The organism is Hymenobacter artigasi (assembly GCF_012275535.1).
Classification (GTDB): domain Bacteria; phylum Bacteroidota; class Bacteroidia; order Cytophagales; family Hymenobacteraceae; genus Hymenobacter; species Hymenobacter artigasi.
In genome coordinates this window covers 115343-170821 of sequence record NZ_JAAVTK010000002.1, presented here as the reverse complement: position 1 = coordinate 170821, position 55479 = coordinate 115343, and the positions used below count along the sequence as shown (strand labels likewise).

Annotated in this window: 59 protein-coding genes (2 of these 59 only partly in view); 37 read left to right on the top strand and 22 right to left on the bottom strand. The window is 61.2% G+C overall.

The annotated features are described in order from the left end of the window. Window positions 1-32, top strand: the end of a protein-coding gene (locus HBN54_RS04240; protein WP_168671918.1) for a sensor histidine kinase. 1354 nt of this gene lie to the left of the window's left edge; the window shows 32 of its 1386 coding nt (coding positions 1355-1386); its start codon lies off the left edge, out of view; its stop codon occupies window positions 30-32. 29 nt (window positions 33-61) lie between these two features. Here the strand turns inward: HBN54_RS04240 and HBN54_RS04235 are convergent, their stop codons facing one another. From HBN54_RS04235 to HBN54_RS04225, 3 genes are all read right to left on the bottom strand, one after another. Then, window positions 62-574, bottom strand: a complete 513-nt coding sequence (locus HBN54_RS04235) for a hypothetical protein (protein ID WP_168671917.1) — start codon at window positions 572-574, stop codon at window positions 62-64. Window positions 575-945: 371 nt separating this feature from the next. Continuing rightward, the gene (locus tag HBN54_RS04230; protein WP_168671783.1) at window positions 946-1149 is read right to left on the bottom strand and encodes a hypothetical protein; all 204 of its coding nucleotides are present in this window, start codon (window positions 1147-1149) and stop codon (window positions 946-948) included. A 115-nt stretch (window positions 1150-1264) separates the two neighbouring features. Then, window positions 1265-1744, bottom strand: a complete 480-nt coding sequence (locus tag HBN54_RS04225; protein WP_168671916.1) for a hypothetical protein — start codon at window positions 1742-1744, stop codon at window positions 1265-1267. A gap of 81 nt (window positions 1745-1825) precedes the next feature. Between HBN54_RS04225 and HBN54_RS04220 the strand changes: the two genes are divergently transcribed. The 8 genes from HBN54_RS04220 to HBN54_RS04185 all read left to right on the top strand — a co-directional run bounded on the left by HBN54_RS04220 (window position 1826) and on the right by HBN54_RS04185 (window position 8903). Then, window positions 1826-2491 carry a hypothetical protein gene (locus tag HBN54_RS04220; RefSeq protein ID WP_168671915.1) on the top strand — a complete coding sequence of 222 codons (666 nt, stop codon included), beginning with the start codon at window positions 1826-1828 and terminating at the stop codon, window positions 2489-2491. 15 nt (window positions 2492-2506) lie between these two features. After that, complete coding sequence (locus HBN54_RS04215) at window positions 2507-2800, top strand: winged helix-turn-helix domain-containing protein (RefSeq protein WP_168671914.1); 294 nt, start codon at window positions 2507-2509, stop codon at window positions 2798-2800. Window positions 2801-2936: 136 nt separating this feature from the next. Further along, window positions 2937-4562, top strand: a complete 1626-nt coding sequence (locus tag HBN54_RS04210) for a DUF4153 domain-containing protein (RefSeq protein WP_168671913.1) — start codon at window positions 2937-2939, stop codon at window positions 4560-4562. Between the two features lie 24 nt (window positions 4563-4586). Then, window positions 4587-4808 carry a hypothetical protein gene (locus tag HBN54_RS04205; RefSeq protein WP_168671912.1) on the top strand — a complete coding sequence of 74 codons (222 nt, stop codon included), beginning with the start codon at window positions 4587-4589 and terminating at the stop codon, window positions 4806-4808. 23 nt (window positions 4809-4831) lie between these two features. Further along, window positions 4832-5188 carry a hypothetical protein gene (locus HBN54_RS04200; RefSeq protein WP_168671911.1) on the top strand — a complete coding sequence of 119 codons (357 nt, stop codon included), beginning with the start codon at window positions 4832-4834 and terminating at the stop codon, window positions 5186-5188. A 278-nt stretch (window positions 5189-5466) separates the two neighbouring features. Continuing rightward, on the top strand, window positions 5467-5859 hold the full coding sequence (locus HBN54_RS04195) for a hypothetical protein (RefSeq protein ID WP_168671910.1): 393 nt from the start codon (window positions 5467-5469) through the stop codon (window positions 5857-5859). Between the two features lie 52 nt (window positions 5860-5911). Next, window positions 5912-6370 carry a hypothetical protein gene (locus HBN54_RS04190; protein ID WP_168671909.1) on the top strand — a complete coding sequence of 153 codons (459 nt, stop codon included), beginning with the start codon at window positions 5912-5914 and terminating at the stop codon, window positions 6368-6370. A gap of 130 nt (window positions 6371-6500) precedes the next feature. Next, on the top strand, window positions 6501-8903 hold the full coding sequence (locus HBN54_RS04185) for a transglycosylase domain-containing protein (RefSeq protein WP_210427943.1): 2403 nt from the start codon (window positions 6501-6503) through the stop codon (window positions 8901-8903). Between the two features lie 11 nt (window positions 8904-8914). Here the strand turns inward: HBN54_RS04185 and HBN54_RS04180 are convergent, their stop codons facing one another. The 6 genes from HBN54_RS04180 to HBN54_RS04155 form a co-directional block, all read right to left on the bottom strand. Further along, on the bottom strand, window positions 8915-9367 hold the full coding sequence (locus tag HBN54_RS04180) for a hypothetical protein (RefSeq protein ID WP_168671908.1): 453 nt from the start codon (window positions 9365-9367) through the stop codon (window positions 8915-8917). A gap of 241 nt (window positions 9368-9608) precedes the next feature. Next, window positions 9609-9821, bottom strand: coding sequence for a type II toxin-antitoxin system RelE/ParE family toxin (locus HBN54_RS04175; RefSeq protein ID WP_168671907.1), 213 nt, complete (start codon window positions 9819-9821; stop codon window positions 9609-9611). Next, window positions 9809-9991: a hypothetical protein gene (locus HBN54_RS04170; protein WP_168671906.1), complete on the bottom strand. Its 183-nt coding sequence runs from the start codon at window positions 9989-9991 to the stop codon at window positions 9809-9811. The genes HBN54_RS04175 and HBN54_RS04170 overlap by 13 nt, the downstream gene beginning before the upstream one ends. 77 nt (window positions 9992-10068) lie before the next feature. Next, on the bottom strand, window positions 10069-11001 hold the full coding sequence (locus tag HBN54_RS04165) for a TIGR01777 family oxidoreductase (protein WP_168671905.1): 933 nt from the start codon (window positions 10999-11001) through the stop codon (window positions 10069-10071). 94 nt (window positions 11002-11095) lie between these two features. Continuing rightward, window positions 11096-11755: a GTP cyclohydrolase I FolE gene (gene folE, locus HBN54_RS04160; RefSeq protein ID WP_168671904.1), complete on the bottom strand. Its 660-nt coding sequence runs from the start codon at window positions 11753-11755 to the stop codon at window positions 11096-11098. Then, window positions 11748-12155, bottom strand: a complete 408-nt coding sequence (locus HBN54_RS04155; protein WP_168671903.1) for a 6-pyruvoyl trahydropterin synthase family protein — start codon at window positions 12153-12155, stop codon at window positions 11748-11750. Before HBN54_RS04155 ends, folE begins: the two co-directional genes overlap by 8 nt. A 276-nt stretch (window positions 12156-12431) precedes the next feature. On the opposite strand from HBN54_RS04155, the gene HBN54_RS04150 reads away from it, so the two are divergent. Together HBN54_RS04150 and HBN54_RS04145 are read left to right on the top strand one after the other, a co-directional pair. After that, complete coding sequence (locus HBN54_RS04150; protein ID WP_168671902.1) at window positions 12432-13139, top strand: hypothetical protein; 708 nt, start codon at window positions 12432-12434, stop codon at window positions 13137-13139. A 161-nt stretch (window positions 13140-13300) separates the two neighbouring features. Next, window positions 13301-13711: a hypothetical protein gene (locus tag HBN54_RS04145; RefSeq protein WP_168671901.1), complete on the top strand. Its 411-nt coding sequence runs from the start codon at window positions 13301-13303 to the stop codon at window positions 13709-13711. A gap of 108 nt (window positions 13712-13819) precedes the next feature. Here the strand turns inward: HBN54_RS04145 and rplS are convergent, their stop codons facing one another. From rplS to HBN54_RS04105, 8 genes are all read right to left on the bottom strand, one after another. Then, window positions 13820-14203 carry a 50S ribosomal protein L19 gene (gene rplS, locus HBN54_RS04140; protein WP_168671900.1) on the bottom strand — a complete coding sequence of 128 codons (384 nt, stop codon included), beginning with the start codon at window positions 14201-14203 and terminating at the stop codon, window positions 13820-13822. 169 nt (window positions 14204-14372) lie between these two features. Next, window positions 14373-15047: a tRNA (guanosine(37)-N1)-methyltransferase TrmD gene (trmD, locus tag HBN54_RS04135; protein WP_168671899.1), complete on the bottom strand. Its 675-nt coding sequence runs from the start codon at window positions 15045-15047 to the stop codon at window positions 14373-14375. Window positions 15048-15144: 97 nt separating this feature from the next. Next, window positions 15145-15711 (bottom strand): ribosome maturation factor RimM, encoded by a 567-nt coding sequence (rimM, locus tag HBN54_RS04130; RefSeq protein WP_168671898.1) that lies wholly within the window; start codon window positions 15709-15711, stop codon window positions 15145-15147. Between the two features lie 94 nt (window positions 15712-15805). After that, window positions 15806-16351, bottom strand: coding sequence for a 30S ribosomal protein S16 (locus tag HBN54_RS04125; protein WP_168671897.1), 546 nt, complete (start codon window positions 16349-16351; stop codon window positions 15806-15808). Window positions 16352-16599: 248 nt separating this feature from the next. Continuing rightward, window positions 16600-17388 (bottom strand): acyl-CoA desaturase, encoded by a 789-nt coding sequence (locus HBN54_RS04120; RefSeq protein WP_168671896.1) that lies wholly within the window; start codon window positions 17386-17388, stop codon window positions 16600-16602. A 142-nt stretch (window positions 17389-17530) separates the two neighbouring features. Then, on the bottom strand, window positions 17531-18241 hold the full coding sequence (locus HBN54_RS04115) for an RluA family pseudouridine synthase (RefSeq protein WP_168671895.1): 711 nt from the start codon (window positions 18239-18241) through the stop codon (window positions 17531-17533). 269 nt (window positions 18242-18510) lie between these two features. Continuing rightward, a complete protein-coding gene (gene panB, locus HBN54_RS04110) occupies window positions 18511-19326 on the bottom strand; it encodes a 3-methyl-2-oxobutanoate hydroxymethyltransferase (RefSeq protein WP_168671894.1) in 816 nt (271 codons plus the stop codon). A 140-nt stretch (window positions 19327-19466) separates the two neighbouring features. Beyond that, entirely contained in the window at window positions 19467-22655 is a 3189-nt protein-coding gene (locus tag HBN54_RS04105) for a putative LPS assembly protein LptD (RefSeq protein WP_168671893.1), read from the bottom strand. A 181-nt stretch (window positions 22656-22836) separates the two neighbouring features. Between HBN54_RS04105 and HBN54_RS04100 the strand changes: the two genes are divergently transcribed. From HBN54_RS04100 to HBN54_RS04075, 6 genes are all read left to right on the top strand, one after another. Beyond that, window positions 22837-23586, top strand: coding sequence for an N-acetylmuramoyl-L-alanine amidase family protein (locus HBN54_RS04100; RefSeq protein WP_168672286.1), 750 nt, complete (start codon window positions 22837-22839; stop codon window positions 23584-23586). Window positions 23587-23699: 113 nt separating this feature from the next. Further along, complete coding sequence (locus HBN54_RS04095; protein WP_168671892.1) at window positions 23700-24707, top strand: MlaD family protein; 1008 nt, start codon at window positions 23700-23702, stop codon at window positions 24705-24707. Between the two features lie 151 nt (window positions 24708-24858). Further along, window positions 24859-26487, top strand: coding sequence for an acyl-CoA carboxylase subunit beta (locus HBN54_RS04090; RefSeq protein ID WP_168671891.1), 1629 nt, complete (start codon window positions 24859-24861; stop codon window positions 26485-26487). Between the two features lie 257 nt (window positions 26488-26744). Next, window positions 26745-27290, top strand: coding sequence for an REP-associated tyrosine transposase (locus HBN54_RS04085; RefSeq protein ID WP_168671890.1), 546 nt, complete (start codon window positions 26745-26747; stop codon window positions 27288-27290). A 113-nt stretch (window positions 27291-27403) separates the two neighbouring features. Then, window positions 27404-27844: an FEKKY domain-containing protein gene (locus tag HBN54_RS04080; protein ID WP_168671889.1), complete on the top strand. Its 441-nt coding sequence runs from the start codon at window positions 27404-27406 to the stop codon at window positions 27842-27844. Between the two features lie 207 nt (window positions 27845-28051). Then, complete coding sequence (locus HBN54_RS04075) at window positions 28052-29203, top strand: hypothetical protein (RefSeq protein WP_168671888.1); 1152 nt, start codon at window positions 28052-28054, stop codon at window positions 29201-29203. A 49-nt stretch (window positions 29204-29252) separates the two neighbouring features. Here HBN54_RS04075 and HBN54_RS04070 read toward each other — a convergent pair whose 3' ends face one another. After that, window positions 29253-30503, bottom strand: coding sequence for a hypothetical protein (locus HBN54_RS04070; protein WP_168671887.1), 1251 nt, complete (start codon window positions 30501-30503; stop codon window positions 29253-29255). Between the two features lie 106 nt (window positions 30504-30609). Here HBN54_RS04070 and HBN54_RS04065 point away from each other — a divergent pair, with 106 nt between their 5' ends. From HBN54_RS04065 to HBN54_RS04010, 12 genes are all read left to right on the top strand, one after another. After that, window positions 30610-30837, top strand: coding sequence for a hypothetical protein (locus HBN54_RS04065; RefSeq protein WP_168671886.1), 228 nt, complete (start codon window positions 30610-30612; stop codon window positions 30835-30837). A 216-nt stretch (window positions 30838-31053) separates the two neighbouring features. After that, window positions 31054-31911 carry an ABC transporter ATP-binding protein gene (locus HBN54_RS04060; RefSeq protein ID WP_168671885.1) on the top strand — a complete coding sequence of 286 codons (858 nt, stop codon included), beginning with the start codon at window positions 31054-31056 and terminating at the stop codon, window positions 31909-31911. Further along, entirely contained in the window at window positions 31895-32671 is a 777-nt protein-coding gene (locus tag HBN54_RS04055) for a hypothetical protein (RefSeq protein ID WP_168671884.1), read from the top strand. The genes HBN54_RS04060 and HBN54_RS04055 overlap by 17 nt, the downstream gene beginning before the upstream one ends. 12 nt (window positions 32672-32683) lie before the next feature. Further along, window positions 32684-33079 carry a GntR family transcriptional regulator gene (locus tag HBN54_RS04050; RefSeq protein WP_168671883.1) on the top strand — a complete coding sequence of 132 codons (396 nt, stop codon included), beginning with the start codon at window positions 32684-32686 and terminating at the stop codon, window positions 33077-33079. Further along, window positions 33076-33801: a hypothetical protein gene (locus HBN54_RS04045; protein ID WP_168671882.1), complete on the top strand. Its 726-nt coding sequence runs from the start codon at window positions 33076-33078 to the stop codon at window positions 33799-33801. The genes HBN54_RS04050 and HBN54_RS04045 overlap by 4 nt, the downstream gene beginning before the upstream one ends. Before the next feature lie 10 nt (window positions 33802-33811). Then, window positions 33812-34432: a hypothetical protein gene (locus tag HBN54_RS04040; protein WP_168671881.1), complete on the top strand. Its 621-nt coding sequence runs from the start codon at window positions 33812-33814 to the stop codon at window positions 34430-34432. 103 nt (window positions 34433-34535) lie between these two features. Further along, window positions 34536-35327 carry a DUF2490 domain-containing protein gene (locus tag HBN54_RS04035; protein WP_168671880.1) on the top strand — a complete coding sequence of 264 codons (792 nt, stop codon included), beginning with the start codon at window positions 34536-34538 and terminating at the stop codon, window positions 35325-35327. 122 nt (window positions 35328-35449) lie between these two features. Next, window positions 35450-36283, top strand: coding sequence for a transglutaminase-like domain-containing protein (locus HBN54_RS04030; protein WP_168671879.1), 834 nt, complete (start codon window positions 35450-35452; stop codon window positions 36281-36283). Window positions 36284-36507: 224 nt separating this feature from the next. Next, the gene (locus HBN54_RS04025; protein ID WP_168671878.1) at window positions 36508-37551 is read left to right on the top strand and encodes an aldo/keto reductase; all 1044 of its coding nucleotides are present in this window, start codon (window positions 36508-36510) and stop codon (window positions 37549-37551) included. A 99-nt stretch (window positions 37552-37650) separates the two neighbouring features. Beyond that, a complete protein-coding gene (locus HBN54_RS04020; protein WP_168671877.1) occupies window positions 37651-38649 on the top strand; it encodes an aldo/keto reductase in 999 nt (332 codons plus the stop codon). Window positions 38650-38736: 87 nt separating this feature from the next. Next, window positions 38737-39624, top strand: a complete 888-nt coding sequence (locus HBN54_RS04015) for an alpha/beta hydrolase family protein (RefSeq protein ID WP_168671876.1) — start codon at window positions 38737-38739, stop codon at window positions 39622-39624. A 296-nt stretch (window positions 39625-39920) separates the two neighbouring features. Further along, window positions 39921-40841: a helix-turn-helix domain-containing protein gene (locus tag HBN54_RS04010; protein WP_168671875.1), complete on the top strand. Its 921-nt coding sequence runs from the start codon at window positions 39921-39923 to the stop codon at window positions 40839-40841. A gap of 74 nt (window positions 40842-40915) precedes the next feature. On the opposite strand, the gene HBN54_RS04005 is transcribed toward HBN54_RS04010, so the two are convergent. Continuing rightward, window positions 40916-41497 carry a redoxin domain-containing protein gene (locus tag HBN54_RS04005; protein WP_168671874.1) on the bottom strand — a complete coding sequence of 194 codons (582 nt, stop codon included), beginning with the start codon at window positions 41495-41497 and terminating at the stop codon, window positions 40916-40918. A gap of 43 nt (window positions 41498-41540) precedes the next feature. Beyond that, the gene (locus HBN54_RS04000) at window positions 41541-42224 is read right to left on the bottom strand and encodes a 4'-phosphopantetheinyl transferase superfamily protein (RefSeq protein ID WP_168671873.1); all 684 of its coding nucleotides are present in this window, start codon (window positions 42222-42224) and stop codon (window positions 41541-41543) included. Between the two features lie 198 nt (window positions 42225-42422). Between HBN54_RS04000 and HBN54_RS03995 the strand changes: the two genes are divergently transcribed. The 7 genes from HBN54_RS03995 (at window position 42423) to HBN54_RS03965 (ending at window position 51986) form a co-directional block, all read left to right on the top strand. Beyond that, entirely contained in the window at window positions 42423-43358 is a 936-nt protein-coding gene (locus HBN54_RS03995) for a WD40 repeat domain-containing protein (RefSeq protein ID WP_168671872.1), read from the top strand. A 103-nt stretch (window positions 43359-43461) separates the two neighbouring features. After that, on the top strand, window positions 43462-44547 hold the full coding sequence (locus HBN54_RS03990; protein ID WP_168671871.1) for a DivIVA domain-containing protein: 1086 nt from the start codon (window positions 43462-43464) through the stop codon (window positions 44545-44547). A gap of 215 nt (window positions 44548-44762) precedes the next feature. Beyond that, window positions 44763-45128 (top strand): dihydroneopterin aldolase, encoded by a 366-nt coding sequence (gene folB, locus HBN54_RS03985; protein WP_168671870.1) that lies wholly within the window; start codon window positions 44763-44765, stop codon window positions 45126-45128. 239 nt (window positions 45129-45367) lie between these two features. Next, a complete protein-coding gene (locus tag HBN54_RS03980; protein ID WP_168671869.1) occupies window positions 45368-45793 on the top strand; it encodes a BlaI/MecI/CopY family transcriptional regulator in 426 nt (141 codons plus the stop codon). Then, the gene (locus HBN54_RS03975) at window positions 45780-48419 is read left to right on the top strand and encodes a M56 family metallopeptidase (protein ID WP_168671868.1); all 2640 of its coding nucleotides are present in this window, start codon (window positions 45780-45782) and stop codon (window positions 48417-48419) included. The genes HBN54_RS03980 and HBN54_RS03975 overlap by 14 nt, the downstream gene beginning before the upstream one ends. Window positions 48420-48584: 165 nt before the next feature. Then, on the top strand, window positions 48585-51185 hold the full coding sequence (locus HBN54_RS03970) for a DUF5916 domain-containing protein (RefSeq protein WP_168671867.1): 2601 nt from the start codon (window positions 48585-48587) through the stop codon (window positions 51183-51185). 321 nt (window positions 51186-51506) lie between these two features. Next, complete coding sequence (locus HBN54_RS03965) at window positions 51507-51986, top strand: hypothetical protein (RefSeq protein WP_168671866.1); 480 nt, start codon at window positions 51507-51509, stop codon at window positions 51984-51986. Between the two features lie 320 nt (window positions 51987-52306). On the opposite strand, the gene meaB is transcribed toward HBN54_RS03965, so the two are convergent. Further along, the gene (gene meaB, locus HBN54_RS03960) at window positions 52307-53287 is read right to left on the bottom strand and encodes a methylmalonyl Co-A mutase-associated GTPase MeaB (RefSeq protein WP_168671865.1); all 981 of its coding nucleotides are present in this window, start codon (window positions 53285-53287) and stop codon (window positions 52307-52309) included. A 103-nt stretch (window positions 53288-53390) separates the two neighbouring features. Between meaB and HBN54_RS03955 the strand changes: the two genes are divergently transcribed. After that, window positions 53391-54824 (top strand): DUF5723 family protein, encoded by a 1434-nt coding sequence (locus tag HBN54_RS03955; RefSeq protein ID WP_168671864.1) that lies wholly within the window; start codon window positions 53391-53393, stop codon window positions 54822-54824. A 72-nt stretch (window positions 54825-54896) separates the two neighbouring features. On the opposite strand, the gene HBN54_RS03950 is transcribed toward HBN54_RS03955, so the two are convergent. Then, window positions 54897-55479, bottom strand: the 3' portion of a protein-coding gene (locus tag HBN54_RS03950; RefSeq protein WP_168671863.1) for a WD40 repeat domain-containing protein. The gene runs 515 nt beyond the window's last position; only the last 583 of its 1098 coding nucleotides appear in the window; the start codon falls outside the window, past its right edge; its stop codon occupies window positions 54897-54899.

Sequence of the window (55479 nt, the reverse complement as noted above, 5' to 3'; positions counted from 1 at the left end):
TCACGCTGCTGTTTCCGGCCCAACCGGCGTAGGCTGGCAGTGAAGGGCTTGGCCAGCGCCGCTATTTGGCCAGCAAGGGGCGACGGCGCGGCGTGCGAATGCACCACGAATTCAGCAGCGGGGCCGGGCGGGATAGTTTAGCGGTGGCCGGCTGCCCGGCGCTTTGTGGCCGGTAGAGCCACGCCACCGCCAGTAGCGCCGCGCCCAGGTACGGCCGGGAAAAGGTGAGCAGGGTGCCGAAGGAGCCAATGGGCAACCATTGGAGCAACAGGTAGTTGGCCACTCCGAAAACGGTCACGACGCCCGCCACGGCCAGCAGCTGGCACCGCCAGCCAGTACAGATGCGTTGGGCCAGGGCGAAAAACGGCCAGGCCAGCGGGACATAGGCCAGCGAAATAAGCGCCGCCATGAAGCCCACCAGCAAAGGAATAGTGAGGTCGGCCGGGCTTTCGATGCTGAAATCGAGGGCCAAGACACTGGTGCCGCCCAAATTACTCAGCAGCCACACCATCAAGGTGCGTACCAGAGCCGAGGAGGAAGAAGACGAGGTAGGAGAGGGGAAGAAAGTTGTCATAGTACAGAAAAAAGCAGCAATAAGTAAATAAGGGCAATTCTGATGATTAACCTCGATAAACAGATGTTACAGCATGCTGAATGTCCGTTTTCGCAGGATGAACGAATTACGATTCATTGCGAACAAACGGTTTTCAGCTACGATAAATTATATTTTCGGGAATTATTTTTCCCGAATTTGTAAAATATGTAGCATCTATGCAAAGCGGAATCGGTGTGTTGTGAATCAACAGATTACCTAAATCATCTGCAATCTGCTGTTTGCACTTCTGCCGGCCGATTCTCATTATGAGACGGAACTTTTTTTGCGCCTCGCAGAAAAACCTGGCGTTGGCTCGCCGCCAGGCATGATGCTGCCACCGCTGCCACTCCCTACGGCCACGCGCCGCCCGGTCCTGGCCACGTCCGGAGCGGCCACACCAGCAGGTTGGCCAGCCCGAAAAGCGCCAGCGTGCCGCCCACCAGCCACGCCCAGCGCCCCAGCGCCGGCCAGTGCTGCCCGTGCCGCATGAGGTGGCCCAGCAGCCACCCATACAGCGGCAGTACCGCCGCCGAAGCCACTGCCGCTACTGCCATAGAAGCTGCCAGGTAGCACCAGTCGCTGAAGTGCACGAGGCCATTGAACCCGGCATAGATGGCACTGCCGAGCAGGAGGGACAGCAGCCAGTACCTGACAGGGCGGGAAGACGCGTTAGGTATTTGCCGCATTGCTGACAAGCGAATCTGGCCGGAACAACAGCGTGCGGCAGGTATGGCCTGCTGCAATTAATGTCCCTGCCAAACAAGGTGAAGTAAAGGCCAGCACGAAAGCCGTGGCAGACCACGTGAGCTGAACTGGATTTGCATCATCAGACCCAACCGATAGTGCCATGCTAACGGGGATGGCCAGTACTAGATAGAGAAGCGTTACAAAGCCCAAAACACCGGTAATGCGCCATTGCCGTGATTTTATGGCCAATACGATTGGCAGCAGCCAGCGCAACACAACGATGGCAGGCAGCGAGATTATTGCGCTTATCAGGCCGGTAAGAAGGGCGAGTCCAACTCCGCCCCCGCCTCCAGCGAAGACGCATACTGCCCCGTAGATGCCGGTATTGAGCAAAGCGCTACGGCCCCATATGGTATAGGTAATGTCCCAGGGCGGGGCAATAGCTGCGGGGGCGGTGGGCATTGAGCAATAAAATTTGGTGGAAGTATGGCAAATGTATCAATTCTTTTCATCAACTTTGCATCACAAAGCACTTCGAAAATTATGAAGCCCGCCGCCGCTCCCGACCCCCTTGCCCAACTCACCGAAATCCGCGCCATCATGGAGCGCAGCTCGCGCTTTTTGTCGCTCTCGGGCCTGAGTGGGGTAGGGGCGGGCGTGGTGGCGCTGCTGGGGTCGGCGGTGAGCCACTTCTACCTGCAAAGCGAATTTCCCGACGGCTACCTGCGCCTGATGCAGGCCTCGGAGCCGGAGCGGCGGGCGGCCCTGCCGTTTCTGCTGCTGCTGGCGGGCGGCATGATTGCGGCGGCGCTGCTGGTGGCCGTGTTCTTCACCCGTCGCCGTACCCACAGCAGCGGGCAAACCCTGTGGAGCAGCCCGGCCCGCCGGCTGGCCGTGGCCCTGGCCGTGCCGCTGGTGGCGGGCGGGCTCTTTTGCCTGCGCCTGTATCTGGGCGGCGATGCGGGCATGGTAGTGCCAGGGCTGCTGCTGTTCTACGGCCTCGCGCTGCTCAACGCCAGCAAGTACACCCTCGACGAAATTCGGTTGCTGGGCCTCACCCAAATCGGACTGGGGCTGCTGGCCATGCTGCAACCCGGCTGGGGCTTGGCTTACTTTGCACTCGGCTTTGGCCTGGGCCACATCGGCTACGGCCTGTTGATGTATAACCGCTATGAGCGGCCGGGCGCGGCCGGCACCTCGGCCCAATAACCCCACAGCAACCCGGTGAAGCACCTCATCCACACCCTCAACAAGGCCTTTGACCACCGCGTGCGGCTGGGCGTAATGGCCGTGCTGCTGGCCAACGACTCGGTAAGCTTTAACGACTTAAAAGAAGTGCTCGACCTAACCGATGGCAACCTCGCCAGCCACGTAGCTGCCCTCGAAAAGGCCGAATACGTGCTCGTCAGCAAGCAGTTTGTCGGCAAGAAGCCCAACACGACTTACACCGCCACCGCCGCCGGCAAGGCCGCGTTTCAGCAGCACCTAGCTACACTGGAGAAGCTGTTGCGGCCCTGATTTTTTGAGCAAGAAGCAAGTCGGACTCTTTTTTTTGCTCATTCACTTTGAATATCAAAGTTCTTTAAGATTAATTCTAGCCGCTGGCCCGGCTCATTAGCGGCCTCAAATCTGTCTTTCATCTAACTCATTGTCCATGAACCCGGTCATCCCTGTTTCCGCCCATTCGGATGCGGCCCCGCTGCAAACCACGGCTGCAGCGTCACTTTCTACCATCCACAAGGCATTGCTGCCACTGGGCGTGGTGCTATTCGACTGGCTTTTCTGGCGTGAAGGCGGCGGGGTAAATATGTTGGTATTCACGCTGTTTGTACTGGTGGTGCAGTTTGTGCTGCTGCCGCGCCACGCGGCGGTGCGCCGCGCCGGCTCCTTCTGGCTGATGGTGGGCGGTAGCCTGTTTGGAGCCGCCATGATGGCGGTATATGGTTCGGCGGTGGCGGCGCTGGCCTGCATGGCCTCGTTGCTGATGCTGCTGGGCTACGTGAACCAGCCGCACCTGAAACTGGTGCTCTACGCCCTGCTCACGGCGGCTTATAGCGTGGCACAGGCCTGGTTACGCGCATTGGCGGGGGTGCGGGCGCCGCGCAATACCGGGGCAGGCATGCGTCGCAGCTGGTTCTATGGCCGTCTGTTTCTGGTGCCGCTAGGCATTTTAGGGGCTTTCCACCTGCTCTTCGCGGTGGCCAACCCGCGCTACGAGGCCCTGAGCAGCCAGGCGCTGGCGCGGCTGGGCGAGTGGCTGGCGCGCCTGCTGCCCGATATTTCCTTTGGCCACCTGCTGTTTATCGCGCTGGGCTTTCTGGTCACGGCCGGGGTAGTGGTGGTGGTGCCGGTGTACTACTTCGCCGACCACGAGTCACGCTTCGGAGAGTTTGTGCGGCGGCAGCGCGACCGGGTGGCCTCCTTCGGCGTGCGCCGGCCCGATTTCGGCTTCCGCACCACCCGGATGCTCGATTTGCGCAAAGAGTTTCTGGCCGCCGCCGCCGTCTTCGGGCTGGTGAATGTGCTGCTGCTGGCGGTGAATGCCATCGACATCAACTGGCTGTGGTTTGGGTTTGAGCCCGCGCCGGGGTTCGACCTGGCCCAGTTCGTGCACGAAGGCACGTATGTGCTCATCTTCAGCATTCTGCTGGCCATGGGCATTGTGTTGTGGTTCTTCCGCCGCAACCTGAATTTCTATGCGCCCGGCCTGCCGTGGCTGCGCTGGGGCGCCACGGTTTGGGTGGTGCAAAATGCCGTGCTGGCCGCCTCGGTGGGCCTGCGCAACTACTACTACATTCTGAACAGCGGCATTGCCTACAAGCGCATCGGGGTGTGTTTCTTCCTGCTGCTGGTGTTTTTTGGGCTGGCCACGGTACTCCTTAAAATCTGGCAGCGCCGCTCGGCCTACAGCCTCGTACGCCTCAATTCGCTGGCCGCTTATGCAGTGCTGCTGCTGCTGGCCGCCGGCAACTGGGAGGTCTGGATTGCGGAATACAACCTCCAGGCCCGTTTCCGCAGCGTCGATATCGGCTTTCTGCTGGCCATGCCCGGCCGCACGCTGCCCACGCTGGTGGCCCACCGCAGCGCGCTCGATGCCGCCGCCCACCTCACTACCGCCGATGAATACGGCAACGCCACCACCATCACGGCGGCCGTCGCGCAGCAGCAGCTCAATAAGGTCGTGGTTGAATGGCAGGCGCATCACCGGGCCCAAACCGGCTGGCAGGGCTTCACCTACGCCGACTGGCAGGCTTATGAGCAATTGAAAAATCAGCAATAGTCCCTTATTAAACAAAGACTCCGGATGACCTCCATTTCCCAATTCGCCCTCACGTTTTTCGGCGTCCTGTTCTGCATCGGCGATGTGGCCGCGTTGGGCCTGCTGCTGGCCTGGCAGGAACGCGCCGCCTCGCCCGATGCCCGCTGGCGCCGGCTGATACGCGGCGTGCTGCCGGCTACCATTGTATTGCTGAGTCTGCTGCTCCTGGCCTTCACCCAACTCATGCTGCTATGGTCGCGGCAGTAGGGGCGGCCATTTCGCGCACAGCCATGGTGGCTAACAAACGCAACTGGCTGCCGCCGTGGCCCGTGGTGCCGCCCCGCCTGTGGCTCACGGCGGCCGCTACCATGGTAGTGGGCCTGAGCATCATTTTTGAGAATGAGATAATGCCAAATCACCCCAAAGCTCAGCTCTGGAGCTGGGTTGTGCTGGGAGTATTGGTGCAGGTTGGGGGTGTGCAGGTACTGAGCATGTTGCGCGCCTGGCTGCGCGCCTACCATGGCCCGGGCGTGGTGCGCCTGCTGATGTGGGGCATCGTGTTGCCGGCTTACGTGGTTTTGTCACCGCTACTGCTTTTTACCTGCGTATTCACCTGTTATGGCCTTGTAAGTGCCCTGGCCGGGTAGCCAGAACAAAGAGTGAAAAACAGCCTTTGGGAACGACCCGGGAGCGGTATTCAATCAGGGGATTATGTAAACCGGCATCAGCCTCACTCTCGTGGGTTAGTGACAAAAAATGCCTATCCCTGAATCAATTCAGGCTTTATGCTAGCCGTGATATTCAGTTGCAAGGTTCCGTGAAACTTGAAATAATGATTTATTAAAGATTATTGTTTAGCTTGGCGGCCCGTTAGGCTTTTCATACTGAGAACAGCCCACTACGGTATCACCATCGCCTACCCTACATGGCGCGTAAGCTGCTTCTGACTGTGCTCATCATCGCCCTGCTCATTGAGCTGGCGCTGACCGGAGGCGCGTTTTTCGCCCCGGTGTTCACCCTCACGCAATTTGGGGTGAAGTACGGTCCCGAAACCAAGTTTCTGGCCTACATCGTGGCGTGGCTGCTGCTGTTTGTGTCGTTGGTGGCGGCGGTGGCCGTGGTGCAGGTGGCGCGGCGGCGGCCCGGGTTTGCTACCTGGTGCTACCTGCTGGGCGTGTGGTGGATAGGCATTGGCGCGGGCATTTTCTTCGCCTTCGGCAAGCCCGACAACCTCCTGCTCGATTCCGTAAAAGGCCTGCTGATTGTGGTGCTGACGTGGCGCTGCCAGGCTTCGCGCACCATGGCGCGGCGTTACTAGCCGAAGCTCAGTATCTTGGGGGCCACTTAGCTGCTTCGCATTGTCCCGCCCTATGCCTACTTCTCACTTGCACCCGTCGGCCGTCGTTCCCAAAATCTCGCGCTTGGGCCGGACCTTGGCCGGCGCGCAGGTACTAAAGGAAACGCTGAGCATCATCTTCCTGGGCCTGCCGCTGGTGAAGGCCGCGCCGCTGGTGCTGCTGTCGGCGCTGCCGGGCGTGGTGCTGTACCTGCTGCACTGGCATCTGGCGCTGGGCAGGGCCGGGCGGGTGCTGGCGGCCGCCGTGTGGGCTTTCACGCTGCTCGATGAGCTTTGGGGCCTGCTGCTGTTTCAGGAGCTGGACTCGCCCACGCGGGGGCAAATCCGCCTGCTGCACTGGAGCTATTTCCTGGGCCTGGGCATTATCCTGCTGGCCCTGGGCGAGTTGGGCTGGCGCTGGCAGCGCCGCCGCGCCAAGGCCCTGCGCAACGTGCACCACAAAGCCGTGCTGGCGGCCCGGCAGCGCGACTAGCCTACTGGCCGGGGTACGCCTCCCGATTTGCCCACCGGGCGTTTATTCCTGACTATTGGGGCGGGGGTCTGGTATATTTGCCGTTCTTCGTGGCGGAGCCAAGGCTCCGTTTTTCTACTTGCCGCCTCTTATGGCCGACCTAAAAACGTCTCCTTCCGCTTCTTCTTCCGGTGCTAAGCCCAAGCCGCCGCGCCGCCGCTGGCCGCTGCGGGTAGCCAGCTGGGCCTGGGTAGTGTTCGGCTTAGTTATTATCCTGTTTTTGGTGTACCCGTTTCTGGTAAGCACCAATTTCATGTTCCTGTTTGGTAAGTCGCCCAGCCTGGCCGATTTGGAGAATCCCAAAGTGGAGCGGGCGTCGGAAATCTATACGTCGGATGGAGTGCTGATTGGTAAGTACTTCCGCGAAAACCGTTCGCCGGTGCGCCTCAGTCAGATGTCGCCCCTACTCATCAAAGCCTTGGTCGCTACCGAGGACGTGCGCTACTACGAGCACTCGGGCATCGACCTCACGGCGGTGCTCGGGGGCTTCTGGGCCTCGTTGCACGGCGAGAAGCGCGGGGGGTCCACCATCACCCAGCAGCTGGCCAAAAACCTCTACAAAATCCGCCGCCAGCAGAGCCGGGGCGCTTTGGGCTACATTCCGGTGGTGAGCACCATTGTGGCCAAAACCAAGGAATGGCTTACCGCCGTCGAGCTGGAGCGGCACTACACCAAGCGCGAAATCCTGCGCATGTACCTCAACACGGTGGAGTACGGCTCCAGTGCTTTCGGCATTAAAGTAGCGGCCAAAACCTTCTTCAACACCTCGCCCGACAGCCTGAAGCCCGAGCAGGCCGCCATGCTGGTGGGCGTGCTCAACAACCCCACGGCCTACAATCCCAAGTTCCACCCGGCCGCCGCCCTGCGCCGCCGTAATGTGGTGCTCGACCGCATGGCCCAGGCCGGGGTGCTGCCCAAAGCCGAAATCGCGGCCCTCAAAGCCACGCCCATCGTGCTCGATTACCACGTTGAAAAGCACATCGACGGGCCCGATACCTACTTCCGCAGCGCCATCAGCCAGTTTGTGGATGCGTGGTGCGACAGCACGGGCCACGACATGTACCGCGACGGCCTCAAAATCTACCTGTCCATTGATTCGCGCATACAGGCCCACGCCGAAGAGGCCCTGCACGAGCGTATGAAAGCCCTGCAGAACCAGTTTGACAATTTCTGGAGAAATAAGGGCAAGGACCCGTGGGTAGACGACGAAGGCAACGTAATTCCCGACTTCATTGCAACTCAAATGAAGCGCACCGAGAGCTACAAAACCCTCGCCAACCACTACCGCAACCAGCCCCAGCGCCTCGATTCGGCCCTGAATGCCAAGCGGCCGATGAAGGTATTCACCTGGAAGCACGACGACAACGACACCACACTGGTCATGTCGCCGCTCGATTCGCTGGCCTACTACAAGCATTTCCTGCAATCGGGCATGATGTGCATGGACCCTTTCACCGGCCACATCAAGGCCTGGGTGGGCGGGCTCGACTACCGTTTTTTCAAGTACGACCATGTGAAGCAGGGCAAGCGCCAGGCCGGCTCCACGTTCAAGCCCTTCGTGTACCTCACGGCCCTCGACAACGGCTACACGCCCTGCGACCGCATCCGCGACCAGCGCGTGACCATCAACTACGTCGAAAACGGCAAGCCCATGGAGTGGAAACCCGACAACGTGACCCGCGAATACACCGGCATCAACATGACCCTGCGCCACGCCATGGCCCGCTCCGTGAACTCCGTGACGGCCCAATTGACTGAGAAAGTGGGCTGGGACAACGTGGCCAAATACGCCCACAAAGTCGGCATCACCTCACCCCTGTTATCAGTGCCCAGCATCGGCCTCGGCTCGGCCGGCGACGTGAGCGTGTACGAAATGGTGGACGCCTACAGCACGTTCATGAACTCCGGCTTCCGCTCCGACCCGCGCCTCGTGACGCGCATCGAAGACCGCAACGGCAACGTCATCAAGCAGTTTGACCCCGTGCAGCACCGCGCTATCCCGGCCGAAACCGCCTGGCTGATGACCTACATGCTGCGCGGCGGCATGGAAGAGCCCGGCGGCACCTCGCAGGCTCTGTGGGACTACGACCTCTGGCACAACGACAACCAGATTGGCGGCAAAACCGGCACCACCTCCAATTACTCCGACGGCTGGTACATGGGAATGACCAAGGACCTGATGACCGGCGTGTGGGTGGGCGGCGAAGACCGCAGCATCCACTTCACCGGCTCGCAGCAGGGCGAAGGCGGCCGCACGGCCCTACCCATCTTCGGCAAGTTCATGGAGAAAGTGTACAAAGACAAGGAGTTGGACTATACCCCTGGCCACTTCCCGGCTGCTTCGGTCAAAATCGTGAAGAAGTATAACTGCGTGTCGGAGTCGGAACCTATCCGCCGCCGCGCCGAGGCCGTGGACACCATCGCTGCTGATAACCTGCTGGAGCAGATGAACAGCGGGAGCGGAATACCAGATAGTGTAAAGGGCCGGCGCTAGTTAGCGCTATTTTAGAAAACGGAAGCCGAAGCCGTTGTTAACACTAAGTGCTGATTTCCCAGCCCCAAAGCTTTTTTGAACCGGTCAATTAGCGTTGTCGGAACCTGGCTGATTGCGTCCCACATTTCTTGCCCTGCCACCTGTTGGGGCCAGATGATGTTGGTTTTCCAGCTAGTCGAATAGGCCAGCCACCCTATTATCTCAGCTTCCAGATGAGCGCCTAATTCCTGTAGCATCTCCAACATTCCGGGAGTGTATTGAGAAATCTGCGTCCAGTCCTTCTCCGAAGTCATGAAGACGATAAACCAATCGTCAACCACTTGGCCGTTTGCCGTTGTGTATTCGCCAATCAGCTTTATATTATCAATAGGAATTCGGACTACTTCCTTGCTTCCTTGGGTTAAAACAACGCACTTGTCTGCTAGAAAAACTTTCGTTGCTGCCTGTTCCTGTAGTGTAGCCATTAGTGAGAGGGTATGTGCAGGCACAACAATTTCCTTTCCGGTATCATCGGACGCATTACTGGAGCCCTCAGCTGGCTTGCGGGGTCATTAAAGAACTTTTCGGAGCCATCAGAACGGTTTTCGGAAACGTTGGATACATCACCGGCAACATACTATTCCAGCAGTGAGCCCGCTGTCAACGGCCGTAACGAAGGGTGCAGCGTGAGCATCAAAATATCAGTCTGGCTCACGACCCGGTAAATCAAGCGGTATTTCTGATAGAATAGCTCACGCACTCCGGTCGTTCGGCTTCTGGCACCACGCGGCCCAGCAAGGGCTGGCTTTCCAGTAAGGCCGCTTTGCTAAAAACGGCATCCGTCAGCCGCTCTGCCGAGCGGGGCGAAAAGGCGTGCAGGTACTCGCGGGCTTCGTGAATCTCCGCAATAATGCGCCGCGACCATCTTATTTGGACCATTGGCGCAACAGCTCGCGCGCTTCCTGGGTCGAGTATGTTTCGCCTCGTTCACCTTGCTTGATTGCCTCCTCGATTTTCTCTACCAGAATAAGCTTATCAACCAGCTCATCGATGGAAAACTCTCGCGGCAAGTCCTTGAGGATAACAGAAATCTGTTCTTGGCTAATCATGACAAAAGAAGTAATGGCAGTAGCCTAAGATACAGAAAAAACGCTGGCGGCGGTTCAATCCCAAGCTCGCCAGTGTGTTACTCCGCCCCGTACAATGCCCCCAGTGCCCCGCGCAGCTCCGGATACTCAAACGTGAAGCCCTGCGCCAGTACCTTTTTGGCGCTCACGTTCTGCGAGGCCAGCACGATTTCGCTCATCTCGCCCATGGCCAGCTTCAGCCCGAAGGCCGGCACCTTAGGCAATATCAGCGGGCGGTGCAACACCTCGGCCAGCACTTCGGTGAAGGCCTGGTTGGTGGCGGGGTAAGGGGCCACCGCGTTGTAGGTGCCGTGCCAGGCCGGGTCTTCCAACATGGCAATGAACAGGCGGCACAGGTCATCGAGGTGAATCCAGGACATGTACTGCCGGCCGCTGCCCAGCGCCGCGCCCGCGCCCAGCTTCACGGGCCGGGCAATTTGGGGCAACGCGCCGCCGTCCGTGCTCAGCACCACGCCAATGCGCGGAATCACCGTGCGGATGCCCAGCGCCGCGATGGGCGCGGCCGCCAGCTCCCATTGGTGCGATACATCGGCCAGAAAGTCTTGGGTGGGCAGGGCCGGGGGCGTTTCCTCGGTCACGAGCTTATCGCCGGCATCGCCATAAATCCCCACCGCCGACGCTGAAATAACGGCCTGTACGTGGTGGCCGGGCTTGGCCAGCTCGCGGGCCAGCAGGGCCAGGCCGCCCAGCCGGCTGGTCATAATCTCGCGCTTGCGCTCATCAGTCCACTTGCCGTCGGCCACGCTGGCTCCGGCCAGGCTCACGATGTAGTCGGCATACGGGATGGCCGCCTCGTCAATCGTGCCAGCATCCACGTCCCACCGGAAACTATGGTAGTGGTTGCTTCTGGCAGGCTCGCGGCTCAGTAGGGCCACCTCAAAGCCGCTGTCAATCAGCATTTCGGCCAGGCGGGTACCAATCATGCCGGTGCCGCCGGTAATGAGAACTTTACGAGGAGAAGTATCGGTCATGGTGGCGTTATCGGTTATGGAATATCAATTGCCCGCTTACTGGAGTGCCCTTGCCGGCCGACAACAGACACCGAATTAACTGCTAATTCCGGTACTATTTCCCAATCTGCCGCAGAAACTCCCGCCGCAGCGCCTCATCCTCCGCAAAACGGCCGCCGTACTCGCTGGTCAGCGTCGAGCTGCTGGTGTCGTTCACGCCCCGGCTCATCACGCAGAGGTGGTCGGCTTCGATGAGCACGGCCACATCGTCGGTGCCCAGGCTCTGCTTCAGCTCCTCAGCAATCTGGCGCGTCAGGCGCTCCTGCACCTGCGGGCGGCGGGCATAGTACTGCACCACCCGGTTCAGCTTGCTCAGGCCCACCACGTTGGCCCCCGGCAGATACGCCACGTGCGCCTTGCCAATAATGGGCACAAAATGGTGTTCACAGCACGAAAACAGCGTGATGTCGCGCTCCACCAGCAGCTGGTGGTACTCGTAGCGGTTGTCGAACATGCGCACATCGGGCCGGTTCTTGGGGTCGAGGCCCTTGAACCATTCCTGCACGTACATCTTCGCCACGCGGCGCGGCGTGCCGGCCAGGCTGTCGTCGGTCAGGTCGAGGCCCAGCTCGCGCATGATGGCCTCAAAATGGCCGCTGATGGCCGTAATCTTGTCCTCGTCAGAGCGCACGAAGGCATCATCGCGCAGCGGCGTACGCAAGCCTATGGGCAAGTGCGCGTCGGAGGCCGGAAGTGGGCCGGAAGGGTTATCCATGATATTCTACAAAGTTACGGTCTGTCTCGTAGAGCGTGACCGAAAGGGCCAGCGCCGCGTCCAGATGCGGGCGCAGACGCTGCCAAATAACCACGACAATGTTCTCGGCCGTGGGGTTTAGATGCCGGAACTCTTCCGTATCCAGGTTGAGGTTGCGGTGGTCGTAGCGGTCGAGGACTTCGTGCTTGATAAGGTCGCTCAGCCGTTTCAGGTCGTAAACGTAACCGGTTTCCGGGTCTATTTCGCCGGTCAGGCGCACGGTCAGGTTGTAATTGTGGCCATGAAAATTCGGGTTATTGCACTTGCCAAATACCCGCTGGTTGCGGGCGTCGTCCCAGGCAGGATTGTGCAGGCGGTGGGCAGCATTGAAATGCTCGGTGCGGCAAACAGTTATTAGCATAGGCGGCTACAACCTCCGATTCCTATACTTTGTTGCGTCAGGCTGCCCCTTACTAGTAGTATTCTGAGGTCGTGGGGAAGCAATAATAAACTTTTGTAGAATTTAATATGGCCCTGATATGAATAAATCAACAAAAACGGCATAATTCTGAAAAAAGTAAGGTCTATCAGAAGTTGCATAGAATAAAGGTCCTAAATTTGAAAAGCCGGACAACGGTACCGCTAGCAACGGCTTTCTGACCGACCATCTTTAATGCTTTCATAAGTTTTTATTCCCATGAAACGAAGCGTACTCATTCTAATCCTTATATGCCTGGCTACACTGGGCAGCTATGCCCAGAAATCCCCTGTGGATGAAGCAGATAAATCGATTAACAGCATTCCGCGCAAAGGTCAGCAGGTGAGCATGCAGCTCGATAACCGCCGCGTTGAAACCGCCTGGCTCAAGCAGTTAGGTGATAAATTCGGTAGCAAGCTGAAGAATAACAAAGGCGTGCTCACGATGGACGGCGTAGTTATCGAAGAAATTGCACCCAACCCGATTCGCGTTATCAGCAAGGTCGACGCTACCCCCACCGGTACCACTGTATGGTGGAGCATCGACCTGGGCAATGCTTACCTCGGCAAGGAGTCGACGCCCGTGCAGTGGAAGTCGGCCGAGAAATACCTGAAAGATTTCGCCCGCATGATGTACCGCGAAGACCTGGTTTCGCAGATTTCGGAAGCTGAGCGTGCACTCGTGGCCTCGCAGAACAACCACATGGCTGTCATCGAGAAGGCGAACACCATCAAGAAGGACATCGAGAAGAACAAGGTGCGCAAAGTTGAAATCCAGCAGATGCTGGCTTCTAACGCCGCTGAGCTCCAGCAGTTCAATAACCTTATCGACACCAACCTGAAAGAGCAGGAAGCTGCCCGGGGCGACATTGTGAACATGCGTGTGGCTCTGGAAGCCGTGAAAGACCGCCTGAACAAAATCGAGTAGTGCCTGCCGGCTCCGGCCGACAAATACCTGCCAGAACAAAAAGCTCCACCCGCACCGGTGGAGCTTTTTGTTTGCCCATTGGCCAACCCTGCCGGCTCAACTACGTTGGCAATAAAGGCAGTATTTACTGCCTTATTAATCCAACCCAAGACACCCCACCCATGGAAAAGACCGAAGTTCAACACCAGGTTCATCTCGATAGCACCACCGAACTGCTCGGCGGCAGCCTTACCGAAGCACTGGCCCGCGCCGGCCTCGACAATACCCTGCAGCAATGGATTGCCGACGTGAAGGCCCTCGACAACCCCGAGCTACACCAGGTAGTGGTTGATTTGCAGGACCTGAAAGCCCATTTTGGCGGCACCAGCAACCCCGACATGCAGCTCGTGCGTAAGCTCCTGCATCGGATGGGTACCAACACCGACCGCGCTGCCGTTTTTGCCGATGGCAACACGCAGCCCCGCGTAAAAGCGCTGAGCGAGGCCTTGCTGGCCGCCGCCAAGCAGCTGGGTCACGATGAGGAGAATACGCCTGCTGAGGATTTGAAGGCCGACTCGGCATCGAATAGCTAGGGCTGCAATACTACCGGTGACATAGCCGGCCTTATTACACGCAAAAAAACCGACTCTCTTTTGGGGAGTCGGTTTTTTTGTGGAACAGCCTTGCGGCTGCGGCAATACTTAAGCTACGGCTGCCTTGGCTACCGGGTTCAAGCGACGCTCTTTGATACGAGCCTGCTTGCCCGAGAGGCCACGCAGGTAGAACAGACGGGCGCGACGTACTTTACCGCGACGGATAACCTCGATTTTCTCGATGTTAGGCGACAGCAGGGGGAAGATACGCTCGGTACCGATTTGGTTCGAAATCTTACGAACGGTGAAGGTTTCACCGTTGGAGCTGGGGTTACGACGCTGAAGAACAACGCCCTGGAACTGCTGAATGCGTTCCTTAGCACCTTCGCGGATTTTTACGTGCACGTTCACGGTGTCGCCGGCGGCGAACAGAGGGAAGCTGGCGCGGCGCTCCTGCGATTCGGCCTGGATAAAGTCAAGTAGTACGCTCATGGCTGAGAAAATTGCGAAAGACGGCGCCGCCGTCGGGAATTAGTATTTTATCGAAACGGAGCGCAAAGATAGCGCTTTCCCGTGGGTTTAGCAAGTGATTTGTCGAACATGCGTTAGCTTGTTCCCTGATTTGCTGTCAATTCAACGACTGCGCAGGCTAAAGCATGCGCTACGAGAGCAAATCGGGGCGGCGGGCCTGCGTGCGGGCCAGGGCCTGGTCGTGCCGCCACTCTTCAATTTTGGGGGTGTTGCCCGAAAGCAGGATTTCCGGCACGGCCTGCCCGCGCCACTCGGCGGGCCGGGTGTAGATGGGCGGAGCCAGCAAATCGTCCTGAAAAGAATCAGACAAAGCCGATTCTTCGTTGCCCAGCACGCCCGGCAGCAGCCGCACCACGGCATCGACCAGAATGGCCGCGCCGAGCTCACCGCCGCTCAGCACGTAGTCGCCCACGCTGATTTCGTGGGTGATGTAGGTTTGGCGGATGCGCTCATCAATGCCCTTGTAGTGGCCGCAGAGCATGATGATGTTCTGCATCAGCGAGAGGCGGTTGGCCAGCGGCTGGCGCAGGGTTTCGCCATCGGGCGTGAGGTAGATGATGGCGTCGTAGGTACGCTCGGCCATCAGCTCGTCCATCCACGCCGCAATGGGCTCCACGCGCAGCACCATACCCGCGCCGCCCCCAAACACGAAGTCATCAATCTGACCGTGCTTGTTGATGGCTTTTTCGCGCAGCTGGTGCACATTGATTTCGGCCAGGCCCTTGTCCTGCGCCCGCTTCACGATGGAATGGGCGAAGGGGCTGACCAGCAGCTCCGGCAGACAGGTGAGGATGTCGATTCTCATTCTTTTAGCGGTTAGCCAATAGCTTTTAGCTGTTAGCTTATCTCCTGTTTTCAAAGAACGGAAGCTAAAAGCTAGTAGCTGACGGCTAAAAGCTATTTTACTCGGCTTCGTCCTGCTGGCGGGTGCTGGGCTTGAGGTACACGTCGAGCAGGCCATCGGGCAGGTTCACGTAAATCTCTTTTTTGGCGTGGTCGGCGTGGCTGATTAGCTCATCCACTACCGGAATCAGCACTTCCTGGCCCTGGTAGCTCATGGCCAGCATGTCCTGCTGGGGCAGCTCGTAGAAGTTCTCCACGGTGCCGAGCGGGCCCATAGTTGAATCCACCACGGTGAAGCCGATGACGTCGTGGAAGTAGAACTGGTCTTCTTCGAGCTCCGGCAGGGCGGCTAGGGGCAGGTGGAGCTGCGAGCCGCGCAGGGGCTCGGCCTCCTCAATGCGGTCGATGCCGCGCAGCTTCAGCAGCACTTTATTGCCGGACTGGGGCTGCACTTTTTCGATGTGGTGCTCCACCAGCTTGGTGGGAGCACCGGCCAGGGTGAGGTACACCGTTTTGAGCTTGGTGTAGGCCGCTACATCATCCACGTCGAAGTGGGCCACTATCTGGCCGCGCAGGCCGTGGGTTTTGATGAGGTAGCCGAGCTGATAGGTTTCGTCGAGCGTCATAATAGGGGAGGGGATAACGAAAAAGCGTTTGGGGGTTGCCAGCCGGTCCGGCTCACAACTCCCAAACGCTTTCGGTTTTCAGAAACCTTACAACCTACTCGGCAGCAGCTTCGGTAGCCTCTTCGGCCGGAGCCTCGGTAGCTTCTTCGGCAGCAGGAGCGGGTGCGTTGGCGGCCAGCAGGGCAGCAGCCTTCTGGCGCTGCGCCTCGGCGCGGTTGTCCTTCACCTTGGTTTCGGCGTCGAAAGCAGCTTTCTTGGCGGTTGCCTTGGCATCATCGAGGCCAGTGCGCTTGCCTTCGATTTTAGCATCCTTCTCGTCTTTCCAGGCGCTGAAGCGCTGGTCAGCAACTTCCTGGGTGATGGCACCCTTGTCGACACCCAGTTGCAGGTGACGACGGTAGAGCACGCCGCGGTAGCTGAGCATGGCCCGAACGGTGTCGGTCGGCTGAGCACCGGTCATCATCCAGTAGAACGCACGGTCGGCGTCGTAGTTGATGGTGGCGGGGTTAGTTTGGGGGTTGTAGGTACCGATTTTCTCGATGAAACGGCCATCGCGGGGAGCGCGGGCGTCAGCTACTACGATGTCGTAAGTCGCGGCCTTTTTGCGGCCACGGCGGGCGAGGCGGATTTTAACTGCCATAAACCGGTGGGGTTGTGTGACGGAACTCGTCCGTCGGGTTAGGGTTTCCCGAAATTGGGAGTGCAAAGGTAGCGTTTGTTCAGGGTATTAGCTACGATTGGGCATAAAAAAAGCCCTGGCGCGGGGCCAGGGCTTTATAACGTCATTCCGAGCGCAGCCGAGGAATCTTGCGTGTGGCAGTAATCCTTTTTTGTGATTGAATCAATTGCACGCGAGATTCCTCGGCTACGCTCGGAATGACGTTATAGCTACGCCGCCATGGCTTCGCGCTTGGGCTTGGCCAGTTTCGACATCGTGTTCAGGTTCATGTTTTTGCGCTTAATCTTAATCACGCCAACCTTATCCAAGCCCCAGATAGCCACATAAGTAGGGTCGAATTCCCACCACTTCACGCCGAAGTTAACGCGCATGGGCAACTTGTGGTGGTTGTTCTGGAAGAGCTCGCCGAAGGCCAGGAAATCCAGGGCCAGGGTGTTGCGCGATTTGTCGCGGTTGTCGAAGTTCTGGTAGCCGTATTTGTGGCCGCCCCAGTTCACGATAGCCCCGTGGATAGGACCCATCAGGAAGTGGATGGGGAGCAGCAGATACTGCCACCAGGCCGTGGCGAAGTTGATGTAGAACAGCACGTAGGCCGTGCCCCAGCCGAGGCGCGAGTACACGGTGCCGCCGAACTTGTCGAGCCACTTCCACTCCGGAATGTCGCCTTCGAAGCGCTTGGCACCTTCGTGCTCGTTGTTCACCACATCGTTGTAAATCACCTTGGTCTTCCACATCATATCGAACGCGTTATTCGAGAAGTGGGGCGAGTGCGGGTCCAGGGCGGTGTCGGAGTAGGCGTGGTGCATGCGGTGCAGCAGCGCGTAGGCCCGGGGCGAGAGGAAGCTGCTGCCCTGGCACATGTAGGTGAACAGGAAGAAGAACTTCTCCCAGAACTTGTTCATCGTGAACATTTTATGCGCCGCGTAGCGGTGCAGGTAAAACGTCTGCGTGAACAGGGATAAGTAATAGTGGGCAACGAAGAAAATGAGGATAGCCATACAAGCTGGAATAGAGAAGCTGACTGCACAAGTAAAAGGCCTGGGCTTAGGTTCAGCAGCGACGATACAAAATTACGGCCGGGGTTAGGGCAGCGGGAGATTTGAGCCGGGAAGGCCAAAATCTTGCACGTTTGGCAGGTGCTTACTTGTAGTACTCGCGGGCCGCGTCCCAGTGCGGGGCATCGGGCAGGGGGGCCACAAAGGTCATCAGCTCCTTCGTGACGGGGTGCTGCAGTTGCAGCCGGCGGGCGTGCAGGGCAATGCTCACATCGGGCAGCGGGGCGATGAAGCCGTATTTCACGTCGCCGATGATGGGAGTGCCGAGGCCGGTGGCCAGCTGAGTCCGAATCTGGTGGGGGCGGCCGGTTACGGGGTTCACCTGGAGCAGGTAGCGGTTGCCGGCCATGCCCAGCAGCTCGTAGCTTAGCTCGGAGCGCAGGCCCTGGCTGTGCTTCTCGGAGTAGGCTTTGGTGACGTTGCGCACGGTGTCCTTCACCAGCCAGTGGATGAGGGTGCCGCTTTCGGGCACGGGCGGGCGGCCGGTGAGGGCCCAATAGGTTTTGTGGATTTTATCGTCCCGGAACATCTCGTTCAGGCGGCTCAGGGCCTTGCTGGTTTTGGCCAGAATGACGATGCCCGATACCGGCCGGTCGATGCGGTGGCACACGCCCACGAAGGCTTCGCCGGGCTTCTTGTACTTGAAGCGCAGGTACTCGGCGGCCTTTTTGGAGAGGGGCTCGTCGCCGGTGGCGTCGCCCTGCACGAGCAGGCCGGCGGGCTTGTTGATGACGAGAAGATGGTTGTCTTCGAACAGAATTTCTCTGCCTTCGGACCAGATGTTGGGACGATTCACGCGATGGGAACGGGCGGGATATGAGTATTCGCAGGAGCGGGCCGGGGCCCCTCGGGGGCCATCGCACGTCGTCAGACCACACTCACCGGGCGCTCCGCTCTTGCTGTTAGCGCAGCGAAGATACGAAGCTGAGCGGGAGTGAACTGATGGCTGTCATCCAGGCTGGGCCTGTCATTCTGAGCGGAGCGAAGGACCTTATTTACGTCAGAATAAATTATTCGAGCGTGATAAGGTCCTTCGCTCCGCTCAGGATGACAGGCGAAACCGTTCTAGTAGCCTTCCTCTTTGCTCGGAAACTCGCGGCTTTTCACGTCGGCCACGTAGTGTTCCACGGCTTCGGTCATGATGTCGTGCAGCTCGGCGTAGCGGCGCAGGAAGCGGGGCTTGAATTCCTTGGTGATGCCGAGCAGGTCGTGTACGACCAGCACCTGGCCGTCTACGTCGGGGCCGGCGCCGATGCCGATGACGGGAATGGTGAGCTCCTCGGCGACCTGCTTGGCCAGGGAAGCGGGAATTTTCTCCAGCACCAGGCCGAAGCAGCCGATTTCCTGGAGCAGGCGGGCATCTTCGAGCAGCTTTTGGGCCTCGGCTTCTTCCTTGGCGCGCACGCTGTAGGTGCCGAATTTGTAGATGGACTGCGGCGTGAGACCGAGGTGGCCCATCACCGGAATGCCGGCCGTGAGAATGCGAATAATACTGTCCTTCACTTCGGCACCGCCTTCAAGCTTCACGCCGTGGCCGCCCGATTCTTTCATGATGCGGATGGCCGAGCGCAACGCCTCCGACGAGTTGCCCTGATAGGAGCCGAAGGGCATATCGACCACCACGAAGGCGCGTTTCACGGCGCGCACCACGCTTTGGGCGTGGTATATCATCTGGTCGAGGGTGATGGGGAGGGTGGTTTCGTGGCCGGCCATGACGTTGGAGGCCGAGTCGCCGACGAGCAGCACGTCGATGCCCGCGCCGTCGAGAATCTGGGCCATCGAGTAGTCGTAGGCCGTGAGCATGGAGATTTTTTCCCCCCGCTCCTTCATAGCGAGCATCTGGTGGGTGGTAACGAGTTTGACTTCCTTGTGCTGAGACATGGCGGGCAGGTTTGCGAATAAGAGGCCGTTTGGCGGGGCAAAGCTGGCAACAATTTCGTTAGCCCGCGCCGGGCGGGCAGCAAAAAGCCCCTGGCCGGAGCGCAAGGGCTGAAAACGAAGCGTATTGGCTGGGTCGAGGGCTACTGGTACTGCGCGTAGCGGTTGCGGTTCAGCTTGAGGTCCTGCAGCAGGCTGCTCTTGGCCGCGATGGTGAAGTTGTAGCCCTTGAGCTGGCCGAAGGGAATCCAGGTGCCGTTAATCTGCCAGCAGTGCAGGTCGCGGAAGAAGGATACAGTGGGGAACGTGACGGCCTGACTGGTGAAATCGTAGCCAAAGCCGGTGGTGAAGCGCAGGTTTTCGGTGAGCTTGATGGAGCCGTCGGCGCGAATGTTGTTGAGGGCCAGGATGGGCGGGCGCTGGTTGTTCTTGAGATACTCCGAGGTGAGGGGCACGGCATTGGTCGTGTAGCCGGCCGAATACGACAGGTTGAGCTCCCACGGAATGTCGAAATCGACGTAGTCGGCGTAGTAGTTGGGGCCCACCGCGCCCAGGCTGGGGTTGTTGGCCGGGGCCACGGCGCGGGGCACGGCGGTTTTTTTCTTGCCGCTGGCCGGGTTGAAGGAGTAATTGGTTTGGAAAGTGGCCGAGGCCAGGCGCAGCAGCTTGCGCGGGTCGGCCTCAAACAGAAATTTATTGATGGGCAGGCCCTTGCTGTCGCGCTGGTATGCCTCGAAGCTGGCGCCGCTGTTGAGGCTAAGCTTTTTGGCGATTTGGGTCCGGAAAATCACGTTCAGCGGCGTGAGGGCCTGGACATCTTTAGGGGCGGCGAGATTGTAGCCGATGTTGAAGTCAAGCCCGTCAATCAGGCTCACTTTTTTGAAAGGGCTGAGGCCGGTGGTGTCTTTGGAGTCGCGCACCTTCATCTCCACCGAGTTTTGCAGGCTGAAAGAAACCTGGCTCTGCCGCGAGCCGCCGGGCACGGCGTACAGGAAGTTGTTGTAGTTATTGAAGGCGTAGCCATTGAGAATCGCAGCGTCGGCGAGGTTGTTGGCGAATAAGGTCTGGCCAAACTGGTTCTTGTAGCCGTTCAGCACAGTTGCGCCCTTCGGAAACACATCCCGGTTTTCGTTCAGAGGCGGGGCATAGGAGTAGTTCATGCTGGGCGTGGCCTTGTGGCGGATGGCCTGGATTTTATGCGTGCCCTTGCGCACAAAGGTGCCGTAGAACGTGGTGTTCAGGCTCACGGACCCCGAGTAGCTGTTCACGCGGTTGAAGCCGTAGGTGGTATCGATACGCACCGCATTAGCTCCGGGAACGTAGCTGTAGTTGAGCTTCTGGGCAAACCACACCTCGCTGTACGACACCGACGGGCTCAGCTTGAGGTGCGGCCCGATGGAGTACGAACCCAGCCCGATGCCAAACTGATGCTGCATGCCGTTGCGGGAGTTGGCCAGCAGCCGGCCAATATTGGCAAAGCTCACCGGAATATTGGTCGATGCGCTGGTGCCGCCCAGTAGCGGCAGGCCGTTGCTCAGGCTGCGGGCCGCCAGCACGTTGGTCAGCTCGTTGCGGGCCGTGAGGTTGTAGCTGAACGTGAACTGCTCGTATGATTTGGAGCCAAACTTGCCGCCCGCGCCCGGCTGGATGCCGAACCACTGGTAGGGGTACTGGCGGGCCAGGCCCACGCTGATGTCGGGCAGCACGAAGGTCATGGTGCCGTCGGTGCCCTGGCTTTGGCTGGCTTTGATGTCGTAGTTCCAGGGCGAGTTCCGAATCTGCTTCGCGTAGCCAATGCTGGAGCTGAACTGCGTGGATAGGTAGCGGCGGGCATCGAAGCTGTTTACCTTGTTGAAGCTGCTGGTGCCGGCATTCACGCTGGCCGTGAAGCGGCCCCCGCCCGGCTTGGGCACCGGCGTGTGGTTCCAGGTTACCCAGAATGAGTTGGCCGACGGCGGCTTGATGTAAACCGGCGTGGTCGTGAGCGCGTCGGTAGTCAGAATGGGGTTGAGCGGCCGGTTCGAGAAGCGGAAGTTGAAATTGCCCTGGTAGGTGTAGCGCTTCAGGTACGAAAAATCGGCGGTGGCCCCGAAGCCGCCCCAGCTCTGGGCGTTGCCGGCGTAGATGTCGCCGGTGAGGCGCACGCCGATGTAGTCGTTCGGGGCGAAGTAGTAGCCGCCGTTGGTGAGGTAGTAGCCCCGGTCGGCGGCCTGCCCGAAGGTGGGAATGAGCACGCCCGAGCCCCGGCTTTTATTGGGCGTGGGGAAAAAGCCGAACAGGAAACCCAGCGGCGTGGGAATGTCGCCAATCACGAGGTTGAACGGCCCGGTCACCACTTCCTTGCCCGGAATCACCTTCATCTTTCTAGCCTGAATGTAGAAGTGCGGGTGCTCCAGGTTGCAGGTGGTGTAGCGCCCGTTCAGGCCGTTGATGTCGCCGTTGGGCATCCGCTTGATGGTGGCGGCGCTCACGTAGCCTTCGCCCTGGGTAGTCACGGCCTCGGTCACCTTGGCCTTTTTACTCTTGAAATTGTAGGCAATGCTGCCGGCCGTGTACAGGCCGCCCTTGTCTTTGAGCACGGGCCGGCCTTCCACTTTGTTCTTCAGCGTGTCGAGCCGGCCATCGGCCTGCATGGTGTTGGTGCCGTAGTTGATGGTGATGAGGTAGGCCTTGAGGTCGGTGTCGCCATAGGTCACGCTGGACTTATTGTAGAGCCGCGCCACCTTCTGGGTCACATCGAACTGAATGGAGTCCTGGGCTTGGTACTTTATCGTGCTCTCGATTTGGCCTTTGGGCCGTGCCGCCACTTGCAGCGAGTCGTTGGCGCGGCGCACGCCGTTCACCAGCCTGCTGGTATCGGTGGGCGAATTGAGGCCGCTGGGGCGAGCCAGGGTATCGGGCACGGCCTTGTGCGAAGCGCCGGGCACCCGCGACTGACCCGTGTTGCGCACGCCGGGCGGGGGCGGCCCCACGGGGTCGCGCGGGTCGACGGAAATATTGCGTACCGGTGGGGTGGGGGCAGAGCCAGCACGCTGGCCGGGCCGGGCGGCCGGAATGGCCTTGGGGCGGGCCCTGGTGGTGTCGCCCTGGCTGGTGGGGGCGGCCAGAATGGCTTTCACCCGCGCCTTGCGGGCCTGGATTTTGGCCTTGCGGGCCGTTTTGGGCTTGGGCTGGGTGGACGTGCCGGTCTGGGCCCGGGCGGTGCCCGGAGTGCCGGTCAGCAATAAAAAAAAGAGGCCGGACAGGGCCAGGCCGGCCCATGAAAAGCCGGTGCGGCGGCGCGGCGCGGGCCGGAAATCAGCTTCGGAACGAAGGCCAAACCAAACAGGCAAAGTATAGTAGCAGTTAAATCGGTTACTTTTGGGGCTTCTACAAAGGTAGCAGGTCGCTACCGCCCCTTCAACGAACAACGTGCGGATTATTGTCATCCTGGCCAGTGCCGCTTTGCTATTACTGGGCGCCGGCAGCGGCGAGTGGAACGCGGAGGCCCAAACCCCGGCCGACTCCGCCCGCATCGCCCCTGATTCGGCCCTCCCGGCTACGGCTCTTAACGAGCCCTACCGCTACCGCCTGCGCACGGTGGTGCTCGATGCCGGCCACGGCGGCAAAGACCGGGGCTGCGCCGGGGCCAGCGCCCGCGAGGCCGACGTGGCCCTGAGCCTCATCCTGGCCCTGGGCAAGCAGATTCAGGAAAACATGCCCGAGGTGAAGGTGATTTACACGCGCAAAACCAACGTGTTTATTGAGCTCGACGAGCGCGCCGCCATCGCCAACCGCAACCACGCCGACCTCTTTATTTCCATTCATTGCAACGCCGGTCCCAGCCAGAGCCACGGCACTGAGGTGTGGACCATGGGCCTGCATAAAAGCACTGCCAATCTGGGCGTGGCCCAGCGCGAAAACTCGGTAATCCTGCAGGAAAAGGACTACAAAACCCGCTACGACGGCTTCGACCCCAGCTCGCCCCAAAGCCACATTCTGTTCTCGCTGTTTCAGTCGGCCTACATCACCAACAGCCTGCGCTTTGCCCAGCGCGTGGATAGGCAGCTGCGCACCAGCGTGAGCCGCCCCAGCCGCGGCGTGAAGCAGGCCGGCTTTCTGGTGCTCTGGAAATCGACCATGCCCTCGGTGCTCATCGAGTCGGGCTTTCTAACTAATCCGGCCGAAGAGCGTTACCTCAACGATAAAGCCAATCAATCGTATATGGCCGCAGGCATCTATCGCGCCTTCCGCGAGTACAAGCGCGAGCTGGAAGGCGGTTAGGTAAGCGGTACGGCAAGGAGTTGCACTGCCCGGCGACCGGCCTTCGCACTTCCGTCGTAGATACCCGCAGTTCGCTTTCGCCTCCCTTCCGTTTTCATCCAATTATTACCCTCGTGTCTAAAGAAATAAAAGTGGCGCTCCTCGCCATCGTCGCCATTGCCGCCCTCATCATCGGCTTCAATTTCCTGCGGGGCAGCAACGTGCTTTCCTCCGACCAGACCTACTATGCCACCTACCCGCGGGTCGATGGCCTGAACGTGGGGGCCCTAGTGGCGCTCAACGGCATTAAAGTAGGCCAGGTGAAGAGCATGGTGCTCCAGCCCGAGAAGGGCAACTCCGTGCGCGTGGCGCTGGAGCTGGAGAAAGGCATTGTGGTGGGCGACTCCACCACCGCCAGCCTGGGCGGCTCGCTGCTGGGCTCAAAGGCCATTACCCTCACCTTGGGTAAGAACTCGAAAACGTATACCGGCGGCGAAGAAATCCGCACCGTGACGCCTTCCAGCATTGCCGATGCCTTCCAGGCCAAGGCCCTGCCCGTGCTCGATACCGTGGGGGCCACACTGGCCAACATCAACGGCTTCCTGAACAAGGACGCCCAGACCAACATTCAGGGCACGCTGGTGGGCGCCCGGGCCAGCACTGAGGCGCTGCTCAGGCTCATTGCTTCCAACCAGGCCAACATCAACCAGATTACCCGCAACTTCGCCCAGATGAGCGTGGCGCTGAACAAAACGACCGGTAAGCTCGATAAAATAGCCACCAACTTCGGCCAGCTTTCCGACTCGCTGAAAACCGCCCCCGTGGGCCCGGCCCTGCGCCGCCTCAACGCCACCCTGGCCGATGCCCAAGCCACCGTGCAAACCCTCAACACGGCCCTCAATGACCAGTCGGGCTCGATGGGCAAGCTCCTGCACGATTCCACGCTCTACAACAACCTCGCCGCCACCTCGGCCAGCTCCAACGACCTGCTGCTGGACCTGAAAGCCAACCCCAAGCGCTACGTACACTTCTCGGTATTTGGCGGCGGCAAGGATAAGACGAAAGTAGAAACCACCAAAAAGCCCGACGGCACCACCACCACCGAAGTGAAAAAGGTGGAAACCACGTCGGTAGTTAAGTAGCCGTTTGTCAGCCCGGGCATTCGTCGCTGCTTGCATCGCAGAATGCCCGGGCTGACCGACGAGCATAAGCCCGCTAAGCCCGTACCTTTGAAATCCGCTTTCGGGCGGATTTTTTTGTGCTAAACCCCACCAAATCCCACCCGCTTTCCTTATGAACGTCGAGTTCAACCGCAACGAAGACCAACTCAAGCAACTTAGCTTCAATCTCAGTCAGAAGTTTCAGAAAGTAGCCCTCGGCGGGGGCGAGAAGCGCATTGCCGCCCACAAAGCCAAGGGCAAGCTCACCGCCCGCGAGCGCATTGAATACCTGCTGGATGAGGGCGCGGCGCAGGTCGAAATCGGCGCGTTTGCCGGCGACGGCATGTACAAGGAAGAAGGCGGCTGCCCCGGCGGTGGCGTGGTTGTGATAATCGGCTACGTGGCCGGGCGGCAGTGCGTGGTGGTGGCCAACGACGCCACCGTGAAGGCCGGCGCGTGGTTCCCCATCACGGCCAAAAAGAACCTGCGGGCCCAGGAAATCAGCATCGAAAACAAGCTGCCGATTATCTACCTCGTGGACTCGGCCGGCGTGTACCTGCCCATGCAGGACGAGATTTTCCCGGATAAAGAGCATTTCGGCCGCATTTTCCGCAACAACGCGGTGATGAGCAGCATGGGCATCGTGCAGATTTCGGCCATTATGGGGCCCTGCGTGGCTGGTGGCGCGTACCTGCCCATCATGAGCGACGAGGCCATGATTGTGAACGGCACGGGCTCGGTGTTCCTGGCGGGCTCCTACCTGGTGAAGTCGGCTATTGGCGAAAGCATCGACAACGAGGCGCTGGGCGGCGCGAGCATGCACTGCGAAATCTCGGGCGTGACGGACAACAAGTTCGATTCCGACGCGGAATGCCTCGACCACATCCGCGCTATCTTCGACAAGCTGGGCGCGCATCCCACGGCCGGTTTCAGCCGCACCGAGCCGGCCAAGCCCGCGCAGGATGAGCAGGAAATCTACGGCCTGCTGCCCGCCGACCGGGTGAAGCCTTACGACATGATGGACATCATCAACCGCCTGGTTGATAACTCCGAATTTGAGGCCTACAAGCCCGATTATGGCCAGACGCTATTGTGCGGGCTGGCGCGCATCGATGGCTGGGCCGTGGGCATCGTAGCCAACCAGCGCAAGATTGTGAAGAGCAAGAAAACCGGCATGCAGATGGGTGGCGTCATCTACTCTGACTCGGCCGACAAGGCGGCGCGCTTCATCATGAACTGCAACCAGAAGCGCATTCCGCTGGTATTTCTGCACGACGTGTCGGGCTTTATGGTGGGCAGCCAGAGCGAGCAGGGCGGCATCATTAAGGACGGGGCGAAGATGGTGAATGCCATGGCCAACTCGGTGGTGCCCAAGTTCACGGTTATCGTGGGCAACAGCTACGGTGCCGGCAACTACGCCATGTGCGGCAAGGCTTACGACCCGCGCCTCATAGTGGCCTGGCCCACGGCACAGCTGGCCGTAATGAGCGGCGCGGCGGCGGCCAACACCCTCCTGCAAATCCAGGTGGCCTCCCTCAAAGCCAAGGGTGAAGTCATTACCCCCGAAGCCGAAAAGGAGCTACTCGACCGCATCAAGGCCCGCTACGAGGAGCAACTCTCGCCCTACTACGCTGCAGCCCGTCTCTGGGTCGATGCCGTAATTGACCCGCTGGAAACCCGTAAGGTCATTTCGGAAGGGATTGCGGCGGCTAACCATGCGCCGATTGAGAAGGCATATAATGTGGGCGTTATTCAGGTGTGAGGCAGTCGAACTGCATGCTGGCCGCCGTTTAGCGCGTAGCGCGTAACGGCTGGCCGGCCAGTGGGGCGAGTCTCCAGACTCGCGTATGAGGAGAGGGCAGCCGCTGGATTGCCGTTGCGCGGCAGCGAGTTTGGAAACTCGCCCCACTAGCCGGCCGGCCGTTACGCGCTGCGCGCTAAACGGCGGCCAGCATGCGGCGGATTGCGTTTTGTCAGCCGGTTTGTGTAAACTTGAAGGCGCAAACCCGCACCCACCTAATGGCCTACCCCATTCGTGACCAGCAAGGGCTTTACTTTCTCACCTTCACCGTGGTGGAATGGCTCGATGTGTTTACCCGCCCGCTCTACAAGGATATTGTGATGGACAGCTTGCGCTACTGCCAGCAGCACAAGGGGCTGGAGTTATTCGCGTATTGCCTCATGACCAACCACCTGCACCTGATAGCCCGCGCCGCCGAGGGCCAGGAACTGTCGGCCATCGTGCGGGATTTCAAGAAATTCACCGCGCGCCGGGTGTTCGAAGCCATTCTCATTAATCCGCAGGAAAGCCGGCGGCAGTGGCTGGAGTGGACGCTGCGAAAGCAGGGCGAGTTCAACCCGAAAAACACCTTCATTCAACTCTGGCAAAACCACAGCCACGGCATCGAGCTCAAAACCGAAGCCGTGACGCAGCAGAAACTCGAGTACGTTCATCAGAACCCGGTGCGGGCGGGGATATGCTACTGGGGCGAAGATTACGTGTACTCCTCGGCGGCGTGGTACGCGGGAATGGGGGAGGGGCTGGCCGTGAGCTTGTTATTCTAACGTACGCGAGTCTGGAGACTCGCCCCACTCGTCGGCCGGCCGTTACGCGCTGCGCGCTAAACGACGGCCAGCGGCAGCTATTTAGTTTTGAGCAATATAAAAAAATCGTCTCTATGGTAAATCAAAGCCGCTATTTGCTGACGTTGATGTTCGCACTGTTTTCTGTTGTGGCATTTGGTCAAAACTTCAAGCCAGATGATGAAAGAATCAATAAGTCAGGCGTTGGGAAACTGATTTTTGTGACGCCGGGAAATGCCGGGTGCGAAGCTGGGGAAGCCTTAGCTAAAAAAGATATTGCCGACGATATTCCGTTCTTATGTCTGGCTGGTGGAATCGCGCCGATGGCTTTTATGCCAACGGATTCCCTTTTTGAACAGAAATATAACGTTCATTACTATGAGTTTGGCTGTTCACCGGCCGACAACACCTGCATGATGTCGTACAATGCCAAGGTTTTTGCACATTTGCAAAAACTCCATGGAATATATTGGTGGAAAACCGTAAGAAAGGACGTGATAGGATTTAAGGAGTGGAAAAAGTCGGCGAAATTATAAGCTGGTTCACCCAGACCATCCGCTTATGAAGGCCTACTGTTTTTTTTGCCGGCTGCAATGGCGGAGGCAAAACCACCGCCGCCTTCACCCTTTCCCATTTTCGCAACGGCCAGCTACCAGCGGCACCGCCCGGCCATAATTCGTAGCCCGGTTGGTTGGCCATGGCCCCAATAGCTACTTTTGCCGTCGACTCGTTTTGTAATCCCAATGGCCAAGAAAATCCCTGCGCCCAAGCCGCAGCTCGTACATATTAAGTCGCCCGGCGCGGGCACCGATTCGCTTTCCAAGGCCCAGAAAGAGTTCAACCGCCTCACCAAGCGCATTGCCCGGCTGGAAAAAGAGGTGGTTGACTTCCGCGAAGCGGCCACCAAGATGCGCCAGCGCGTGCAAAACGAGTACCGCCCGCTGCAAGCCCGCCACAACGATGCCCGCGCCGCCCTGGTGCGCCAGCTCGATGAGGCGTTTGAAACCTACAAGCTCACCAAAGGCGAAAAGAATAAGATTACCGACCTCATCGGGCAGTGTGCCGACCTACTCGAGCGCGGCCACGCCGACCTCACGCCCATCATCGACAAGCACGCGCCGCCGCTCACGGCCGAAGAGGAAGCCGCCGCCGACCAGCACACGGCGGAAATGATGAAGCAGCTGGTCAGCCTGCAGTACGGCATCGAGTTCGACCCCGACGTGGACGTGAGCACGCAGGAAAAATTCATGGCCTACGTGGATGAGAAAATGGCCGAGCGGCAAGCCAAGTACGAACAGCAGGAGGCCCAGGCCGCCGAGCGCCGCACCCAGCGCAAAAAGAGCCCGAAGCAGCAGGCCGCTGAGGAGCAGAAGCAGGCCGAGGAGAAGAACATCACTAAAGCCGTGCGTACGCTCTACATGGATTTGGTGAAGCACCTGCACCCTGACCTGGAGCCCGACGAAGCCGAAAAGCTGCGCAAAACCGAGCTGCTCAAGCAAGTCACCACCGCCTATCAGGCCAACGAGCTGCTCACCCTGCTGCGCCTGCAGCTGGAGCTACAGCGCATCGACCAAAGCCACCTCGAAAACCTGGCCGAAAGCCAGCTCAAATACTACAACAAGCTGCTGAAGGAGCAAACCCGTGAGCTGGACGAGGCCCTGCTGGCCGAGCAGCAGGACTGGTCGGCCTTCACCGGCAAGCCCTACTACTACACCCCCACGCCCGTGGCGATGGAGCTGGACTACCAGCACCAGAAGTCCGACCTGGACTACAAAATCAAGCAGCTGGAAGCAGAAGTGCTGGCCTTCAGCCACGACCCGGCGGCGCTGAAAGCTTTTCTGAAAACGCACAGGATTCCGAAGACAACCGGCGGGCCACTGATTTTTGGGCTGTAAATAGCGTTCCAGGCGAGCGCTGCCTCCGGTGTGCTAAGCCCCCACCATATTAAACTGACGCAACTATTCGCCGGGCTACTTCTTCGAAAAACGGCATGCCGTGTAGCGCGGCAAAATCCTTGATGTGGCTGCGTAGCCGAGTTGCTTCGGCGGAATCGGTGCCGGCGGCGAAGTGCAGCTCGACCAGCCAGATGTGCACCTGGAAATAGTCGAGCAGCCAGCTGTTGGTTTCCAGGTTGAAAAGCGAATGCAGGTGCGGGGCGCGGGCACTGATGAGGCCGGTGCGCAGTTCGGCCACGGCCCAGAATGCCCGCAGCAGCTGGTCGAATACGTTGGTTTCGAGCCAGGGCAGCTCGGGAAACTCGCGGTTGGTGAGGGTTAGCCAATCGAGCAGCGCCGGAAACTGACCGGTGAGGAACAGCCCTTCGGCCACCAGAAAATGGTAGCCGGCCGGAAACAGGTTGTAGAACGCCGGTAACGGCGCCGGAGGTACTGGCGTGCGCGGCACCGTGAGGGCTTCCTGGTGCAGGCGGGCCAGTAGGGCAGCTGGTACCACACGGTCGGGCGCATCGTGCCAGGCGGCCACTATCTCGGCAAATGCCCGCCGGCCCCTCGGGAAGGCGTGCACATCGGGCGGCACGGGCAGGGCCAGCAGCAGGGCCAGGCGCTGACGCCAGGCGGGTTCGACTTCGGCCAGAAATTCGGCCAGGAACAGGGCTGAATGCCCAAAAAGCTGGGCTTCGGGCGTGTGCTTGTGCTGCAGGTAGGTGGCCAGCACCTCGCCAAACGCGCTGGTGAGGTGCGCCAGGTCTACGAAGGATTCGACGAAGAACTCCTGGCCCGCCGGGTGAGTGGCCAGCTGCAGGGCCAGCGGCGAGGCAGCCCCGCCAGGCTGGGCCGGCCGCGTAACGCGCCCCAGGAAATAGCCCAGCAACAGGCGCTCGGGATAGGCCAGCTGCTCCATGGCCAGCAGTTCCGGAATGTCGGTGGCTGCGCCCGGGGCGGCCGGGTGCTGCATGGCTCGCCCCGCAACCGACTGGCCGAAGGCCGCAAAGTCGGCGTGGCCCGCGTAGCGGGCCAGGGTGTCGAGGGTGTGCAGGTGATAGCCCCCTTCTTTGTCTACCAGGCCGAAAAACCGCCGTAGCGTGCTGGGGCTTAAGCGTCGGCCGCCCGCTGCGGCGTTCTGCTGCAACTCAAGCTCAAGGGCATCGCAATGGCTTGGGTAGCGCAGCGGCTGGCCAAAGCGGGCGGCAACGGCCTCACGCAAAGCAAACTGGATGTGTAGGGGAAGGCGTGGCACGGTAGGGGAGGTAGAATCAATAGTCAAAGAAAAAGAAATTTTTGGCCTTTGCGTCGTTTGGGGGTGCTGCCGGATATTTGAAGTCCGTCTTAAATGGCGATAAATTATGAAAAAGAAGTATTGCGAACGCGGCCATATCGTCCTTGGCGATACCTGTAGCCAGTGCGCCTGGCGTACCGATACGGCCGCCGGGGAGGCCATAAAACCTGCTACGGTCCCTGCGCTCAATGGCACGCTGGTTGAGCTGCGGAATCTGAAAAGCATGCTGCAGAAAAGGCTCATTACCGAAGCGGAGTATGACGAGCGGCGCAATTATATCCTGGCCAATTTCTAGCAGCGCGTGTGCCGAAGTAGTTTGCAAAAAGTAGATTGGAGTAGCGCCGCAAAATGCGATACGACGAAAATAAGCAGCTTTATCTCAAGCAAAAAGCCCATTTCTGCCCAGGAATGGGCTTTTTGCTTGATGGCCAGAATAAAACTGGGAGGATTGAAAGATTGTGTTTTATGTTTGTAGTGTACTAGAACAATAATACACTAGACAGGTACGAACATGGTCCGCATCCGCAACCTTCACTTCGGGTATTCCCGCAAGCGTCCACTTTTTCAAAACCTGAGCCTGACGCTGGAGCGCGGGCATATTTACGGCCTGCTGGGCAAGAACGGGGCGGGCAAATCCACGCTGCTCAAGAATATTGTGGGGCTGGCTTTTCCCGATGGGGGTACCTGCGAGGTGCTGGGCCAGCCGGCGGCGCGGCGGCTGCCAGCCGTGCTGGCCGACCTGTTCTTCCTGCCCGAAGAAATATACGTGCCAGCCGTGACGGCCGCGAAATTCGCGGAACAGACGGCGGGCTTCTACCCAAAATTCGACCACGAGGCGCTGGCGCACTACCTCGGCGAGTTTGAGGTGCCGGCCCAGGCACTGCTCACGGCCCTGAGCTTCGGGCAACAGAAAAAGTTCATGATTGCCTTCGCGCTGGCCGCCAACACCAGCTTGCTGGTAATGGACGAGCCCACCAACGGCCTCGACATTCCGAGCAAGGCGCAGTTCCGTAAAATTGTGGCCACGGCCCTGACGGAGGAGCGCTGCCTCATTATTTCAACCCATCAGGTGCGCGATTTGGAAAGCCTGATTGATACCGTGGTGGTGTTGCACGGCCAGCGCATCGTGCTCAATGCCGACTTGGGCGAGCTGGCCGAGCGGCTGGCTTTTGCCACCGTGCCGGAGGCCAGCGGCACCGACCTCTACGCCGAAGAATCGGTGCGCGGTGCGCAGGTGATTCGGGCTAACCATGGCGACGGGGCGGGCCGTGTCGATTTGGAGCTGCTGTTTAATGCGCTGGTGGGCGAAGCGCCCGCGCTGGTTTCTTACTTATCTCAAAAACAACCTGTTCATGAGCCAGCTCTTTAGTTTTTCGCGTTTTTGGCGCTTGTTCAGCAAGCACACTACCGAGCATGTGGGCGGCTATTTGCTGGCCACTGGGGTGCTGCTGGGTGGCATTGGGGTAGTGCTGGGCTTGCTGGCCTACATGTCGTCGGGGCCGTTGCCAGTGGGGGTGCAGGGGTCGCTTTTCGCGCTGGGGCTGCTGGGAGCCGGAGGCTTCTTTACCAGCTCGGTGCTGGGGCTGTTCGGCGATAAGAAGCAGGCCACGGCCGCGCTGCTGCTGCCAGCTTCGCACTGGGAGAAATACCTGGTGGCCTGGTTGTATTCGCTACCCATTTTTCTGGCCGTGTATGTGGGTTGCTTTTATCTGATTGACAGCCTGGTGGTCCAGCTGCATAGCACGCCGGCCCAGCCGGCTGAGCTGGTGGCGCTGTTTTCGGGCCAGGTCCGGCTCTACTATGCGCTGGTGGCCTACGCGGTAGTGCACGCGATATTTTTGTGGGGCAGCATCTTCTTTCAAAAGCAGCAATTTGTGCGCACGGCTTTTGGCGTGCTGCTGGGGCTGGCGTTGCTGACGGCCTTCAACTACCAGGCCATGCAGGCGCTGATTGGGCCGACGCTGAACTCGGCAGTGCCGTTTTCGGCTACGTCGCTGCGCGAGGGCGGGGAGTGGTACAACCTGGAGCTGCCAGCAGCACAGCTGGGCTGGTTTGGGCTGGTGCCGCTGGGCCTTATGCTGCTGGCCTGGGTGGCGGCCTACATGCGGGTTACGGAGAAGCAGATTTAAGGGGAGGAAATCATGGAATTCAAAGACAACGAGGCCATATACCTGCAAATAGCCGGGTACGTGAGCGAGCTGATACTGCGCGGCAAGTGGCCGCCGGACAGCAAGATTCCGTCGGTGCGCGAGCTGGCCGGCGACCTGCAGGTGAACCCCAACACGGTGATGCGCACCTACGAGCTGCTGCAAAGCCAGGAAGTGGTGTACAACAAGCGCGGCATCGGCTTTTTTGTGGCCCCGGCGGCCGTGGCGCAGGTGCAGGCCGCCCGCCGCGAGCGGTTTCTGAATCAGGAATTGCCCGAAGTTTTTGGAACGATGCTGCTGCTTGGCATCGAACTGCCTGAGGTGCAGCGCCGCTACGAGGAATTCAAAACGACCCAACCCCAACCCCTTTCCAGCCCCGTTTCCCGATGAAAACCAGTAACAAGCTTTTCGTGGCCGCCGTGGCGCTGGTGCTCGGCTCGCTGGCCAGCTACGATGCCGCCTTGCGTGCCGAATACCGCACCGGCCACTACAAAGACCCGTTGCGCAGCTACCAGGCCCTGGGTCTGCGCAGCTTCGATGCCGTGAGCGTACCATCAGCCAGTGGGCTGCGGGTGAAAATAGTGGCCGGGCCGTTTGCCGTGCACGTCAACAAGGAGGCCGCCGACTTTGTGCGCGTCACGCAGCGTGGCCGGCAGCTGCTCGTGACGCTGGCCTACCCCGAAAAGCCGGAGGGCCTGGGCCACGGGGAGGCCATCATCATTGCTTGCCCACGCTTGGCGGTCCTGACTACGGAGGGCACTTATACCGTGGCTGGCCAGCCCCAGCTCGCCCGCCGGGAGGCTGGCGGCCAAGTCGAGGTGCAGGGCTTCCGGCAGGATAGCCTGACGCTGCGGCAGGACCAGAGCACGCAAATCCGGCTGGTGGGTAACACGCTGGGCTGGCTGCGGGCCTCGGCTGGTGCGCGCTCCGGCAGCGAGCCGAGCCTGACGATTGGGGCGGACAACCGCATCGGGGCGGCCGATTTGACCATTGACCACCGGGGACATCTCGACCTGGCTGCTGCCATTCCGCGCCTGCGCTACCAGTTTTCGGACAGTGCGACCATTGCCCTGAGCGGAGCCGCCGTCCGGAGTCTGGGCACCGCCAAATAGTGCCGCTGCCATGACCCGCCAAGCTTTGAAACACGCGCTGTCCCTGCAGCTGGCCATCATCTACACCCGGTATCTGGTGGGCGGCGCGTTTGTGTTTGCCAGTCTGATTAAAATCAAGGGGCACCGTTTCACGCAGATGGATGGCACGGTGGCCGGCCACAACCCGGGGTATTTCTTCGAGATGATGTACCAGTCGGGGCTGTATTGGCAGTTTCTGGGCTGGGCGCAGCTAACGGCGGGGCTGCTGCTGCTCACGCAGCGCTACGCCCTGCTGGGGGCGCTGGTCTACGTGCCCATCATCGCCAACATCTTCGTCATTACCATTTCCTACGACTTCGCGGGCACGCCCGTCATCACCGGGCTGATGCTGCTGGCGGGCCTGCTGTTGCTGGCCTGGGACTGGAATCGCCTGCGCGTGGTGCTGAACCAGCCGGCCGTGCCCGAAACCACGTCGCCGCTGTTCGAGCGCCGGCTGTGGGAGGTGGTGGGGGCGGCGTTGTTTGTGTTCACCGCCGGCTATCGTACCCTCACAGATGCCTACAATATGCTGCTGTGGTTTGCGGTGTGCGTGCTGATTGGGGCAGCCGGACTGCTGCTGGCGTGGCGGCAACACCGCGCCGGGGCGCAGTAAGGGCGGGGCGGCCGTCGGGGTATTAAGGGAATGTTATGTACTGGCCCGGGCCGGTACCTTTGCGGTCTGACCGGCGCGTTGCCGGCCCGAGTGCTCCCTGCTGATGAAATACTCCGTTCTGGCCGGCGCGCTACTGGCTGCTTTGGTGGGGGCAGCCCCGGCGGCCCGCGCCCAAACTTCCCCCAACCCCGTGCAGCCCTGGGGTAGCTGGGTGGTAGCCACGGCCCAGCTGCCGGGCAGCAAAGAGCACCCGTGGGGTGGCTACGCCGAAATCCAGGGCCGCTCCAATGCCCTGGCCCGGCAGTTTTTCTACTACGAGCTGAAGGCCGGCGTGAGCTACGACATCGACCCCAACTTCACGGTGCTGGTGGGTGGCGGCCGCTACTCCACCTCCGACTACCGCGACCTCCCTGCCGGCCCGCTGAACGTGGAAAAGCGCCTCTGGGAGCAACTGGTGCTCACGCAGTACTCGCACCGCCTCAAAATCGAGCACCGCTACCGCTATGAGCAGCGCTGGTTCCGTTTCCGCGACGACAGCAGCAGCTTCCGCCAGCGCATCCGCTACCGGCTGAATGGGTTTTTTCCGTTGAACAAGAAGGTTTTTACTGCCGGCACCCTTTTCCTTTCGGCTTACGATGAGCTTTTCCTCAACCCTCGCGGCCCCGTGTTCGAGCGCAACCGGCTGTACGGCGGCATCGGTTATCAGGTGAATAACCATTTGATTGTGCAGCTCGGCTACGTCAATCAGGCCAACTACAACTACACGAACGCGCAGGGCAATTTCGTGCTGCAAAACACGGCCGCTAAAAACAACATCGTGCTGGGCGTGACCTACAAGCTGGCTCACCGCGCCCAGCCGCCCGGCATGGAAACGCTGCCCTCGCAGCAGGACTGATGCTGCGCCGCGCTCAGTATGACATTCTTTTTAGCCCCGCTTATCTTACTCAACGAAACCCAAAAGGCGCTGTTACGTGTTAAATTCGGCCCCCCAACCCTAGCGGTGGCCGTTTCGCATCCATGACCAACAAAGAAATCAAAGCCCTTATCTCGCTGCTCGACGACCCGGAAATCGCGCCGCAAATCCAGGACAAAATTCAGAACCTGGGCGAGAGCATTATTCCCTTTCTGGAGGAGTCGTGGGAAGAAACCCTGGACAGCCAGCAGCAGCAGCGGCTGGAGGATTTGATTCACCACCTGCAGTTTGAGGGCCTGCAGCAGCGCCTCAAAGTGTGGCGCGAAGCCGGCGCCACCGACCTGCTCGAAGGCATGTGGCTGCTGAACACCTATCAATACCCCGATGCCGACTACCAGGCCCTGAACCGCGCCATCGAGCAGCTCCGCTTCGAAACCTGGACGGCCCTGCGCCCCGAAATGCACCCCGCCGACCAGGTGCAAACCCTGAATTTTGTGATGTTCCGGCAGCACAAGTTCGCGGCCAACACCCAGCATTTCCACTCGCCGGCCAACTCCATGCTCCAGCGTGTGATTGAAACCAAGCGTGGCAACCCGCTCACGCTCTGCGTAATTTACCTGCTGGTGGCCCAGCGGCTGGATTTGCCGGTTTTTGGGGTGAACCTGCCCAACCTGTTCGTGCTCACCTTTCGGCCCGAGCTGCCGGGGGCCGAGCCGTTCTACATCAACTGCTACAACCGGGGCCTGGTGCTTTCGCGCACCGATATTGAGCACTACGTGGCCCAACTCAATATCACGCCCAACCCCATTTTTTTCGAGCCCTGCTCGCACCTCGACATCGTGCGCCGCGCCATGCGCAACCTGCAAATGAGCTTCGAGCGCTTGCAGGAGCCGGTGAAAGCAGCTGAGGTGGCGTTGCTGCTAAGCATTCTGGAATAGCAGGAGATTTTCGTAGGGTGCGGGGCTTGCCCCCGCCCATCGTTGAACGGTTCATGTGGAGGCCGTTCAACGACGGGCGGGGGCAAGCCCCGCACCTACTTCGTTTTGTGTTGTAGAAACGCCGGTTTGTGTAGCCCAGACCGCTCGGGCCAAGGTGACCTTTGCGGGACGCTGGCCGTTCCAGTAGCTGAAGCAGCTCCGCTTCGGCAGTAGGTCTATTCCTGATGAAAATCACCGATTTCCGCACTCTGGGCCGCTCCGGCCTGGTGGTAAGCCCGCTGGCACTGGGCACCATGACGTTTGGCACCCCGCGCTGGGGCTCGGGCGACGACGTATCCGAAGCCGTTTTCAATGATTACGTGGATGCCGGCGGCAACTTCGTGGACACGGCCGACGTGTATTCGGGCGGGCAGAGCGAGGAAATGCTGGGCCGCTACATTGCCGGCCGCCACCTGCGCGACCAGGTGGTGCTGGCCACCAAGTTCAGCTTCGGCGGGCAGGCCGGCAACCCCAACGTGGGCGGCAACGGCCGCAAAAACATTCACCGCGCCCTGGAAGGCTCGCTGCGCCGCCTCAAAACCGACTACGCCGACCTGTACTGGCTGCACGCCTACGATGGCGTGACGCCCGTGGAGGAAGTGCTGCAAACCCTCGGCGACCTGGTGCGGGCCGGCCGCATCCGCTATTTCGGCTTCAGCAACGTGCCGGCCTGGTATGCCACCAAAGCCGCTACGCTGGCCGCCGTGCACGGCGTGCCGGGCCCCATTGCCCTGCAAATGGAGTACTCGCTGGTGGCGCGCTCCATCGAGCGTGAGCACGTGCCCGCCGCCTTGAATTTGGGGCTGGGCATAACGCCGTGGAGCCCGCTGGCGGCCGGTTTTCTGGCTGGGAAGTACGAGCGGGAAGGTGCCGGGGCCAGCGGCGAAGGCCGCCTCACCGGCCCCAACCCCTTCGGCAACATGAAATTCACCGACCACAACTGGCAGGTGCTGGAAGCCCTGCGGCCGGTGGCGGCCGACCTGGGCCGGCCGCTGGCGCAGGTGGCGCTGGCGTGGGCGGCGGCCCAGCCAGGTATTACCTCGCTCATTGTGGGGGCCAGCAAGGTGGCGCAACTGCACGACAGCCTGGCGGCGCTCGATATTCAACTGACTCCGCAGCACCTGCAAACCCTGGACGATGCCAGCATTATCGACCCGTTTCAGGACCGGATTTGGCCCATGCTGAAGCGCGCCGTGTTTGGCGGCGGCAGTGTGCAGGGCTGGCAATAGCCGCGTTTTGTGTTGCAGAAGCGGGGTTTTGTATAGGTCCGTCGGCGTGGGCGGGCCGGACCTTTGAGGCATCAAAACCTCATCAAAATCAACCCTCTAATGACAACTGAAATCAAACGCGTAGCCCTTGGCAGCCAGGGCCTGCAAGTGCCCGTGGAAGGCCTGGGCTGCATGGGCATGACGGCCGGCATCGACGGCATGAGCGTGTATGGCGAGGCCGACGAAGCCGAAAGCCTGGCCACCCTGCACCGCGCCCTGGAGCTGGGCATCAACCTGCTCGATACCGCCGACCTCTACGGCCCCATGCTGAACGAACGGCTGGTGGCCAAAGTGCTGCCCGGCCGCCGGGCCGATATTATTCTGGCCACCAAATTCGGCTTCGAGGTGAGCGACGATGAGCAATTCACCGGCAAGCTCAACGGCCGACCCGACTACGCCCGCAAGTCCATCGAACGCTCGCTGCGCAACCTGGGCACCGACTACATCGACCTCTACTACCTGCACCGCCTCGACCCCAATACGTCCATCGAGGACAGCGTGGGCATGATGAGCCGCTTCGTGGAAGAAGGCAAAGTGCGCTTCCTGGGCCTGAGCGAAGTAGCGCCCAACATCCTGCGCCGTGCCCACGCCGTGCACCCCATCACAGCCCTGCAAACCGAGTATTCGCTCTTCGATAGGGGCGTGGAGGAAACCGGCAGTCTGCAGGCCGCCCGCGAGTTGGGCATCGGTTTCGTGGGCTATTCGCCGCTGGGCCGGGGCTTTTTGTCGGGCGACATTAAAACCCCCGACGACTTCGAGCCCAACGACTCGCGACGCTGGTTCCCGCGCTACCAGGGCGAAAACTTCTACAAAAACCTGGCCCTGGTGGAAAAGCTGGAAGCCCTGGCCCAAGCCAAAGGCGTAACCACCGCGCAGCTGGCCCTGGCCTGGGTGCTGGCGCAGGGTGTGGTGGCCATTCCCGGCACTAAGCGCCGCAAGTACCTGGAGTTGAACGTGGCCGCCGCCGGCATAGCGCTGAGTTCGACGGAATTGGCCGAGCTGGAGGCTATTATGCCGGTGGGTAGTTCGGTGGGCGCGGCGTACCCGGAGGGGTTTTAGGGCGTTGGTGAGGTTTCCGGAGGGCGTCCCGCCAGAACGACGGCCGCAATACCCGCTAAGTTTGCCCTTTCGCCAACCCCTTCAACCATGCCCAATTTTGTAGGCTGCCGTACCCTGGAAATCGCGGATGAGGCCTTGGGCCTCACCTTTCCGCTGCTGGTGCTGTACCCCAGCAGCACCCCCGGCCGGCCCGAAGCCATTGGGCCCTACACCCTCGATGTGGCCCTGGATGCGCCCATCAACCCCGGCCCGTTCCCGATGGTGCTGATTTCGCACGGTACCGGCGGCTCGCCGCTCACGCACCGCTTGCTGGCGCACTACCTGGCCCGCCACGGCTTTGTGGTGGGCCTGCCGCGCCACCACGCCAACCATCGCGACGACAACTCCTGGCACAATACGCCCAACAACCTCGTGGCCCGCCCGCGCCACCTCAGCTTGGCCATTGATGGGCTGCTGGCGGCATTCGGGGCGGTGCTGCGGCCCGATTGGGTGGCCCTGGTGGGGCACTCGCTGGGCGGCTACACGGCGCTGGCGCTGGCCGGCGGCCTGCCGGGCTCGCTCCCCCACGAACACGCCGACGGCACGCCGCAGCCCATTCCCGTGGTGCCCGATGCGCGGGTGCGGGCGCTGGTATTGCTGGCCCCGGCCACCGTGTGGTACCGGGCGGCGGCGGCCCTGCGCAACGTACACGCGCCCATCCTGCTGCTGACGGGCGAAAAAGACGAGTGGACTCCCGACTTCCACGCCCAAATCGTGCTCAATGGTGTGGCCGACCGCCAGCGGGTGCAGCACCGCATCGTTGAAAACGCGGGCCATTATTCCTTTCTCAGCCCATTTCCGGCGGCCCGAACGGGCCCGGCGTTTCCGCCCTCGCAGGACCCGCCGGGGTTCGACCGGGCGCAGTTTCAAGGGGAACTGCAGGCGGAGATTCTGAAATTTCTTGCGCAGCACCTGGAGCGGGCTGCTGCGGAGTAACGGAGGCATAAAGTCTCCTGTCATCCTGAGCCTGCGAAGGACCTTGTCACCCTTGAACGATTAGCAGTAATTCTAGAGCGGTTTTCAGGTTCGTTTACACGTAGCGCGAACTTTGTAGTTCGCGTCCCCGCGCCATTAGAACGGCTCTGATGGCGCGGGGACGCGAACTACAAAGTTCGCGCTACTGCCTGTTAGCCTAATAAGCTGTACACAAATCCGAAAACCGCTCTAATGGCTCCTGCGTGATAAGGTCCTTCGCAGGCTCAGGATGACAGGTGTTAAAACGAATTATTCCCATGAAACCGCCGCCTCCTGAAATCCGCGTGCTGCATACCGTGACGGACTACGCCCGCTTCTGCGGGCTGCCCGCGCCGGCCCATCCGCTGCTTACCGTCATCGACCTGGAGCAAACCCGTGGCAATGTGCTGCCCGACAAGCTAACGCCCGTGGTGCAGCACTTCTACAGCGTGTGGGTGAAGAAGAACCTCCGGGGCAAGGTGCACTACGGCCACCAGTCCTACGATTTCGGCGAGGGCGTGATGGGTTTCCAGGCCCCCGGGCAGGTATTTGCCATTGATGCCACGCTGGATATCTCTCAAATCAGCGGTTGGATGGTCTTGTTTCACCCCGACCTGCTGCACAAGTACCCACTGGGCCAGAAAATCACGGAGTACGGCTTTTTCTCCTACGCCGTGCACGAGGCCCTGCACCTCGCGCCCCAGGAAGAAACGGCCCTCGACGCGCTGTTGGCCAACATTCGTGCCGAGTACGAGCGGCCCATCGACGCCTTCAGCCAGGATGTGCTGGTGTCGCAGCTCGACGTGCTGCTCAACTACGCCAACCGCTTCTACCACCGGCAGTTCCTCATGCGGCGCACCGCCGGGCACGACTTGCTCAGCCGCTTCGAAACCCTGCTCACCGCCTATTTTGCCGCCGAGCAGGAACAGCCGCTGCCCACCGTGCAGCACTTCGCCGCCGCGCTCAATGTCTCGCCCGCCTACCTCAGCGACTTGCTGCGCACCCTCACCGGCCAAACCACCCAGCAGCACCTCCACCAGGCCCTCATCGAAAAAGCCAAGCGCCTGCTGCTCACCACCTCCCTCACCATCAACGAAACCGCGTTTCGGCTGGGCTTCGAGTATCCGCAGTATTTCACCCGGCTTTTCAAAAGTAAAACCGGGCTGACCCCGGCCGCCTTCCGGTTTTCGGCGCAGTAGGGGCGGGGCCTGCCCCCGCCCAGACGTTGAACGATGTGATGTACAACTGAATCTTTTAACGACGGGCGGGGCGATTACCGCTTAATCAGGCACCCAGCGGCGCGCTTATCGGCTACGCCGCTGGGGCGGCCGGCCAACACGTTGTCGAGCACCTGCTTCAGGTAGGCTTGCTGCACGCTGCCGGCCACCTGGGGGTTGTCGTCGATGGCACCGCGGTAGCGGATGGCGAAGCCGTTGCCGGCGGGCTCCAGCACCACGGCCTCGGCGGTTTTGGTTACGCCCAGCAGGCCGGCCACCTGCTGGCTGGCATCGGTGAGGGTGGGCAGCTCGACCTCGCCGGGGGCGGCGGTGCCGGGCGCATCGAGGTTGATGGGCACGTTGATGAACAGGAACTGCACGCCCCGGCCCCGGTAGGCACTGCTGAGCGAGGCCAGCCGCTCCTGGTAGAGGCGCGAAAAGGCGCAGGCCGGGTTCAAAAATACCACCACCACAGCCTTGTCCTTGGCGTAGCTTTTCAGGGCGACGTCGGCGTTGGCGGCGGTTTTCAGGGTGAAATCAGAAACGGTGCCGCCGGCCTGGGCGCGGGCCACGCCCACGGCGAGCGAAACGGCCAGCAGGGTTACGGCGGTGAGAATAGAGATTCGGCGAAAAGACATGGCGGTAAGGTAAGGCAAAACGGCGCGGGCTACTGCCTCGCGGCTACCCGGCCGGTTCGTGGCAGTACGTGAGCACGTAGCCGGGTGCGGGTTGGGTATAGCAAATGCGGTGCCGGGTCTGGGCCCCGTCCAGCACTAACGTAGCGGGGATTTCGCCGGATTCCGCCGCGCTAAATTCGTGAAGCAGCAGCTGTTGGCGGAAAATGATGCCGCGCCGGGCCGCCAGCTTATACAGGGCTTCTTTGGCGCTCCAGAGCAGGGTGTAATGGGCATCCGCTTCGGCCACCGGGGTGGCGGCGCGGGCGTGGGCCCACTCGTTTTCGGCCAGAAATTTTCCGGCCAAGCGCTGGGCTTTGTCGCGAATGAACTCAATATCGACCCCGGCCCGGCCATCCTGGGCCAGCAGGGCCGCCGCCCACTCGCCGGAGTGCGACAGCGAAACCACCGTATTGGCGGGCGCGCCGGCCAGCCAGGGGCGGCCGGTGGCATCGTTGCGCACCACGGTTTCGGGCGCTAGGGGCGTGGGCAATTCGCCGAACAGCGCGTGGGCCAGCCGGCGGCCGGCCAGCCACTGCGCCTGGCGTTTGGGGTCGGCGGTGGCGGGCAGCAGCAGCTGGTAGGTGGCGGCGTTGGGCAACCCGGCCCAGAGCTCGGCGGGCGTTTCGGTGAGGTGCCAGAGGCCCAGCACGGCGGTAGGGGAGAGGCGCTGGAGGGAGTGCAGGGGCATTATTGGGAGCGGGAAGCGGGGATTGGGAAGCGGGAGCACCTGTCATCCTGAGCGCAACGAAGGACCTTGTTACGTCAGAACGTTTCGCAGTAAATCAATCGGTGCAAAGGTGATAAGGTCCTTCGCTGCGCTCAGGATGACAGTTGGGATGACAAAGTGGCCCTACTTCCAAACAAAGCTACCTTTGCGCCACCCGTTATGCCCGAAATCTTCCGCCCGCCCGTTACCCGAATAGCCACCCTTGCCGGCCACCGCGATGCCGTGTACGCCCTCACGGGTGGCTCCGGCAGCCACGTTTACTCCGGCAGCGCCGATGGCATGGTGGTGGGCTGGGATGCCGCCGAGCCCGCCCGCGACGGCGAGCTGCTGGCCCGCGTGCAGAACTCGGTGTACGCCCTGCGCCACCTGCCAACGCTGGGCTTGCTGGTGCTGGGACACAACTTCCAGGGCATTCAGGCCATCGATTTAGCGAAGAAAGAGCTGGTTCACGCCACGGCCCTGCCGCCGGTGGCCATCTTCGAAATCGTGTTTTCCGAGAGCCGGCAGCGCCTGTACGCGGGGCTGGGCGACGGCACGCTGGCCGTGCTGCGCCTGCCCGATTTCCGCCTCGAAAAACTGCTGCGCCTCGCCGATAAAAGCCTGCGCACGCTGGTGCTGCACGAGTGCCGGGGCGAGCTGGTTGTGGGCAGTTCCGACCACCTCATCCGCGTGCTCGACCTCGACTCGCTCGAAACCAAGTACACCCTCGGCGAAAGCACCAACTCGGTGTTTTCAGTGGCCTTTTCGCCCGATGGCGCGTACCTGCTCACGGCCGGCCGCGATGCCCAGATTCGGCGCTGGGACGTGGCCGCCGGCTACGCCCTGCTCGACACCGTGCCGGCCCACATGTACACCATCAACCACCTGGCTTTTAGCCCCGATGGCCGCTACTTAGCCTCGTGCAGCCTCGATAAGAGCATCAAGCTCTGGGACGCGGCCACGCTCACGCTGCTGCGCGTGCTCGACCGCGCCCGCGCCGCCGGGCACGGCACCTCGGTGAACCGCCTGGTTTGGCCGGGCACCGAAAACCGGCTAGTTTCGTGTAGCGACGACCGCAGCCTGGCCGTTTGGCAATTGGAAGCTGTTAGCCAATAGCTATTAGCTGTCAGCTTCCTCGAAATAATAGGCTCATTCTACGATTGCCGCGCACCTACCACCACAGCTAATAGCTAGCAGCTAAAAGCTAACAGCTAAAAAAATGAAACTCACCGCCCTCGATATCCGTCAGAAAACGTTTGAAAAATCCTTCCGGGGGATTGACCGCGACGAGGTGCAGGCTTTCCTCACCACCGTGTCGCAGCAATGGGAGCGCATGGGCGACGAAAACCGCGAGCTACGCCTCAAGCTGGAGCACGCCCAGCACGACGTGCAGAAGATGCGCGAAGTGGAAAGCAGCCTCTACCGCACCCTCAAAACGGCCGAGGACACCGGCAACAATATCACCGAGCAGGCCCAGCGCGATGCCGACCTGCGCATCCGCGAAGCCCAGTTTCAGGCCGAAGGCATCCTCAGCGAAGCCCGCCAGCGCGCCCGCGAAGTGGTGGACGGCGCTTACCAGCAGGCCGAAAAAACGGTGTCTGACATGCAGCGCGAAGTAGGCGGCCTGGGCCAGGAGTGCCAGCGCCTGGAGCAGCAGCTCGATGGCCTCGTGCGCGACCTCCACCACCTCGCCTCCGATGCGCTCGACAAGGTGGAGAAAGCCCGCAACCGGCCCAAGGGCGGCGCGGCGGCCATCCTTTCGCGCGCGGCTCGCGTACAGGTAGAGCGGCCCAAGGAAGCCGCCGCCGAACCCACGCCCGAACCCCCTGCCGCCATGCAAGTCACTTCTTCATCCGCCGTTTCGTCTGCTGCCGCTGTCGCGGCGGCCACGCCCGCATCGTTTGCCCCCGGCAATTTTGGCCGCGCCGAGCAAACCCTGGAGCGCGCCGCCCAAACCACCGGCTACAACCCCAAGCCCGGCCAGCAGCCCGACCCCGGCGCGCCCGCCCAAGCCCCGCGACCCGACATCGAGCGCCCCAGCGCGCCCGCCGAAAACCCCGGCATCGCGCCCGCCCCGCACATCGACCCGCCCGCGCCCTCGCAGGTGCCCGAGCCCAACCCGCCCTACGTGCAGCCCACCGCGCCCGACATTCAGCCCACCACGCCCAACTACCCCGAAATCAACCAGCCTTCGCCCGTAACGCACCCCGGCCAGCCCGGCATGGTGGCCGCTGGCGCCCCGGCCCAGGCCGCTGCGCCAGTGGAAGCAGCCGTGGCGGAGAGGTCGTTCTTCGATGAAATCTAGACCGCAGATTTAACGGATTTGACGGATTATCAGGATTCAGCTGCCTCATAAAACCTCATAAAAGAAGAAAGCCTGCCTTCGTGGTGGGCTTTCTTCTTTTATGAGGTTTTATGAGGCAACCTTTGTGGCGTCGCTTTCGCAGCGTAGCCGGGGCTGCGGTCGCTTGCCGCTGCGCGTATTGTGCTCACCATTTCCCCACCTCACCATTTCACCTCATGGGCCAGATTGCACTCGAAGGCATGGAGTTTTTTGCTTTCCACGGCTACTATGATGAAGAGCAGAAAATCGGCAATAAGTACGGCGTCGACCTCTACATCAAAACCGATTTGCTGGCCGCCGGCGAGTCTGATAAGCTGCAGCAGACGGTGAACTACGAAATTCTCTACCGCCTCGTGGCCGAGGAAATGCGCGCTCCTGCCCGCCTGCTGGAGCACGTAGCCCACCGCGTGCTCGACCGCATTACGGCCGAGCTGCCGCACGTGCGCAAGGTGAAAGTCAGCGTGAGCAAGTTCAATCCGCCGCTGGGCGGCATCTGCCACCGCGCCCGCGTCACGCTCACGAAGCGCCGGGACAAGCAGTAATAGCCATTTAAGCGTGGGTAGGGGCGAAGGCAGCCCTTTGCTTCGCCCGCTGAGCTGCCGTAAAAGCAGAAATATTCGCCTTCTTGAATAAAATTTATCGCCCTTAAAATCAAGGGCTTGCACCTGTGTTTGGATTTAGTACGAATTATTTCGTAGATAAATCTTGCAACTACGAATGTATTCGTATAATCTTTGTGTCATACTACGAAATAATTCGTAGTAACCTCGTATCTTTCGACATGAGCAAGGCACCGCCCCCCAAACCTACGGATTCCGAGCTGGAAATCCTGCACGTGCTCTGGCAGCACGGGCCCGCCACGGTGCGGGCCATCAACGACCACCTGAGCCTGCGCCGCCAGGTGGAGGTGGGCTACACCACCACGCTTAAGATTTTGCAGCTGATGCTGGAGAAGGCGCTGGTGCGGCGCGACGATGCCGACCGCAGCCACGTGTACCGGGCCGCCGTGCGCGAGCAGGAAACCCAGGGGCTGCTGCTCGATAAGTTCGTGGACGCCACCTTCGGCGGCTCGGCCCTGAAGCTGGTGATGCAGGCCCTGGGCAGCCGCCAGACCTCGGCCGACGAGCTGGCCCAGATTCGCCGCCTGCTGAATGACATTGAAATCCAGAATTCCACTCCTAATTCCGACGACGATGACCACGCTTGAGCAATTCGTTTCGCCCGCGCTGACGCGGGCTTTGGGCTGGACCTTGCTGCACTCGCTGTGGCAGGGTGCCCTGGTGGCGGCCGTGCTGGCCGGGGCGCTGCTGCTGCTGCGCCGGCAGCGGGCCGAGGTGCGCTACGCGGCTTCGGCCGGGGCGCTGGGGGTGGTGGTGGCGCTGGCCGGCATCACGTTCGGGCTGTATATGAATTCGAGCCCTGACAAAAGCCCATTGCTGGGTTGGGAGGCAACCCCAAGCCAAACGGTGGGCAATTTGAAGCCGGCCGGGATGCCCGCAGCGGGTGCAGTGTCTGACGCTAAAGCGGGGGGAATGACTGCTGCTGGGATTAGTGCCGCGCCCCGCCCGGCACCGGCCGCAGCTGCGGCTCCGGATTCGGCTGCGCTGGCCCTGCCTTCCGCGATTCAGGCCATCACGCAGTCCCTCAGCCATGCGTTGAACAACCAGTTACCGCTGCTGGTGCTGGCCTGGCTGCTGGGCCTGCTGGCCATGAGCCTGCGCATGCTGGGCGGCCTGCTGTATGTGCAGCGGCTGCGGCGCTACCGGGTGCGCCCGCTATCGGCGGCGTGGCAGGAGCGGCTGGCCGCGCTGGCCGCCCGCAGCGGCGTGAAGCGGCCGGTGGCGCTGCTGGAGTCGGCGCTGGTGCGGGTGCCGCTGGTGGTGGGCCACCTGCGGCCCGTGATTCTGCTGCCGCTGGGCACGGTGGCGGGCTTATCGCCGGCTTGTCTGGAGGCTATTCTGGCCCACGAACTGGCCCATGTGCTGCGCCGCGACTACCTTGTGAACCTGCTGCAAACCGTGGCCGAGGTGCTGTTTTTCTACCATCCGGCGGTGTGGTTTGTGGCCAATTGCGTGCGTACCGAGCGCGAAAACTGCTGCGACGATGCCGCCACGGCCCTCGTGGGCGGCGACCCGCTCCGGCTGGCCCGCGCCCTCACCGCCCTGGCCGAGTGGACGCAGAGTGCCGCCGTGGCCCCCACGCCGCGTCTGGCCCTGGCTGCCTTCAACCAGCCCGGGGCCCTGCTGCTGCGGGTGCGCCGCCTGGTGCAGCGCCGCCCCGCCGCCCCCACACTGGGCGAAGGCATAATGGCCGGCGCGCTGCTGCTGGGTGGGCTGGGCCTGCTGGGCGGCAGCGTGGCCCTGGCCGGCCCACTGGCCAAAGCCACGCTGCCCACGGTGCGCCGCCTGGTGCGCCCGGCGCTGGCCACTGGCCTGGCTCCGCATAGCCAACCGCCCCAATCATCAACCGCCGCCCCGATGGCCGCCGATACCGCCCGTGGCACCCGCCCCGCCGACCCCGGCACCGTGGTGATTACCCGCGACAAAAAAGGCCGGCTGACCAGCCTGGTAGTGAACGGCCAGCCCGTGGCCGTGCCCACCGATAAGCCCTCGAAAGCCGAGCGCCGCGCCGGCCAGCAGGTAACGGTAGTGCCCGTGCCCGAGGCTGGCCCGGGCCGCCGCTTCGAATACAGCACCCGCGTGCTGGACCAGGCCGGCCGCGAGGCTGACCGGGAAGGCCGCCGACTGGACGACCACGCCCGTGAGATGGACCGCGCCGGGCGCGAGCTCGACAAAGCCGGCCGCAAGCTGGATAAAATGGGCCGCGAAATGGATAAAGCAGCCCAGAAGATGGACCGTAAAAGCGGCACGTACACCTACGACAGCAAACGCCGTGCGAGCGACAGCAATAGCAATGTGCACATCGACATCGATGATAAAGCCCTGAGCCAGCTCGTAACCAACGCCCTGAAGCTGGGCAACGTGGGCCTCAATATTGGCCTGCAGGCCGCCAGCCAGGGCATCGACGAAGCCCGCCGTGCCCTCGAAACCACGCTGCGCGACCCCGGCCTCAGCGATGAGGCCCGCCGCGCCACCCGCGACGCCCTCACGGAGCTGCGCCAGGAGGAGCGTAATTCCCAGCGCCAAAGCCCCGACCGTGCCCAGGAAGCCCGCGACCGCCGCCAGGAGCTCCAGGACCGCATCCGTGAGTCGCAGCAGGAGCTGCGCGACCTGGAGCAGGACCGCGCCGACCGTGGCCAGGACCAGGCCGACCGCAACCGCGACCGCGCCGACCGTGACCGCGACCGCAATGAGGCCCTGCTGGACCAGATGCAGAAGGACGGCCTGCTGAAAGACCCCAACCACTACCAAATCAAGCTCACGGCCCGCAGCCTGGTGATTGATGGCAAGGAGCAGCCGTCGAAGGTGTTTCAGAAATACCTGAAGCTACACGAAAGCAATACCGGCCGCCCGCTGACCGGCAATAATGCGATGGTGATAACCCGCAGCAGCGACAGCAGCACCATCATAAACGGCACTGGCCCCACGCCGCCCCGGCCGCCCCGCGCCCCGCGCATGGCCCCCATGCCGCCGATGGCGCCCCTGCCCGCGCCGCCGGCCCCGCCCCGCCTCGACACGGATGAGCTGCGGAGCGAGCTGCGCAAGGACGGCATTATCGGGGCCGATGAGAAAAACCTGCAGTTCCAGCTCAACAGCTCCGGCCTGACGGTGAACGGCAAAAAGCAGCCCGACGCGCTGGCGGCTAAGTACCGCAAGCTCACCGGCCACACCGATGGTAAGAACTTTAACATGATGATTTCGACTCAGGAATAGGGGCGACAGGAAAGCGAAAAAGCCGGTTTTTCTCGTGGGAAACCGGCTTTTTTATGCCCGCTTATGCTGGCGTGAGCTGGGAAATCGGCCGCCCGCAAGCAACTATCCTGCTTAGTTTTGCATCTCTTGGCCCCTCCGAAGGTTATTCTGTTTCGGACAATTACTATGCGTTGTTATCTACTGCTTTGTTGGTTTAGCTTATTTATTGGCGTGGCCCAGGCCCAGAAGGGGCCAGCCGCCACGCCGGCTACCGATGCCGCCCGGCCGGCCCCCAAGCGCCAGCTTCAGGCCACGCGCATCAGCACCCCGCCCAAGCTCGACGGCCTGCTCGACGAGGCCGTGTGGCAGTCGGCCCCCATCGCCACCAAATTTTATGAGTTGGAGCCCACGCCCGGCCCCATCGAAAAACACCCCACCGAAGTGCGCGTGCTCTACGACGATGCCGCGATTTACGTGGGGGCCATTATGCACGACGTGTCGCAGGATTCCATTCTGCGGGAGCTGAGCAACCGGGATAATATTGGCAATTCGGATTGGTTCGGGGTGCTGCTCGATACCTATGACGACCACCTCAACGGCTATCAATTTATCGTTACTTCGGGTGGCGTGCAGGCCGATGCCCGCCTCTCGCCCACCAACGGCGAGGACGGTAACTGGAACGCCGTGTGGGACTCGCGCACCGCCCTGCACGGCACCGATTGGGTAGCCGAAATCCGGATTCCCTATTCGGCCATTCGCTTCAGCAAGGCCCTTGAGCAGGTGTGGGGGCTGAACTTTGTCCGGCAGCGGCGCAGCTCGCGGCAGAAATTTTTCTGGAACGAAGTTAAGCCGCAGGTGGACGGCTTTGTGAACCAGTGGGGCGAGCTCACCGGCCTGCGCGACCTCAAGCCGCCGTTGCGCCTCTCGCTCACGCCCTACGTGAGCACCTACCTGAACCACTACCCCTACAACGAGCAGGGCAAAAAGAACGCCACCACCACCTTCAACGGCGGGGCCGACGTGAAGTGGGGCATCAACGAAAGCTTCACCCTGGATGCCACCCTGGTGCCTGATTTCGGGCAGGTGCAGAGCGATAACCAGGTGCTCAACCTTTCGCCCTTCGAGGTGCAGTACAACGAAAACCGGGGCTTTTTCACGGAAGGCACCGAGCTGTTCAACAAGGGCGGGCTGTTTTATTCGCGGCGGGTGGGGGCACAGCCGCTGGGCTTTGGCACCGTGGATGGCCAGCTGCACGCCGGCACCCGGATGGCCGACGGCAAGCGCCAAGGCGGTGAGTTCATTGTGCAGAACCCCGGCATCACGCGCCTGCTGAATGCCACCAAAGTATCGGGCCGTACCAGCAAGGGGCTGGGCGTGGGCATTTTCAATGCCGTGAGCAACGACGTATATGCCACCGTGCAGGACAGCACCACCGGCGAGCGGCGCGACGTGCTCACCCAGCCGCTGAGCAACTACAACATCGTGGTGCTCGACCAGAGCCTCAAAAACAACTCCTACGTGAGCCTAGTGAACACCAACGTGACCCGCGCCGGCAGCACCTACGACGCCAACGTGACCGGCGGCCTCTTCAAATTCGCCAACAAGGCCAACTCCTACGCCATCAACGGCCGCGTGATATACTCCAACCGCCGGGGCAAAGCCTTTGGCTCCCAGGATGAAGTCGCGGACCAGGACGGCTACAAGTACTACCTGAACTACGGCAAAGTCTCGGGCAAATTCACCTGGAGCGTCGACCACGGCATCGAGTCGCACTCCTACAACCCCAACGACCTGGGCCTGCTTTTCGCCAACAACAACATCTCGCAATCGGCCAGCGCCAGCTACAACATCTACACGCCGTTCTGGAAAGTGAACAAGCTGAGCACCTACGCCGCCGTGGGCTACTCGCTGCTGGAGCGCCCCATGCTTTACCAGGACATGGGCGTGTACCTGGGCGGCAACACCACCTTCACCAAAAACTTCCTCACCACCGGCCTCGACATCGACGCCGCGCCCCTCACCCGCGACTACTTCGACCCGCGCCGCGCGCCGCTGGGCAAATACTACGTGCGCAAGCCTGCCAACGTGGGCTTCAACGGCTTTTTTTCTTCTGACTATCGCAAGAAATTTGCCTGGGACGTCAAATACGGGGCCCGCGTATTTACTGCCGACGGCGACCGCACCGGCCGCTACACCTACGCCCTCACGCTGGGGCCGCGCTACCGGGCCAGCAACCAGCTCAGCTTCGTGTATGCCATCAGCTACGAGCGGCGGCTGAACCAGATTGGCTACGCCGGCGGCCTCAACGCTTCCGACTCGACCGATGCGCCCGTGTTCCGCCGTTTCGGCGGCAAGGAGGGCGACGTGCTCCTCGGCCGTCGCAACGTTACCACCTTCACCAACACCGCCACGGCCACCTACACGTTTACCAACCGCATGTCGTTCAACATCCGGCTGCGGCACTACGTGAGCAACGTGCACTACCGCGACTTCTCGCGCCTGCACCCCGACGGCCTCGAAACCCCCGAACCCGCCTACAACCGCAACCGCGACAACACCTTCAATGCCTTCAACATCGACGCCGTGTATTCCTGGTGGTTCGCGCCCGGCTCCCAGGTCAGCATCGTCTGGAAAAATGCCGGCGCGTCCTTCTTCGAAGCCAACGCCGCCACCCCGCTCTACTTCGACAACCTGAGTAACACCATCAACACCCCGCACAATAACTCGGTGTCGGTGAAGGTGCTGTATTATTTGGATTATCTGGCCCTGCGCCCCCGCCGGGGGTAGGGACGAGCTGGAGGAACGAGCTGGTGCGCGTCTGCGACGCGCTGCCGACTGGGTTCGAGCCTCTGGCTCGGGCATTGCCCAACGCCACCAGACGCCAGCACGCCCCGAGCCACAGGCTCGAACCCAGTCGGCAGCGCGTCGCAGACGCGCGCCAGCATGGGCGTTTACGAAACTCATCTCTTTCGTACATTTCGTAAACGTTGATTCGTAGACGGGTTTCTTAAACTCACCCCGCGCTGTAAGGGCCAGCTGACCAGCAGGTGTCGGGCTAGTTCCTACCGTTCATTGAAAGGAGGGTTAATTTGCTTCTGGCTGAATCGTATGAAAATCATTCTCTTTTTGGCGTTATGGTGCCTAACGACGGTCGACGTGGCAGGCCAAGTCATCCAAGTGGAGTCCGTCATCACGCGCACGGTCCCCGCCACTAAGCAAACGCGCCTCGACCGCGAAATGCTGCGGTTTCTGTTGTTCACCCACGAAGCGGATAAGGCAACCGATGGGCAAGCCCTTTTCCAAGTGCCCTTGTTGGGGAGTGCCAAATCGCCCGGAATTGGCATCTATAAGTTTGGCTTGAACTCCGCTCATGCCGGGTACAATGTCGTGTTTCGCTATCGCTACCAGCTGGTGTTTTCCAGTGCCCGCTCGGTATCCCCACTCTTAGCTCAGCTGCGGCACTTCCTAGGCCAATACCCCGCCGCGTTTACTCCACAGGCGCAACGCTCTGCCGAGGGCCAACTTCGGGACATGGTGCAGCACAACCAAACCACTGGCGAGTCGGACTTACCAGCCCGAAAAGGCTAGACCTTTCGTTCAATGAAACGGTCGATTGGGTGGCCGCATCGCCTACCACCACGAATCCCCCCAAGCAAAAAGACGGCAGACAAAGGGTGCATCTTTCTCATCAGTAGTTAAAAAAGGTGTTCGAGAATTGTGGGAAAGCCCCACTGGCGAGCATTGCAGACGCGCCCCAGTTGATAAAGCCATTGGGTATTAGTGGAAAAGCGAATGTAGGTGGCCGCGCCAACAATTCCGTCCGTCAGCCCGCGCTGCGCTGCATTCCACGTCAGCCCAAACCTTGCCCCGCCGCAATTCCTGCCGCACCCCCACGCGCCCGCCCCGCCCTACAGCCCCAGCAATTCCTCGGCCGCCGCAAACGGCGTGAGTTGCCCGGCCGCCACTGCCGACTGCACCGCGGGCAGCCGCTCGCGCACCGCCGCATCGGCATAAAACCGGCTTTTCAGCGCCTGGGCAATGCTTTGGTGCAGCCATTGCAGCTGTTGCTGCTGGCGGCGGCGCTCGAAATATCCGCTGGTGCGGGTGGCGGCGGCATAGGTTTCGATGACCTCCCACACGGCCCCGATGCCCGTACCGTCTACTGCCGAGGTGAGCAGTACCGGCACCACCTGGCCCGAGGGCGCGGCCGGAAACAGGTGCAGCGCGCTTTGGTAGTCGAGGCGGGCGCGGCGGGCGGCTTGCTCGTTGCCGTGGTCGGCTTTGGTGATGCACAGGGCATCGGCCATTTCCATGATGCCGCGTTTCACGCCCTGAAGCTCGTCGCCGGCCCCGGCCAGCATCAGGAGCAGGAAAAAATCGACCATGCCGTGCACCGTGGTTTCGGACTGGCCCACGCCCACGGTTTCCACGATAATGACGTCGTGACCCGCTGCTTCGCATAATAATAAGGCCTCGCGCGTGGCCCGCGCCACCCCGCCCAAGCTGCTGCCAGCCGGCGAGGGCCGGATAAACGCTGCCGGCTGGGCCGAGAGCCAGGGCATCCGCGTCTTGTCGCCCAGAATGCTGCCACCGCCGCGCTGGCTGCTGGGGTCCACGGCCAGCACGGCCAGCTTCAGGCCCTTGGTTTCGACCAAATACCGGCCCAGTGCCTCAATAAATGTGCTTTTGCCCACGCCCGGCACGCCCGTGATGCCCACCCGCAGGCTGCGCCCGGTGTGCGGCAATACTGCCTGCAACACCTCCTGCGCCAGGGCGTGGTCGCTGGGTAGGGTGCTTTCGACGAGGGTGATGGCGCGGCCCAGCACCGTGCGGGAGCCGGCCCGGATGCCGGTGGCATACTCAGCGGCGGAGAGGCGTTTGGGAGGCATTTTGTGCGGTAAGCTTCCGCTTGCCGATTAACTTTGGGGCCGGCGTTGGCCCGTTTTCCAACAATTAACCGGCAAGCTAAAGCTTACCGCACATTCTCGCCCTATGAAACCATCTCTCCGCTTCTTATCGCTGGCCGCTGGGCTGGCCCTGCCCGCCACGGCTTTCGCCCAAAACGAGCTGAGCAACTTCTCGGCCACGGGCCGGGGCGGCGTCATCAACACCTTCGCCAGCGACTACCAGGCCATCGGCATCAACCCCGCCAACCTGGGCCGCAGCACCAATTTCCGGGTGGCCTTCACCATCGGCGAAGTAGGGGCGGGCATCGGCTCGCAGTCGCTGAGCAAAACCACCTTCAAGCACATCATCTACGACGGCAGCCAGAGCATCGGGGCCGCCGAAAAAGCCACGCTGGTTAATCAGCTCTCCGGCGACAACGTGCTGAACTTCAATGTCGATACCAACCTCTTCGGCCTGGCCGTAACGCTGCCCAACGGCCTGGGTGGCCTGGCGTTCAGCAGCCGGCAGCGCGTTGGCGGCCACCTGGCCCTCAACCGCAACGCCGCCGACATCATCATCAACGGCCAGAATGCCGCCGTGGTGAAGCAGTATTACCCCACGCCCAACACCAGCGGCGCGCCCACGCCCACCAACCCCAACGCGCCGCTTATTTCCACGGTGCTCGACGGAACCAGCATTCAGATGGCCGTGACCAACGAGTTCAACGTGGCCTACGGCATTCAGGTGTACCACAACAACGGCCTGAAGCTGGCGCTGGGGGCGGGCTACCGCTACATCCAGGGCATCGGCATTGCCGATATCCGGGTGAACGGCGGCGACCTGACGGCCTACACGGCGTTCTCGCCGGTGTTCAGCATCAACTACGGCGCGCTGGCCAGCAATCCCAACTTCAACTACGAGTCGGGTTCGGGACTGAAGCCGGTGGGCCACGGCAACGGCTTCGACGCCGGCTTGTCGGCCGAAATCGGCAAAATATTCCGCTTCGGCGCTTCCGTAACGGACATGGGCTCGATGACCTGGACCGCCAACGTGCTCGAAGCTTCCGACCAGAAGCTCCAGCAAACGGCCTCTACCGGCGTCGAAACCTACAACGTGTTCAAGGAAATCAGCAATCAGTTCGATACCGATAAGCAAAACCTCTTCACTTACACCACCGCCAAGGAGCGCACCGCCGCCCTGCCCGCCAAGCTGCGTCTGGGCGGCGGCGTGCGCCTCAACAAGTTCTTCGAAGCCGGCCTCGACGTAACCGCGCCCCTCAACAAGGTGGCCGGCAACCTCACCACCACCTTCGTAGGCCTCGGCCTCGACTACAAACCCCTGAGCTGGCTGAAGCTGAGCAGCGGCGTCACGAGCGGCGCGGGCTACGGCAAGAGCCTGCCGCTGGGCCTCACGCTGGTTTCGCCGGTATGGGAAGCCGGCATCAGCACCCGCGACGTGTTGGGCCTGCTCAGCGAAGACTCGCCTTATAGCTCGGTAGCGTTTGGCGTGTTGCGCTTCAAAATTGGCAGCTCGAATTAAGGGGGTAGAGGAGAAAAAGAGAACGTCATGCCGAGCGCAGCTCGGCATGACGTTCTCTTTTTCTCCGTTGTTCTACGGCACTACCACAAACGCGGGCAGGCCTAGCTTGCTGCGCCGGCCGCCCAGCTTCAACCCCTCGTCCACGTACTTGCAGTCCTTGCCGGCCACGTTGGGCTGCTCGATAACGCCGAGGTTGGGGTTGTCCTCGCGGGCCACGTAGATGCGGCCATCCGGCCCGAGCTGGAGCGCCCCGATTTTGCGATTGGCCGACTTGCCCACCAGCACCGGTGGAGCAGGCTTCTTGGCTAAATCGAACTGCCAAATCTGGGTTTCGCCGCCGCCCACGCCGTTGCAGGTGCCGTACACAAACTTGCCATCGGGCGAAAATTCGACGCCGTAGGCCTCGGCGTAAGGCCCGAAGCCGCGCGGGTTGCTCACCTTGCCGGTGCTGCGGTCGAAATCATACACCTCGAACTTGTTGGTTTCTTTCCATAGCGCGGCGGCCAGGTGCTTGCCATCGGGCGAAAACTTGAGCGCGCCGATGGCATTGCGGCCGGGGCCGGCGTTCATGCTGCCCACGTTGCTCATCAGCGGCTTGGCCGATACACCGTCGGCCGTGACGAGGTAGCTCACGAAGGCGTTGGAGTTCCAGCGG

What these genes read in the sequence shown, in the direction of transcription:
- HBN54_RS04235 (WP_168671917.1), bottom strand. Translation starts at nt 574, where the DNA reads ATGACAACTTTCTTCCCCTCTCCTACCTCGTCTTCTTCCTCCTCGGCT.
- HBN54_RS04230 (WP_168671783.1), bottom strand. Translation starts at nt 1,149, where the DNA reads ATGGCAGTAGCGGCAGTGGCTTCGGCGGCGGTACTGCCGCTGTATGGG.
- HBN54_RS04225 (WP_168671916.1), bottom strand. Translation starts at nt 1,744, where the DNA reads ATGCCCACCGCCCCCGCAGCTATTGCCCCGCCCTGGGACATTACCTAT.
- HBN54_RS04220 (WP_168671915.1), top strand. Translation starts at nt 1,826, where the DNA reads ATGAAGCCCGCCGCCGCTCCCGACCCCCTTGCCCAACTCACCGAAATC.
- HBN54_RS04210 (WP_168671913.1), top strand. Translation starts at nt 2,937, where the DNA reads ATGAACCCGGTCATCCCTGTTTCCGCCCATTCGGATGCGGCCCCGCTG.
- HBN54_RS04205 (WP_168671912.1), top strand. Translation starts at nt 4,587, where the DNA reads ATGACCTCCATTTCCCAATTCGCCCTCACGTTTTTCGGCGTCCTGTTC.
- HBN54_RS04200 (WP_168671911.1), top strand. Translation starts at nt 4,832, where the DNA reads ATGGTGGCTAACAAACGCAACTGGCTGCCGCCGTGGCCCGTGGTGCCG.
- HBN54_RS04195 (WP_168671910.1), top strand. Translation starts at nt 5,467, where the DNA reads ATGGCGCGTAAGCTGCTTCTGACTGTGCTCATCATCGCCCTGCTCATT.
- HBN54_RS04190 (WP_168671909.1), top strand. Translation starts at nt 5,912, where the DNA reads ATGCCTACTTCTCACTTGCACCCGTCGGCCGTCGTTCCCAAAATCTCG.
- HBN54_RS04185 (WP_210427943.1), top strand. Translation starts at nt 6,501, where the DNA reads ATGGCCGACCTAAAAACGTCTCCTTCCGCTTCTTCTTCCGGTGCTAAG.
- HBN54_RS04180 (WP_168671908.1), bottom strand. Translation starts at nt 9,367, where the DNA reads ATGGCTACACTACAGGAACAGGCAGCAACGAAAGTTTTTCTAGCAGAC.
- HBN54_RS04175 (WP_168671907.1), bottom strand. Translation starts at nt 9,821, where the DNA reads ATGGTCCAAATAAGATGGTCGCGGCGCATTATTGCGGAGATTCACGAA.
- HBN54_RS04170 (WP_168671906.1), bottom strand. Translation starts at nt 9,991, where the DNA reads ATGATTAGCCAAGAACAGATTTCTGTTATCCTCAAGGACTTGCCGCGA.
- HBN54_RS04165 (WP_168671905.1), bottom strand. Translation starts at nt 11,001, where the DNA reads ATGACCGATACTTCTCCTCGTAAAGTTCTCATTACCGGCGGCACCGGC.
- folE (WP_168671904.1), bottom strand. Translation starts at nt 11,755, where the DNA reads ATGGATAACCCTTCCGGCCCACTTCCGGCCTCCGACGCGCACTTGCCC.
- HBN54_RS04155 (WP_168671903.1), bottom strand. Translation starts at nt 12,155, where the DNA reads ATGCTAATAACTGTTTGCCGCACCGAGCATTTCAATGCTGCCCACCGC.
- HBN54_RS04150 (WP_168671902.1), top strand. Translation starts at nt 12,432, where the DNA reads ATGAAACGAAGCGTACTCATTCTAATCCTTATATGCCTGGCTACACTG.
- HBN54_RS04145 (WP_168671901.1), top strand. Translation starts at nt 13,301, where the DNA reads ATGGAAAAGACCGAAGTTCAACACCAGGTTCATCTCGATAGCACCACC.
- rplS (WP_168671900.1), bottom strand. Translation starts at nt 14,203, where the DNA reads ATGAGCGTACTACTTGACTTTATCCAGGCCGAATCGCAGGAGCGCCGC.
- trmD (WP_168671899.1), bottom strand. Translation starts at nt 15,047, where the DNA reads ATGAGAATCGACATCCTCACCTGTCTGCCGGAGCTGCTGGTCAGCCCC.
- rimM (WP_168671898.1), bottom strand. Translation starts at nt 15,711, where the DNA reads ATGACGCTCGACGAAACCTATCAGCTCGGCTACCTCATCAAAACCCAC.
- HBN54_RS04125 (WP_168671897.1), bottom strand. Translation starts at nt 16,351, where the DNA reads ATGGCAGTTAAAATCCGCCTCGCCCGCCGTGGCCGCAAAAAGGCCGCG.
- HBN54_RS04120 (WP_168671896.1), bottom strand. Translation starts at nt 17,388, where the DNA reads ATGGCTATCCTCATTTTCTTCGTTGCCCACTATTACTTATCCCTGTTC.
- panB (WP_168671894.1), bottom strand. Translation starts at nt 19,326, where the DNA reads ATGTCTCAGCACAAGGAAGTCAAACTCGTTACCACCCACCAGATGCTC.
- HBN54_RS04090 (WP_168671891.1), top strand. Translation starts at nt 24,859, where the DNA reads ATGAACGTCGAGTTCAACCGCAACGAAGACCAACTCAAGCAACTTAGC.
- HBN54_RS04085 (WP_168671890.1), top strand. Translation starts at nt 26,745, where the DNA reads ATGGCCTACCCCATTCGTGACCAGCAAGGGCTTTACTTTCTCACCTTC.
- HBN54_RS04080 (WP_168671889.1), top strand. Translation starts at nt 27,404, where the DNA reads ATGGTAAATCAAAGCCGCTATTTGCTGACGTTGATGTTCGCACTGTTT.
- HBN54_RS04075 (WP_168671888.1), top strand. Translation starts at nt 28,052, where the DNA reads ATGGCCAAGAAAATCCCTGCGCCCAAGCCGCAGCTCGTACATATTAAG.
- HBN54_RS04065 (WP_168671886.1), top strand. Translation starts at nt 30,610, where the DNA reads ATGAAAAAGAAGTATTGCGAACGCGGCCATATCGTCCTTGGCGATACC.
- HBN54_RS04060 (WP_168671885.1), top strand. Translation starts at nt 31,054, where the DNA reads ATGGTCCGCATCCGCAACCTTCACTTCGGGTATTCCCGCAAGCGTCCA.
- HBN54_RS04055 (WP_168671884.1), top strand. Translation starts at nt 31,895, where the DNA reads ATGAGCCAGCTCTTTAGTTTTTCGCGTTTTTGGCGCTTGTTCAGCAAG.
- HBN54_RS04050 (WP_168671883.1), top strand. Translation starts at nt 32,684, where the DNA reads ATGGAATTCAAAGACAACGAGGCCATATACCTGCAAATAGCCGGGTAC.
- HBN54_RS04045 (WP_168671882.1), top strand. Translation starts at nt 33,076, where the DNA reads ATGAAAACCAGTAACAAGCTTTTCGTGGCCGCCGTGGCGCTGGTGCTC.
- HBN54_RS04040 (WP_168671881.1), top strand. Translation starts at nt 33,812, where the DNA reads ATGACCCGCCAAGCTTTGAAACACGCGCTGTCCCTGCAGCTGGCCATC.
- HBN54_RS04035 (WP_168671880.1), top strand. Translation starts at nt 34,536, where the DNA reads ATGAAATACTCCGTTCTGGCCGGCGCGCTACTGGCTGCTTTGGTGGGG.
- HBN54_RS04030 (WP_168671879.1), top strand. Translation starts at nt 35,450, where the DNA reads ATGACCAACAAAGAAATCAAAGCCCTTATCTCGCTGCTCGACGACCCG.
- HBN54_RS04025 (WP_168671878.1), top strand. Translation starts at nt 36,508, where the DNA reads ATGAAAATCACCGATTTCCGCACTCTGGGCCGCTCCGGCCTGGTGGTA.
- HBN54_RS04020 (WP_168671877.1), top strand. Translation starts at nt 37,651, where the DNA reads ATGACAACTGAAATCAAACGCGTAGCCCTTGGCAGCCAGGGCCTGCAA.
- HBN54_RS04015 (WP_168671876.1), top strand. Translation starts at nt 38,737, where the DNA reads ATGCCCAATTTTGTAGGCTGCCGTACCCTGGAAATCGCGGATGAGGCC.
- HBN54_RS04010 (WP_168671875.1), top strand. Translation starts at nt 39,921, where the DNA reads ATGAAACCGCCGCCTCCTGAAATCCGCGTGCTGCATACCGTGACGGAC.
- HBN54_RS04005 (WP_168671874.1), bottom strand. Translation starts at nt 41,497, where the DNA reads ATGTCTTTTCGCCGAATCTCTATTCTCACCGCCGTAACCCTGCTGGCC.
- HBN54_RS04000 (WP_168671873.1), bottom strand. Translation starts at nt 42,224, where the DNA reads ATGCCCCTGCACTCCCTCCAGCGCCTCTCCCCTACCGCCGTGCTGGGC.
- HBN54_RS03995 (WP_168671872.1), top strand. Translation starts at nt 42,423, where the DNA reads ATGCCCGAAATCTTCCGCCCGCCCGTTACCCGAATAGCCACCCTTGCC.
- HBN54_RS03990 (WP_168671871.1), top strand. Translation starts at nt 43,462, where the DNA reads ATGAAACTCACCGCCCTCGATATCCGTCAGAAAACGTTTGAAAAATCC.
- folB (WP_168671870.1), top strand. Translation starts at nt 44,763, where the DNA reads ATGGGCCAGATTGCACTCGAAGGCATGGAGTTTTTTGCTTTCCACGGC.
- HBN54_RS03980 (WP_168671869.1), top strand. Translation starts at nt 45,368, where the DNA reads ATGAGCAAGGCACCGCCCCCCAAACCTACGGATTCCGAGCTGGAAATC.
- HBN54_RS03975 (WP_168671868.1), top strand. Translation starts at nt 45,780, where the DNA reads ATGACCACGCTTGAGCAATTCGTTTCGCCCGCGCTGACGCGGGCTTTG.
- HBN54_RS03970 (WP_168671867.1), top strand. Translation starts at nt 48,585, where the DNA reads ATGCGTTGTTATCTACTGCTTTGTTGGTTTAGCTTATTTATTGGCGTG.
- HBN54_RS03965 (WP_168671866.1), top strand. Translation starts at nt 51,507, where the DNA reads ATGAAAATCATTCTCTTTTTGGCGTTATGGTGCCTAACGACGGTCGAC.
- meaB (WP_168671865.1), bottom strand. Translation starts at nt 53,287, where the DNA reads ATGCCTCCCAAACGCCTCTCCGCCGCTGAGTATGCCACCGGCATCCGG.
- HBN54_RS03955 (WP_168671864.1), top strand. Translation starts at nt 53,391, where the DNA reads ATGAAACCATCTCTCCGCTTCTTATCGCTGGCCGCTGGGCTGGCCCTG.